The following is a 55365-nucleotide window of genomic DNA, read 5'->3' as shown; positions in this document are numbered from 1 at the left end:
AAGAACAGCCACGTTTCAAATTCAAGTTTCCGGAGGACGTTGTTTTCGACGCGTATTCCGATGAAGGATATTGGTTCTGTGATTGTTTTTGATTCGAGGACTTCGACCCAGTTCGTGGTGACATCGTTTGGAACGCAGTACCGGGGTCCCTCGGGAACGTAGCCCTTTGGACAGGGTTTTGCAGTCATAACGCTTGGCTTGTTGGGGACTTCAAGCGGCTTGAGTACGACTTTGCTTCCCCTGAGGGTGGCGAAGCCGAGTCCTTTATCGTTCACGAATATCACGAGGGGAACTGGCTGTGTTCTGAGAACGTTGTTGTTTTCCGCTGAGAATACTCTCAGCCATTCCTCCCGGGGGATTTTGATGAGGGTTGGGAGGAGCTCCACTTTCCCGGTTTTCAAGAGTTTGACTGAACCGTTTGGAAGGGGGTAGAAGACGGCGTAGTGGCCGGAGCCTTCGAATTCGTAAAGGTTATAGCCGAGGATTTCAATGGTGGTGTTCTCATCGAGTAACCATACCGTCGCCACAACGATGGACGTAACGCTCCCCGTGAGTAATAACAAGAACAGTAACAGCCCAAGTGTCCGCGGGCTCCGCATATAGACACCTCCTAATGGTAGTCAATAAAGATTACCTATTAAGAATATAAAAAGTCTTTTGGCGATGATTGCTTGTAATACACCTGATGGCGTTAGCGTGCAGATATCCAACCTGGGAGTAACATGCCATGCCTTTTAGAGATTTGCTGATAGCCTCAGTCGCAATCGCCAACGGCTTGCCCTTAATAACCCTCGACAGAGATTTTGAAGCTCTGAGAGAGCTGGGTTTTGATGTTCACATCATTTAGGTTCCCCAATCCACGCCACCGGTTCGACCTCTATGGCAACGACCCCGTACTTCTTCTCCTTCTCCTCCGAATAAAAGCGCCTGTAGACCTTAACGCCCTCCTCGATGCTCTTCACTCCGGGCAGGACGTTCTCAAGGCCCTCCTTTTCCAGCATCTCCTTGAATGACGAGTAAACCCTCATGTCCTTGACGACGCAGACGAGCTTGTTCTCGAAGACTATCTCATCTCCTGGCTTTATTGCTTGCCTCTTCTCGTCATATAGACGGCCCTCAATCTTCTTTTTGCCCTCGGCTATGGCCTTTAGGTACTCCTCCTGGAGGCCCATCTTCCACCTCATCTTACCACCTCACAGCAGGGCTTTTATGAGGCTCGGACTGACCTTTATGAGCTTTGCGAGAAGTCTTGGCCTCTTGAGTATTGCCTTTGCAGTCCTGAGGTGGTCGTCGAAGTCCGCCTGGCTCTCAATTACCTCCCTCGCTTCCTTACTGCCAAGGACTTCAAATATCTTCTCTATGGCCTCCTGGTCGAGGCCGAGGAAGAGCTTCCTGAACCTCAGCCCGAAGCTTATCTGGTTCCTCACCCAGGAGCAGTAGTTCCAGTAGTTCTCTGGTTTATCCTCAAGCAGGGCTTTCCTCAGGGCCCTTGCACAGAGCATCCCGTAGACTATTCCCCCTGCGGTCGTCGGCTTAATCTGCAGAGCGGCGTCGCCTACGAGGGCGACGTTTCCCCTGACCCAGGGCTTTCTCCAGCCGAAGCCCACTGGGCCGGCCTTAAACTCTAGAATCTTTGTTGGTTTGAGCATCCTGAGGCGCAGGAACCTGTTCAGGGACTCTATACTACCGAAAGTCCCCACCCTGGCGGTCTCCTCGTCTATGGGAGCCACCCACGCGAAGAATTCGGGTGTTATCTCCTTGTTAACCCAGACTTCGACGTTCCTCTTTTCAAACTCCCCCAGCACCTCAACCTCGTATCCGCTGAGGAACTCGGCCTTCGTCTTCGCTCCCATCGCTTTCGCCACCGTGCTGTTCACGCCGTCGGCGCCGATGTAGAACTCGGCCCTGACTTCGAGGGTCTCTCCGAGGTGCTGGAGGACTGCTCTCCCGCCTTTAAACCCCTTAAACGTCGTGCTCATAAGGTATTCGGCGCCGTGTTTCATTGCGGACTTTGCGAGCTCCCTTTCAAGCGTTTTCCTGTCAACGAGGTACGCCTGGGGGCTCTTCCTTCCTATCGAGAAGCTCTGGATTCGCGAATAGAAAGTCGCCCCGTAGAGCTCGTTGAGGATAGCCTTTTTCGACAGGCTGAGCGTCTCGTAGTTCTCGGCCCCGATTATTCCGGTGCATGCCTTTCCCCCGAAGGAGTTCTTTTTCTCGACGACGGCGACGCTGTAGTCCCTCGCGAGAATGCTCGCCAGATAGTTGCCAACGGGTCCGCCGCCGATGATTAGGACATCGTACTTCATTCTCACCCCTCTGTGAGAGGTAGTTTTTAAACTCTAAAAACCTACCTTTCCCGGTGATCGTATGAAGGTTCTCGTGACGGGTTTCGAGCCCTTCGGTGGTGAGAGCATAAACCCATCGTGGGAGGCCGTTAAAGCACTTCCCGACGAGCTCAACGGCGCAACGCTTCTGAAAGTCCAGTTGCCCGTGTCTTTCAAGGGCGTTCGGGAAATTCTTCCGAGGCGGATAACCCGGGAGAAGCCTGACATCGTCCTAATGGCCGGTCAGGCGGGCGGAAGGTCCAACGTGACAGTTGAAAGGGTTGCAATAAACGTCATGGACTCAACGATGCCGGACAACGACGGCTTTGCGCCCGAGGACGAGCCTGTCTTTGAGGGCGCTCCAGATGCCTACTTTGCCACGATACCGATTAAGGCCATTGTCAAAGCTCTCAGAGATGCTGGAATCCCTGCTGGGGTCTCCAACACCGCCGGAACCTACGTCTGCAACACCGCGATGTTTACGGCCCTGCACACGATAGCGGTCTCAGGAATGGAAGCAAAAGCGGGTTTTATCCACGTTCCATTTAACCATGCCCAGGCCCTCGACAAGCCGAGGCCGTCCATGGCCCAGGAAACGATAAACAGAGCGATAAGGCTCGCCTTGGAACTACTCATTGAATAGCTCGTTGAAGTCAATCTCGTAAACCACCGAGCCGTTAAAGCTCTGGGCCTCCCTGAAGCGCGCTATGAGGGAGCTCAGTGTCTCTATCAGCGCTCCCCTAATTTCGCTCATTATCTTCTCCGCCTCTTCCCTGTTTCTGAGGTCAAAGACTTTGTCCTTGAGCTCGGAGACTCTTATCTCCTCGTCTCCAAGCCGGATTGGGGGGTCTACTCCGTTGAGAACCTTCTTGAGCTCCTCATCGAACTCAAGCTCCCTAACCCTGACCCTGTACACTCCCCTGAGGACGTCGTACTCCTTGTCAAAAACAACCCGCATCTTCATGCTATCACCTCTTTAGTGTAATTGGCGTTTCACTAAATAACCATTTTGGTGGCAACTTTTTAAACCACCCTTCCTACTCCCTGTTAGAGGTGGTGCTCATTCTCATACTCGGCATAGATGTGGTTGGCGAGAACCCAAAGCGCTTCGCAGTCGTGAGCTGGTACAACGGGAGGCTTGAGCGAAAGGGTGAGTTTACACTGTACCGCCTGATCCGCTTCATCAGGACTAAGAGGCCGGACATAGTGGCCATTGACAGCGTCACAGAGCTCGGCGACGACCTTAGAAAGTTCCTCCGGGCCCTCCCGCCTGGGACAAAGCTCGTCCAGGTGACCGGCCGTCCCGGGGAGCAGAGGAGCCTGCAGAGCCTTGCAAAGGAGCACGGCATAGCCACCGGCGACAGGTTCGACCCCTACGAGGAGGCTAAGCTCTCCGCCCTGCTCGCGAGCAAGGGCGTCGGCTACGAGGTTCTGGCCTTTGAGGACGAGGTCATAGTCAGGGTCACCCGCGGAAGGAGCCACGGCAAGGGCGGCTGGAGCCAGGACCGCTACAGGAAGCGCGTCCACAACCTCGTCAGGGACAAGGTTAGGGAGATTGAAGACAGGCTGAGGCGGGCGGAGATACCCTTCGACCTCGAAACTGAGGAGAAGGACTACGGCCTTGCTAGGGGAGAGTTCAGGATATACGCGAGCAGGGAAGAGCTCACCGGAATCGTGAAGCCGATGCGGGGTGGGGATGTCGAGGTCAGAATCCAGCCGGTTGAGAGGGCAGAGCTCGGCTTTGCCCCTCTTAAAGGAGAGGAGGCCGTGAAGGAGAGGAAGAGCGTTATCGTGGGCATAGACCCGGGTATAACCGTTGGCATAGCCGTGATAGACCTCAGCGGCAACGTGATAGCCCTCCACAGCGAAAGGAACATGCCCGTAGGTGAAGTGTTCCGGTTCATAAGCGAGATAGGGCACCCTGTTGTTGTCGCGACCGACGTTTCCCCCGCTCCGGGCTTCGTCGAGAAGATAGCCCGCTCATTCAAGGCCCAGCTCTTCGTCCCGAGGGAGAGCTTGAGGGTTGAAGAGAAGAACGAGCTGCTGAGGAGCCTTGGCGTCAAGGTCGAAGACGACCACCAGCGCGACGCCCTGGCCGCGGCATACAAGGCCTACCTCCGCCTGAAGCCGAAGCTTGAGCACGTCGAGGCCAAGCTCCGCGAGGCGGGACTTCTGAGGAAGGCGGATGAGGTTAAGGCCCTCGTAATTCAGGGCTACAACCTCGGCGAGGCGATGCAGAGGGTTGCGAGGCGCGAGAGGCCCATGGAAGAGACTCCCGAGCCTGAGGGCGGAGAGAGCGTTGACGTGAGGCCGTACGTGAGGAAAATCCGCGAGCTTGAGGAGAGGATAGCGCTCCTTGAGAGGGAGAACGAGGAGCTCAGGGGCATCATTAGGGAGCAGAGAAGAACCATCGAGAGGCTTGAGCGTAGAATAGCGGACTACGACGAGGAGGTCAGGAGAAAAGTCCTCCGCGAGAGGGAGCTTGAGGCGAAGGTGAAGCGCATTGAGGCCCTTGAAAAACAGCTGAGGGAGGCGAAGGCCCTAATAGAGCGCCTCAGCAGAGACCTCGTCAAGGTCAAGAGGATGAACGTCGTCGAGGTTCGGGGCAGTGCGGTTCCGTTGAAGGTGCTCCGCGTCCTCAGCTGGCGCGAGCTTGAAAGGATTGAGCGCGAGGTTGGCCTGAGGAGGGGCGACGTCCTCTTCGTTGTGAACCCCGCGGGCGCTGGAAAAGCAATAGCGGAAGAGCTCGTGGAGAAGGGAATTAGGGCGCTGATAACGGAGAACCCCCTGCCAGACCCGGTCAGGGAAGTCCTACGCGAGGCGCACGTGCCGTTCTTCACGAGCGAGGAGCTCGACGTCAAGCGCGTGGACGAGTTTGCAGTCGTCGAGAGGGAGACTCTGGAGAGGGCAATCAAAGAGCTTTTAGAGCGCTGGAAGAAGGAGGACGAGGAGAGGGAAGCCGAAAGGTTCCTCAAGCTGGTTGAGGAGTACAGGATTGAGCGCATCAGGGAGCTCAAGCGGAGGGCAGAGGAGGAGCTTGAGTCAGAGAGGTGGCATAAAAAACAAGGGATTTAAGTCCCGGCGCCTTAATCCTTTTGGTGGTGGAAATCGGGCGGGAACGGTTTGTCTTGCTCTCCTCGCTCTTCGTTGTCTTTCTGGGGTTTTTGACTGCCCTACTCAACGGGAGGAGCGACCACATCTACCGGACTCTCGTGGCAATGCTCGGCCTTTCCGTCCCTCTGGTTCTTCCGAGAAGGCTCCCAGACCCGCCGGCGAAGCTCAGGCCCTTCCTGGCCCCGGTATACAACAAGAAGACAATGGCAGTCCTTTCGGTCTTCATAGCGGTTCACGTCTCCCTTGTTAACGTCCCCTTTACAAGCTACGACCTCTTTCACAAGGACTGGCGGAACGCGGACATGATAAGCCACTTCCTCGGAGGGCTGACGGTGTGGCTGATTGTAGCCGAGGTTCTCTCTAGCCTGGAAGCCCTTGGAGTCCGGCTCACAAGAAGGCAGGTCATCGTTTACTCCTTCGTGGTCTTTTATGCACTCTCCCTCGGCTGGGAGCTGGCGGAAAAGCTGAGCGAAGGCTGGATAGGCTTCATAACCGAGAGCACGGAGAACAAGCTGAGAGACTTGACCATGAACACCCTCGGGGCGCTCCTTGGACTGTGGGTGGTCGAGAAGAGGGGTTATCCCTTCCGGCTGGGATAGGGGACAGGACAAAAGGGTGGCTACTCAATTCCCTCAAGCACGCTCTTGAGGGCCTTTAAATACCTCGCGGTTTCCTCCACGCCTTTTTCCGTTATCCTGACTGCCGTTCTAGGCCTGTCCGCAAAGACCTTGTAGAGCTCCACGTAGCCCTCCCTTTCGAGTGCCTTGAGGTGCGAGTCGAGGTTTCCAGGGGTTACTTCCAGGACTTCCAGGAGCTCCTTGAATAGGGCCTTCCTTCTCGGCAGGAGGTAGAGCACGATGCCCAGTCGAATCGGGTTGCCGAGGACGTGGTTCTTCGTCAGTTCCCTTAGGGGCTCCATCGTATCACCGTTCAATGGCTTTGAAGGCCGAGTGGAGGTACCAGAGAACCGTAAAGGAGTACCCCGCCGTCACGACGAAGCCGGCCCAGACTACGGCACCCGTCTCCATTCTCCATACCACTGGGATTGCGAGGAGCGGGAGTACGAACGATGGCATCATCTCGCGCTCTCCTCTTCCGCGGGTCATGAGGAGCCACATGCCGAAGATGGAGATGGCTATGAAGCTCAGGAATCCAACTCCAAGTCTCGCATCTGTGCTGACCCCCACCCATTCAAGGGACGGTATGAGTCCCCACCCCACGATGCTTCCGATGGCCCAGGGGAGGCCTATCAAGAAGGCGGCTTTTTTGTCTCCTCTCTCTTTCGCGTCTGGGTAAACTGCCGAGTACAGTCCCTCCAGCCTTCTCCAAATCCTGGCCGTCAGCGGCACAACGACCATAATGGCCCCCGCCCAGTAGAGGGCTGAGGCCCAGCCGGACATATCAAACACTCCGTACAGCGTGTAGAAGACCGCCATGGCGGCGAGCCATATCCCGAAGTTCATCGCGCCGTACATCTTCCCCGCCGCTATCAGCTTCCCCTCAACCCTCTCAAGGACGTTTTTCAGCTCATCGATTTCCTCCATCCTTTATCACCAGTTGAGAATGAGCGTTTCTCCTATTTATAGCGTGGGCTTTTTCTGAATTTCAGAATGTAGCGATCGCGAATTGAGGGGTAGTGTTAAATATTTTGAATTCTAAACTTTCCATAAGAGGTGGAGAGTATGGAAGTCCTCAGCGCGGGAATCCCAATTCTCGATGAGGCCCTTGGAGGAGGTCTCCTTGAAGACAGCAACCTCTTGATAGTCTACGACACGTATTCAAACGGCTGGGCCCTTGGCTTTGAGATTGTGAGGCGCAGGATAGGTATGGGTGACTTCGGGGTTATCCTCGATTCCGTCCTTCCTATCACACCCCTCCGCATGGAGCTTATGGCTATAAACTTCGATATCGACGAGCTCGGAAGAAGGGGTGACCTCGCGGTCGTGGACATATTCTCCTCCTTCTACGGCCTCAAGTACTCGGAGGATTACATCTACACGGATCCGACCATAGATGGGAGCACATTCCTCCCCAAGTACAACGGCCTCTACTACCGCGTTCTCAAGGAGCGGATCGGCGATAGAAGGCCAGTAGGAATAGACGTTACAGTTGATGGAATGGCCTTCCTTCTCGGTGAGAAGAACTTCATCCGCGTCTTTCAGAGGCTCATGGCCTTCAAGGAGCGCGCCAGAATTTCAGAAAAGAGGAAGAGGCCCCTCAACATATTCCTCCTCAACCGGAGCCGCGCTTCCGATGAGCTCGTTTCCTGGATGTCCCTGTACAGCCAGTACGTCATAGAGTTCCAGCCCACCGAGAACTTTGGCGTCGAGAAGTTCTTTGTCAGAAGCTCACCGCTCCCCGATTTTGAGCCGAGTGTTGAGGGTTATACTTTCAGGCTGATAAGGGGAAGGGTCGAGATAGAGAAGCCAGAAAAGTCCGGTTAGTTTTCGTTTTTCTCTCTAAACCTTAAGACAATCAGTCCCGCCAAATTCGCCGAGGAGTGAAGCACGATTGCAGGGAGTATGCCTCCAAGTGCTAAGAGGTAGCCGGCCAGCGAGCCGAGAACGAAGGCTCCCCCGACAGCAACAATCTTCCGTTTTTTGCTTCCTTCGTAGGCCCTCCAGTGGGGGAGTGCGAAGAGCAAAGCTGAGAAGAGTATCGCACTCCAGAAGTGGTCATGGCTCAAAAGATAGCCCTCGATGAGCCCCCTTGTAAAGACTTCTTCTCCCAGCGGAGCTAGAATGAGGAGGAGAACGAGCCTTTCAACGCCCTCGGGCATGAACTCCTCCATCGGCACCGAGGGATTGCCTTCGAGCAGGTTGATTATAAGCGAGGCACCAAAGCCGAGAACAACTGCCTGGGGAACGTATCTGAAGCTTACACCGAGACCGAACTTCCCCGGCCCGCCCATGAGCTCGATCACCGCAAGCGAGAGGAAAAACATCGTCAGTTGCATCGCGAAGCCGGCCTTTTTCGCCCATCTCCCGGCGACCAGGGTGGCAACGGCCCCTGAAGCGGATAAAATCAACAGCCACAGGGCAAAGGCAACCGCGAACTCAATCATCTCCGGCAACCTTCCTTAAAATTTTGAGGACTTCCCTGAGCTCTTCAATTCCATCTTCGGTTATTTCGACGAACTTCCTCGGCCTCCTTCCAAAGCCATAGTATGTCCTAACGATTCCGGCCTCCTCAAGCGCCTTCAGGTGAAATTCAAGGTTTCCGGCGGTGAGCTTCAAGGCTTTTCTCAGGCCTGCGAAGGTCGCCCTCTCCCTCGACAGCAGGTAGAGCGCTATTGCCAGCCTCGTCGGATTGCCGAGCGGAGACCTTGAAAGCTTTGCCAGTTCTTCGAGCATGTCACTCCCTCATTGCCCCCTTCAGGTGGAGGTAAGCCGTGAGCGAGAATGCGAAGGCAACGGCCATCACGGCGTAGCCAAAGCCCGTGTAGAGAGCCGTCGAGGAGAGCAGTATCACCCCTGCCAGCGCTGTCTTCCAGTCCCTTTTTCCAATGAAGATGAACTCAACGCCCGTCAGGAGGAACAGGCCGAGTCCTATGAAGACCAGCAACCATAGACCCTCGTTTTCGGTGTACACGCTGGCAATCAGGGCCGAGAGTGGCCACACGATAACCTGAGCAAGAACGTAACCCCTGGACGTTTCCTCAATGTGCCCCAGGGCCTCTTCCAGCTGAATAACTCTTCTGAAGGTCTTTCTCTCTTCGGCGATGAATCCCACGACTGCCGCCAGCGAAAGCCACTGGATGGCGTTTCCTTCACTAATCCCGGCATACTTTGACAGGATTTGTGCGAGGAGGTAAACCCCGGGCATCGCCCACGCCCAGTAGAGGAAAACGCTCGCCCTGTACGCCTTCTTCGCGAAGTTGAGCTCCCTCTCGATGGCCTTTAGAGCTTCACTGAGTTCCTCCATGCTCTCACCGAGAAAAGTTTGAGTGAGCCTTTAAATACCCGCCCGGAAGTTTGGGGCGCAAACTAACCGCCGGCCCTCGCCAGTCGGAACTTCCCCATGAAGCGCTCGATTTCCTCAGGAGGGCCTTCCACGAGAATCCGATTGAGGACTATCCCGTTCCTCTCGATGGTTTCGAGAAGGGTTAAGCCAACCCCAGCCCCGCTCTTTCGCCTTATCTCCTCGAGCTCCTCAAAGGGAACGGCCGTCTCGATAATCATAACGCCCCTCTCAACAGAGTCTCTTTAGAATCTCATGGTAGAACTCTATCGGCTTGAGAACCTTTATCTCGTGGTCTTGAAGCGTTAATTCCTTGTTCTCGTCCCGCAGGGTCAGAAGGTCGTCGTCCCAGGTCAAAATATACTCTGCCTTCCCCTCGTATGCTATCTCAAGCCACTTGTTATCATCTGGGTCTCTGGAGAGGTTTACCCTCACCGAGGGCGCTACAATCACGGAGCCTTTCAGATACCGGGCGAGAATTCGCTTCCATTCGCTTGATAGCTTTCCCATCTCGGCCAGGATTCCCATCTTTAGGCTGAGTTCTGTTAGGGCTTCTTCGCTCGTGTAATTCACGAAGAAACGTCCGTCGAGTGCCTTTATGAGAAGAGCTGAGAGGCCATCTGGTTTTATCATTGCGCCAAGAACCACGTTGGTGTCCATGACGACTTTCATCACTCGGCACCCATTAGCTTCTTGTACTCCCTCTCGACCTCCCTGAGAATCTCTTTCACTTCTTCCCCTTCGTCCTCAAATTCACCTTTCCTTAGTCTCTCCCGTGCTCCCTCACTCTCCTCCCTGATTTCCTCTTCCCTGAGGCTTCTTGCCAGTTCTTTCGCCTCTTCGAGCATCATCTGGCCGAGCGTGAAGGTAACGGCGAACTTTATGAAGTCCGAACGACTCCGGAATTCCCTTTTCTCTATGAGCTCGTCTATCTTCCTGACAACGTAGCCCGGCAGTCTAACGGAAATCGGGTATTCCACCCTCTCAGCCATGAAATCACCAATACGAATTAACTACAATTGTATTTAACCTTTGCTACTCAACCCTGAACGTCAGCCCCTTCTCCCTTGCCTTCCTCTCGACCTGAAGGCGGAACTGGCAGGCCTTGCATATCTCCCCCGTCGTCGGCTGGCCGCATATCTTACAGCGGTTCAGCTCGCTGGTTTTCTTCGTGTAGGTCTTCGCTATGAGCGGGAAGAGCTTGTCGTAGCTCCTGAGGATTTGATACTTCGTTCCAGGGTGTCTTTCCTCCATCTCATTGAGCCAGTCGCGGATTTCAGCTCTGAAGGCCTCGACCGCGTAGGGGCATTCGCTTAAATCGACCTCTATGTTGTTCAGAACCGCGTAGAGGACAATCTCCTTCTCGGGAATCTCGCGGAGGGGCTTTATCCTCGGGACGAGCTCCGGGTGGATTTCCTCGTAGTAGGGGCCCGTTCTTCCCAATCTCGCTATATCGCCCCTCAGAATGTTCATTATGAACATCTGCACCTCGTCGTCGAGGTTGTGGCCAACGGCTAACTTATCGGCGCCGACGTCCTTGGCCGCGTAGTTGAGGAGCCAGCGCCTCCAGACACCGCAGTAGGAGCACGCGCCGACGCGTTCGCCCCTCTCAAAACTTCCCATTATCTCAACCGTCTCGTCGAGGGTAAAGCCAATGTATTCCTTAAAGGAATAAACGCGGTGCTCTATACCGAGCTTCTTCGCGTTCCTCTTCGCTATCTCAACACTTGGAGGCCTGTAGCCGGCTATGCCCTCGTCTATCGTTATCGCGACGAGTTCAAACGGAAACTTCTCCCGGAGCTTGGCCAAGAGGTGCATGAGAACGACGCTGTCCTTTCCGCCTGAAACCCCAACCGCTATTCGCTCGCCCTTCTCTATGAGGCAGTACTTCTTGACGGTCTCCTTGAACTTCTTCTCCACCATCTCGTTGAAGTGCTTGTGGCAGTAGTACCTACCCGTGTAGCGCGCGTGGTAAACGGCTGGACGACCGCACTTGGAGCAGACTGCTGGCATGGGTTGTCATACGATTGGAGCTTTTAAAAAGGTTGGTGCATGGGTAGGTTTGCGGTGTCTAAACGATAAGAAACGAGAAATAGAGAGCAGAGCCGCTACCCTGCGAGGTTGAGAAGGGCCGGGAGGAGGTTCAGTGCGAGGAGGAACAGGCCGATTCCTATCGTCGCGTACCTCACGGGCCTTGCTACCCCCTCCGGCAGGTATTCCTTTATGACGTCGTCAAGCATCCTCCCGCCGTCGAGGGGGACGAGCGGGAAGAGGTTCATGAGGCCTATTCCTATGTTGAGGACGTAAATCCAGTACAGGGCGAAGAACAGGGGCAGAACTATTCCTTCGTGCCCCACACGGGAGGCGACGTGCTGGACGGGGTGGATGCCTATGAAGCCCTTGCCCGGGTTGTCCGGGTTTTCTGCGAGGGTCAGCTGCAGGTTAAGCTCTTTTCCCTCCCTGAGGACTCTAAGCGTTATTGTCTCTCCCGCTTTCGTTTTGTTCATTACCGTGATGAACTCGTCCATGGTTTTAGTGCTCTCTCCGTTTATGGCGAGGATGACGTCTCCCTTCTGGAGAACCCCGTCCGCGGGGGTGCCCTTTATCACGCCGCCGACTTCTACCCCGTTGGGTGTGAGGAGGGGGCTCACCGCGTAGCTTATGAGGAGCGCCGCGAGGATTGCCGTCAGGACGTTTGCCAGTGAACCGGCCCCGTAAACGCGGAGCCTTGAGCGTAGGGGTGCCTTTAGAAGTTCTTCCTCGTCGGGTTCAACGAAGGCTCCGGGGATAACCGCGAGCAGAACCAGGCCAACCGATTTCAGCGGGAGCCCTTCAGCTCTAGCGACCACACCGTGGCTCAGTTCGTGGACGACCATGACAACCGCGAGCCCTATCAGTCCGTACCAGAGGGGTATCGTGACGCCGGGGATAACGAGCTGGACTCCGGCGGGGCTTTCCCTGGTCTGGAGGGTCTTCAGCGCCGTCGTAAGGAGCATAAAGAAGACGTAGGCCATGCCCATGTAGCCGAGTGCTATTCCGATATCGCTGTAAACTTTCCAGAAACGCCTGTTGGCCCTGGAAACACGGTCTATGAAGCCGAGCAACCTTTTGGTTCTCCACATCGCTACGAGAAAGTCAACGCTCAGTCCCTCTTCTTTCTCCACAGGTGCCCCTGTTTCGGGGTCTACCTCCTTCTTTCCGAACAGCGTGTAGAGGATTAGCCAGAACGCGGTTATTGCCGCCACCACGATGACCACAGTGCTTGCCATGGTTCAACACCTTTTTCTGCTGGGGTAACTTGGTCGGCGGGTCTTATAAACGTTAGCGGGCGGGCTTTAAGTAGCTGGAGTGTCCTTGGTGGAGTCCCGCGTCCGACCTTATGTCTCACCTGGATACCGAGGCGGGGGAAATGTATTAAAGGGTGCCAACGAAGAACGGCCTGCGATGATGAGTGATGGGCGAACCGAAGGATGAGGAAGGAAAGGTGATCGCTGAGCAATAAAAATTTGAAAAAGGGTGATTTACTGTCTCTTAATCTTTTTGGCACCAAGAACTGAAAGTGCCAACATCACAAATAGTCCAGGGCCACATATTCCGAGTCCGGACTCTTTTGGGTTTTCTGTCTGTTGTGAGGTGTATGCCACTTTCTCCTTGTTGGATTCCGTAGTGGTTGATTCTTCTTTTGTGTTTTCTGATGAGGATGCAGGTTCCCTGCTTTGAGTGTTAACTTTTGTGAGGGTAACTACAATTTCGTTCTGGACTCCCGGCTGTATGTTTATCTGTTTGATGTACTCCTCGTATCCTTCCATCACGACCCGAATTTCATGAGTTCCTGGTTCAAGTTCGACTGTAATGGGGGCGGACCCGGCGTACCTGTTGTCTATGTATACATTGGCTCCCTGGGGGCTCGTCTGAATCGTTAGCACTCCAAATTCGGGCTCTAGTTTTGCTTCCACTAAAACAGTTGCTCCCGGCCGAACGTCTACCTGTTTTGTAAACTCTTTGTACCCATCCTTCACTATCTTGATGTTATGTACACCAGCCTTGAGCTTTAGGTCGTTGATGGGAGTCGTGCCAACTAGCTCGTTATCTACATAAACCTGTGCTTCTGATGGCTCCGAGCGGACTTGGACTGTACCCCAGTTCGGTTTTAAGGTTGCGGTTATTGATTTTGTTGACCCGGGAGATATCTCCACCTGTGTAACATACTCCTGATAATCTTCTTTTACAATACGGACTTCATGAGTTCCAATGGTTAAATTGAACTCTTTTAAGGGGGTTGTTCCTACTAGCTGACCGTCTATGTAGACATCGGCTCCTGAGGGTTCAGAATAAACGTTCACTAGGCCCCAGTCCGGTTGTAGCCTAATTGTTATAGTGGTGCTCCCTGATACTGTTATCTCTTTTTGCACGGGGAGATAGTGCTCTTTGGTAACTTCAACAATGTGGTTTCCAGGCGTTATCTCTACCGTTACTGGGCTCTTTCCCATGTATTCGCCATCGATACTGACGTCTGCGTTAGTGGGTACAGTGTTTATCGTCACCGTGGATAGGAGTCCCACTTGAAAGTCTATTGAGTAGCCGGCGTCAAAGGACACCTCCCTAATGTCCCACTGAAATGTTTTTGAACCAAACACGTAGTCTACGATAAGCTTGAATCCTTCTTTCATTTTGAACTCTGGATAGAGTTTTACCGTAGTTATGCTATCTGTTGTGTATGGGGCTGGGATGTAAATCGTCGTTTCAGATGACTGGATTGAATATTCCCTGCTACCTGCCCTGAACTTTAGAATTGGTTCCTCTAGTAATGCATATATTTCTCCACCGGCCAGTATCTTGAAAGTTGCTATATGTAACTCCTCGTAGCCTCCTATGTTCAGGTGTGCTGTTGAAGTTTTGATTCTCTCATCGTTCACGTACATCTCCCACTCCACGGCCACGTCGTTAATTTGTATTCTCACAGGTATTTCACGGGCTTTGCGGGATATGTACTTTGGACGGCTAATTGTGCATTGGACTTTGACAACCGTTCTTTCTGTTACCTTTATCCCCACTCCAGCAACCCCAACTTCGAAAATCGTAGTTGGGTCTCCCGTGAACACTATGTTATATGTGTTGTCTATCCACTCGGTGCTGTATGGTTGGGATGCGCTGACTGTGGGCAACTGTATAGTGAGACTACTAATACCAAGAAGCAAAAGAACAACTACAACTATGCCACCACCTTTTTTGGAGTTCCCTGTCATATTACTCACTCCTCCCAAGTTTGTTGGAGTATATGTATCTCTTAGCATAATGTATTTTAGAACAATTAGTTTTTAAACTTTAATCTACATCCTCTGTGTTGGGATGATGAGTTCAGCCTTGTCCGAGCTGTGACGAGGGAGTGACGGACTGACCGCGAGCCTAATTGAATTCTGCAATTTTTATGGGGGCCCTCTGGGTGAGTGTGAAGAAGTAGAGACGGAGTAGAGGGTGTTGCCGATTAGACTCCCATCATTACGTCTCTCAAATCCCTCAAAAACTCCTTCAGGTGCTCCTCCCTGACGTGGGGCATCAAGACAATCCTGATGTAGCCGCGGTGGGCGCTGATTCCCCAGCCCCTTCTCTTCAGCTCCTCTTCCACCGTTTCGAGGTTCTCCGTGCCGAAGGAGACGATGTTGAGCACGGGCTCGCGTATCAGGTACACGCCGGGGATTTTCTTCAGCTCGCCAGCGAACCACCTGCTCAGCTCCATGGCCTTTCTCACGATTTCCTTGTAGCCCTCGAAGCCGAGGTGCTTTATCATCGCCCAGACGGCCAAGGCGTTTGCGCCCGGCCTCGTCCCGGTTATCGTCGCCTGCCATATCCTTCCTCCCGCGAGGTAAGGGGCCAGAACGCTTATAGCGTCTATGTATTTCTTCTCCCTGAAGATTATTCCCCCGGCCGGAATCGGCACCATGCCCATCTTGTGGGGGTCTATGGTGATGCTCTTCACGCCCTTCAAGCGAAAGTCGAAGTCCGGGATATCGTAGCCGAGGGCCTTCGCGAAGGGAATGACAAAGCCCCCAAAGGCGGCATCAACGTGGAGTGGAAGCCCGTAGTCGAGAGCCAGATCGCTGAGCGCAGGGATGTCGTCCACTACTCCGAGGCCGGTTGTCCCGGCTATTCCGACGATTCCAATGGTGTTGTCCGTAATCTTACTCTCCACGTCCTTGACGTTGACGGTGTAGTCCTCGTTGAGCTCCGCCCACACGAGCTTGACCCTCAGCATCTCGCCGGCCTTGATGAACGAGAAGTGCGCGCTCTTTGGCAGAATCAGCTCTGGTTTTTCAACATCGGCTAAATTGCGGAAGGCCCTCACGGCCAGGATGTTCGCCTCGGTACCCCCGGAGACTATGTGTCCGTAGCCCCTTTCGAGGCCGAGAAGACTGGAAAGCATCTCGATGGCCTCTTCCTCAACTTTCCTGCTCCCCACGTGGAGCCCGGGGTCTCCGAGGTTTCTGTCTATGAACTCGGTGATTACCTTTATCGCAAAGGGGTGGGGGTAGGTGCACATGGAGCCGAGAATCCTTCCGGAGTCGAACGTTAAATCTTCGGCGGTTTTCCGCCTTAACTCACTCAGCACTTCCTCCTCGCCCGCTCCCCGCTCTGGAAACATGCTCTCACCGGTGGTCGCTCTCAGGATGATGATTTAAGCTTTTGCCTTTTGAGGTACGCCTTGAAGAAGACCGGCGTCGTGAGTGCCGTCAGCATGGAGACTATGATGACGCTGGCGAAGAGGCCCTGGTCTATCAGCCCGGCGTTGAGGCCGAAGGTCAGGATTGCCAGCTCAAGGCTTCCCCTGCCCCCCATTCCTATGCCGACAGCTATGGAGTCGTCCCAGCTGAGGCCCGAAAGCTTTGCGCCGAGACCGCAGCCGATAAGCTTTCCGAGGACTGCCGAGACGTAGAGGCCGGCTATCAGCGGGAGGCTGACCTGGTTCAGGGGCGGGTTGAACATCAGGCCGACATAGATGAAGAAGAGCGGGATGAAGAACTCGGTAAGGACTACCTGCAGGTCTTCGATCAGCTCATTGAGCTTAATCCTAGTTACGACCAGGGGGTCTTTCCTCTCACGGAGCCTGCTTATCGTTAGACCGGCGAGGTAGGCGCCGATTATCTGGTTGAGGCCGATGTTCTCCGCTATTATGGCGAGCAGGAAGGTCAGTATGAGGGTGAACGTGAAGAACACGTTGAGGTTCCTGACGATGTTCCTGAACCACCCGGCCTTCTTGAAGACGAACTCAGAGATGAGGAGGGTTGCGGCTATAAAGGAGAATATCTTGAGGGTGAGCACTCCAAATGCCTGCAGGTTGAGGCTCCCCTTCGCCATCGCCGTGACGATGCCGATGAGGTAAACGGCGAGTATGTCGTCGGCGAAGGCGGCGCCCATGAGTACGGAGGAGATGACCCTCTTCACCCTCTCCTTGACGAGGACACCGCTAGTAACCTCTATGGCCGTGTTTCCGAGGGTAACTCCGATGAATATGGCAGCTGCCATGCCCTTTCCGAAGAAGGAGACTGTAAGAAACCCCAGCACGAAGGAGACCGCAACTCCCAGGGTCGCCACGACTACAGCTTTCTTGGTGTTCTGGGCTATCGCCGAGAAGTTGCTCGTCAGCCCCATGTAGAGCATCATCATTATCAGCCCGAACTCCGCGAGAACCCTGAGCTCCTCACTTGGGTGGACTACCCCAAGGGCAAACGGCCCGAGGGCTATTCCGGTGAGCACATGCGCCAGTATCGGGTGTATCTCAAACCTCTCGAAAAACCATTCGAGGCTCTTAGCGGTAACGAGTAGAACCGCAAGGGCAGCCAGGAACTCCACGTCATCCCCTCCTTGCGATCAGGGCCCCAATTATCCAGAGCACCATGAGCAGAACTGCCAAAATCGAGACCAGTGTGACAGCTTCCCTGTTCGTGCCGAAGACTATTGGGATGGGGCCTATCATTATCACGCCTCCGCCCTCGACTTCCCCTTCTCCTCCCAGGGCGGAAATCAGAGTCCCCAGGAACACCAGAAGGAACCCTATGAATATCAGGGCTATGCCCGCTATGATAAGCGTATCCCCCCTCATCGAACGATTATCTGTGGCGCTTTCTTTTAAACCTTCCCCCGAACACTGGCTTTTGTTATGGTGGGGCTTGGGGGAATGTTAAGGTTTAAAATGCCTCCACCGAACTACCTGTATGCTTGTGCTTGTTGACCTCGACGACACCCTCTGCAACACGTGGGAGGCCGGGAAAAGAGCAATGCTCCGCGCTATTCCCTTTCTCCTGCGCAGGCGCAAGTTCAGGGCGCTCTTCTACTTCCTCACTGCCAGGTATAGGGGGCTTGAGGGCCTTAAGAGGCTCCACACTCTCGACCTCCACGAGCTCGTGGAGGAGCTGTTTAGGGGGATATACCCCGGAATAAGCGGGGAGGAGCTTGTCGAGTTCTCGGCCTTCCTTGAAAATCACTTTTTCAGACATTTGAGGCTTTATGAAGATGCTCTTCCGTTTTTAAGGGGCCTTAAGGGGCTCGGCGCGAAGCTAGTTCTCGTCACTGACTCATCAACCAACTGGCAGAGGAAGAAGCTTAAAGTCCTCGGGATTGAGGAATACTTTGACGACGTAATCATAAGCGGTGAGACGGGACACAGCAAGTTTGAGGACTACAACTTCCGCCTCGCCCTGGAGAGGTTTCCAGACAGCGAAGTCTACGTCGTCGGCGACCGCGACGAGACCGACATGGCCGGTGCGAGGGCAATCGGGGCCGTTGGAATCCTCGTGAGGCGGGGCTACTTCAGCGGCAGGAAGGTCAGAAACGCCGACTACGTTGTTAAAGACCTTTTGGAGGCCCTGGAGGTGATTAAACGTGAGCATAAAAAGGGAAATCAAGCGTAAGGCCCTCCATATTACCGGTCTAACCGTTCCTGCCGTTTACATGGCCTTTGGGAGGGACTTCACCCTCGCATTTGTCGGGCTTGCGTTCCTCCTGTTCGTGATTCTGGAGCCCTTCCGCGTGATTGAGGAGTGGAGGGACAGGATAAAGAAAGAGCTGGGCCTCTACGTCTCCCCGGATGTCCTTGAGAAAATAGAACTCATTGAAAACCACATCGACGAGATAACGAGGGAGCACGAGAGAGACCGCGTTGCCGCGCACATCTACTTCGCGGCGGCGTCCTTCATAGTGGTCTATTTCTTCCCGAAGGAGGTCGCGGTCGGCGCCATAGCCCTCGCGACCCTCGGAGATGCCCTCGCCGCCATAGTCGGGAAGAGTCTTGGCAGGCACCGCTTTTCAAACGGAAAGAGCGTTGAGGGGAGCCTCGCATACTTTCTCGCTGGTCTGGCAGTGCTCACTCCGCTCGTGGGCCTCCCGCTCGCGGTTGCCGGCTCTCTGACCGGGACGATAGCCGAGTTCTACAACCTCCCGCCCGACGACAACTTCTCGAACCAGCTCGCTGTGGCGCTGGCCGTTTACCTGGCGGGACTCGTTATCTGAGCTAAAAATCCAGAAATGTAGAAAAGGGAAGAAACGGGCGGTCACTCTGTGGTGACCGTGGCGAACTGGGTGAATGTATCCGCGTCGCCCCACTCCTGGCCTGGCTCGGTGTCCTTGACCGCGTCCTGGAGCGGTAGCGAGTCAACCGCCGAGTCGCCGGCGCCCTGTCCGGTGACATAGGCGACAATGTTTATCTCTCCTGGCTTGACGCCGAGGGCTTCCCACGGAATCGCTATCTCAAGGGTCTGGAGGCCGTCTTCTGCTCCGCCGGTGTAGGCGTAGAACCCCACTAACTGGAGGTCCTTGTACTCCCAGCCGGTTCCATTCCAGAGGACGAGCTGGGCGCTGGTTATCGTGCTGGTTCCGGGGTCTCCGAAGAATTCTCCGTTCCAGAAGAAGTACAGCTGAGCGTCTATTCCCCTGCTGAAGCTGACCTTCTTGCCCCAGGAGTCCTGGTCTCCGGTGTAGCCGCCGTCCTTGTAGTCCAGCGAGATGCCGTAGGCAATCCTCCAGGAGGCCCTGTTCTCGGTTGTTAGGGCTATGTAGAGGAACTGGTCGTCGTAGTCAACGTAGAGGGCCTTGAGGTCTGCTCCGTCCTGTCCATAGCCGGCCTCATCAACGGCCACCGGCGGAACACTCCAGTCGTCTAGGTTTCCGTCTATGGTCTTTGTGAGGTTCTTGGAGAGCTCCTGAAGGTACCCCTCTAGTTCGTAGACACCCTTTTGTGCATCTTCTAGGATTTTCTCTATTTCGGAGGTTATCTTTTTCATTCCTGTGTAAGCCCTGTACACCCGAAAGGCACCGATAAATGCTCTTCCGGGTAAGTTTATGGTTTTAATTCCTTCGTTATAGAGTTCTAGGAGGTTATTTACTTCGCTGTCATACTCTGCGATTTTTTCCTGAACTTCCGGGGACAGGTAATATTTTGCTAACTCATTTTTGATTTCGTCGTATCTTGAATAATACTCCTTAAACTTAATCTGGCCGTAGAACGAGTTCAGACTAATAAAGCTTGCAATGTGGTTGGCCTTCTTTTCGAGCAAATATTTGTTGTAGTCAAAGTTTTCGCCAACAACCCTGAACTCGTAGGGGCTATCGTAGCTCCAGAATAGGAACTTAGTGAGTATTGCCGGAGCAGGGGCTCCACCTCCGTTGTTCCATCCTGGCACATCTTGATCTGGGGCAACATCAGCGAACCACTGAAGAGCACCGTTGGAGCCTCCTGTAAGAACAAATACAACCTTAAATGAGGGATTCTGGATATCTCCAAAAACGGATAGGGGAATCGCCATTTCAGCTATGACCCACCCATCTTTACTGCCATACGCTCTCTGAATGCTGGATGTTACTTCGTTGACTCCTGTAGGTGAGAATGTCCAGGCACTCAAGTCGAATTCCCAGCTTTCAATCATCATGTCAATGTCTCCCCTTGCGAATGTGTAGTGCCTGTTCCAGGGATGTCCCTTAGTGTCCGGTGCCCCATCCTTTCCGATTACGTCAATTAGAACTCCAAGATTATTGTAGCCCGTTTTTTTGAATACTGCTGCGATGTAGATGTATGTGCCATCGGAGTACGCTCCTACAGTTTTTATGTCGTCTCCGGATCCCCATTTACCGTCCCCGATGGGGTCATCTAGAAGTAACGTGGTAGGCCATTCGTCTAGATTGCCATCAACTATGATACTCAGTCCAGAAGCCACTGCACTGACACTTCCTAAGGGGAACGTTCCCAAAATCAAAATTGCTATTAAAAACACGGATATATTTCTTTTCATTGTATCACCCCCAATGTGTGGAAGTCCCCACGGGTGTGCAATAGTCACCTCTAGTGACATCATATAAGAAAAGGTTTATATGTCTTTCTTCGATATCACTGCTAGTGATAACATTGGTCAGAGGGTGGTTGCCATGGTGAACTTTATCTTTGGAATCCACAACCACCAGCCCTTGGGAAACTTCGGCTGGGTCTTCGAGAGCGCCTACGAGAGGTCTTACAGGCCCTTCATGGAGACACTGGAAGAGTACCCGAACATGAAGGTCGCGGCCCACTACTCCGGCCCGCTCCTTGAGTGGCTAGCCGAAAACAAGCCCGAGCACATAGACCTCCTCAGGAGCCTCGTGAAGAGGGGACAGCTTGAGATAGTCGTTGCCGGCTTCTACGAACCGGTACTCGCGGCCATCCCGAAGGAGGACAGGATAGAGCAGATAAAGCTCCTCAAGGACTTCGCAAAGAAGCTCGGCTACGACGCAAGGGGTGTCTGGCTCACAGAGCGCGTCTGGCAGCCAGAGCTCGTTAAGAGCCTCCGCGAGGCTGGGATTGACTACGTCATCGTTGATGACTACCACTTCATGAGCGCCGGCCTGAGCAGGGAGGAGCTCTACTGGCCCTACTACACAGAGGACGGAGGGGAGGTCATAACCGTTTTCCCGATAGACGAGAAGCTCCGCTACTTAATCCCGTTCAGACCGGTCGAGAAGACTATAGAGTACCTCCACAGCCTCGACGACGGTGATGAGAGCAAGGTCGCGGTTTTCCACGACGACGGCGAGAAGTTCGGTGTCTGGCCTGGAACGTACGAGTGGGTCTACGAGAAGGGCTGGCTCAGGGAGTTCTTCGACAGGGTCTCAAGCGACGAGAGGATAAACCTCACCCTCTACTCGGAGTACCTCAAGAGGTTCAAACCAAAGGGTCTCGTCTATCTACCCATAGCTTCTTACTTCGAGATGAGCGAGTGGTCGCTCCCGGCCAAGCAGGCTAAGCTCTTCGTCGAGTTCGTCGAGAAGCTGAAGGAGGGGGGACAGTTCGAGCGCTACCGCATATTCGTCCGCGGCGGAATCTGGAAGAACTTCTTCTTCAAGTACCCGGAGAGCAACTACATGCACAAGCGCATGCTCATGGTGAGCAAGCTGGTGAGGGAAAACCCTGAGGCCAGGCACTTCGTCCTCAAGGCCCAGTGCAATGACGCCTACTGGCACGGCGTCTTCGGTGGCGTCTACCTGCCTCACCTTAGGAGGGCCATCTGGGAGAACATCATCAAGGCCAACAGCCACGTTCCCACCGGAAGCTTCGTGAGGGATATTGACTTCGACGGTCGCGATGAGGTCTTCCTTGAGAACGGGAACTTCTACGCGGTCTTCAAGCCCGCCTACGGTGGAGCCCTCTTCGAGCTCAGCTCCAAGAGGAAGGCAGTCAACTACAACGACGTGCTCATGAGGCGCTGGGAGCACTACCACGAGGTTCCTGAGGCGGCCACGCCGGAGGAGGAGAGCGAAGAGGGTGTTGCTAGCATACACGAGCTCGGCAGGCAGATACCTGAGGAGATCAGGCGCGAATTAGCGTACGACAGCTACCTTAGGGCTATCCTCCAGGATCACTTCCTCGACCTGGAGACCACCCTCGACGAGTACCGCCTCAACAGGTACGTTGAGCTCGGTGACTTCCTTGCTGGCGCCTACGACTACAGCCTCTTCGAAGGCGGTGTCGCCCTTGAGCGCGACGGCACCGTCGCAGGGAAACCTGCGAGGGTCGAGAAGACCTTCCACATGACTGAGGACGGCTTCGTCGTGGACTACGCCGTGAGGAGCGACGTAAAAGCTCTCTTCGGCGTCGAGCTTAACTTAGCCGTCCACAGCGTCATGGAGGAGCCCGCTGAATTCGAGGCAGATAAGTTCGAGGTGAACGACCCGTACGGCATCGGAAAGGTCGCCATAGAGCTCGACAAAAAGGCGAGAGTGTGGAAGTTCCCGATAAAGACCCTCAGCCAGAGCGAGAGCGGCTGGGACTTCATCCAGCAGGGCGTCAGCTACACGGTGCTCTTCCCGGTCGGGGGGGAGCTGAGGTTCAGGCTCTCCTTCAGAGAACGCTAGACCCTGAGGGAGACCCCCTCCATGTCCTTTCTTATTGACTTGACGACGTTGAACTCCGTCATTCTTCCCAGGGACGACACCCTAATGACCGTCGTGGCAACGTCTTCCAAGAGCCCCAGGAGAAACTTTCTGCTCTCATCTAGCAGGGACGTCTTGATGAGGTGAACCGCCAGCCTGTCCTCGTTTCCAACGTATTGGGCTAGGAGGCTGAGGAGCAGATGAACGTTTTTGGGCACCACCTCTGAAGTCGCGAAGAGCTTCTCGATACCCAAGGCTATCGTTAGAACGGGTGCGTTTTCCTCCACGAACTTCTCGTACGCCTCTTTAAACTTTCCCATCAGTATGACAGGTTCGCTGAGGTCGCTTATCCAGGCAACGACATTTCCGTTCTTTATTTTCCCTCCTATCTTTATGACGTTGACGTTCTCAAACGTCTCGCTATCGAAGCCTGCCAGCTTGGCCTTGGCCTTTATGAGGTGCAGGGAATCAATGACATCAACAACGAGAACTGTGTATCCTTTGGAAAGTCCCCAGGTTATGAGGTGGTGCAACCCAAAGTACTGGTCTTTAACGTCCGTTCTCTCTATCAGCACGATTTCCCCCGGCTTTAGTGAATCCCATAGGCCGTTGATGACGTTCCCGAGCATTCGTCCACCCCCTTTGATAACTTTGGGTTAGTTTATGCCCTCGGGGTATATAAACGATTCGAAATACCATCGAGGGGGCTAAATAAAAAAAGAAAACCCGTTTGCAAGCCATTACATTTTTCTTTCGAAAGCCCGCTTCCGAATGAATGGGCAAACCATCTTAGAGGTCTACCGTTTACCCAGCGGAAGCCTCGGATAGGGTGGCCCTCATCACAGCTCAGGGCCCGAAAGTCTCCTCATCGGTGCGAACTCCAGCAGTGTGTAGGCTGCGATTATTGCCCATGCGAGGGCCGAATAGTAGCGGAGTTTGATGAATGGGTCAATGAACGCGGCGCTGATTTCAGAGCTTCCAGCCCCGACGCTTACGAGCGTAAGCCCCGTCCTGTCGTCCCTTACGACATTGGCCTCGCGCCCGTTTACCTTTACTTTCCAGTGGGGGAAGTAAGCCTCCGATACCCTTAAGAGCACGGGCTTTTTGGCCGTTATCCTGAACGAATACCGGCCGTCCCCGCGGACGAGTTGGTCTATCTGAATCCGGGCCTCCTCTTGGGGGATAAGGCTCTTCAGGACTTCCAGCTCGTACTGGGAGCCCGTGTAGGCTATGTGGTACAGGAAGTTGCCTCCGAGGACGTAGAGGGTTCCGTTTCCAATCTGTTTGGCCCCTATCAGCGTCCACTTTCCCATGCTCACTATTGGGCTCACGTTCGTGAACACCGGCCCGTACCACGGGAAATCCCCGTACCTGAAAGACGCGAAGCGGGAGACGTTGTAGACCTCGGAGGAGAGCTCTGAAGCGTTTATCGGCCTTACCTGAGCTCTGACCCCGAAGAGCGTGTCTGTGCTTTCAGGGACCCATATGAGCGTCCCTCCGCTTTTTACGAACTCCCAGAGATTTTCTGCCGTGTGGTTGTCCGGGTTGCCTGAATAGATAACGGCGATTACCCCCGAGAGGTTCGAGGGGAGCTCTTCGGTGTACGCGTAGTCGAGGGGCAGGTCATAGAAGTGGCCGGCCATGAGGGTTGAAACCGGCTGGACGAAGCTCACGTTGGAGTCATAGACCCTGCACCCTCCTACGGTATGTCGGTATGTGTAACCGTAGGGTGCGGTATCCGTGCAGCTTATGAAGAATCTCACCGCGTATGCTCTGAGATACGGAGTCGCGTTCTTTCCTGTCTCCAGGAGAGACCACATCCGCCATTCTCCGTCTCCGGCGGGGTTTCCCTCATGGTACCAGCCATTCATTGTACCCTTTGAACTTAGAACAGGAAGGTAGCTGTAATGGGCAACCCCTAAAAGGGGGTACAGTGTGAACCTCCAGTCGTCCCCGGGCTGTTCTCTGAGAAATCTTCCAATCTCAACTAAATTTTGGGGGTAAGGCTCAATATCGGGCATTAGCACCGCTGTTGGAATTGCCGCAATAAGCACCAGAGCGAGTCCAGCAATGGCTTTTGGCCTCGGCTTCATGCCCTCAAGGGAGTCCGCTACAATCAGGGGCACTAAAATTGATGTAACGTCGAGCCATCTGTATGGTGGAATGAGTGATACGATGGGAAGGTAGTAGAGCCATCTGGTTGGGGAATACTGGCCGAGTGATAGGTACGCGAATGTCCCGACCAGTGTAACTTTTTTTGTATCCAATTTCTGCCTCCGGATTCCGATTGCCACTGCTGTGGTCAGTAATGCCACCATAAAGATTCCTGGGGGAGTTATGAACCGGTCGGGGGACACGCTGTATCCATGAAAGAGCCATTTGTTTGTTGATATGTTCCAAAAGTGTGTCCATTCCCTGTCATAGAAGAAAGGTATGTACCAGAACGCGGTGAGGAAGATTACCGCCCCAATGACCCTCATGGCGTTCCCGATGACACGGAGCTCCGTAAGGCTCTCCCAGTGAAGCGCGAGCGCGAGAATCAGGAGCGGAATCACAATTGAGTGGTGGGTGAGGACGACCAGCGAAATCGAGAGTGCCGAGAGGAGCAGGTATCTCTCCCTGTATTCCCGCAGAAGACAGACTCCAAGGAGGAAGAGGGGAGCAAGATGAATGGCGTTTGCCCTCGGGAAGTTGCCCTCGATGTATGCGACCCCGAGGTGCCACGGGAATAGCAGGAAAACGAGCGGTGCTACGTAGGGCTCTTTTTCAAGCCTCTTCAGGTAGGTATGCAAGGCGAGGGCACCGAGGAACGCCGTCAGCATTAGTGTAGCCGCGTAGCCCCTGACTGCACTCCCAAAAACCTTCCCGAAGAAAGCCGCGATAATGTACGAACCGGGGGGATAGAACCTGAGGAGGGGGAAGCCCGCATACCATTCCTCTATCCACGGCTCCCAGCCGTCCTCCATTAGCTTGTGGACTTTAAAGAGGTGTCCGAGGCCGTCGCCCTTCAGGTCGGGGTTGGCTGGGGCGAAGAAGAGGGGCAGGAACTCCACCACTGAGACAGCAAGCAAAAGGAGGACGTACCCCCGCTTCATCTCCCTGCCTCCAGGATTTCAATGAGCTCTGCTATCCCCTGAACTGTCGCAGAGAAGAGCCAGTTCGTCCCGTCCCACCCAATCCAGAGCCCTTCTCCGGCATGGGTGATGCCAATTCTTCCCCCTGGAACCTCTATGAAGGCCTCTTTCGGGAGTTCCCGGCCGGGCAGGATTCCCACAACGAGGGCCTTTCCAAGGTACTGGGTGAGGCCTAAAATTCTCTTTAGAACGCTTACAGCGGCTTTCTCCTCGAACCACACAAAGATTTCTCCCGTTTTGTATTCGTGGGTCACCCTGCACCTGCGCCCACCCAGAAGAAATTCGGCAAAGTACCTTTCAGTGCTCTCGCTTTTGAGCGCCCCCTCACCGGCCAGCTCCCTGGCCAGCCTGCCCGCGTGAGATGCCCCTATGATTTTTATCCCTGCCATTTTAACCAGAGGGTATATATACTTCCAGAATAAAACCCTTGTGATGAGGCCGTCCCTCAAGTTCCAATCAGTGCTTTACCTGTACATTCTCCTGCTGGCGGGGCTCTCCCTGTTGATTCCGGTTCCTTACATACTTGAGGCAGTCCTGTTTTTCCTGTTCGTCATGGTCTCGTCGGGCCTCGTCTTCTACACGCTCCTCATCTTTGCCACCCAAAGGGACTATCCGGCGAGGCCGAAACCAGTTCCCAGGGGTTTCTTTGAGCCAACGGTTTACGTCCTCATTCCCGCCCACAATGAAGAGGCGGTCATAGAGAAAACGGCCCGTTCTGTGCTTAACCAGGACTACTCAAACTTCAAGGTCTTTCTGATAAACGACAACTCCACCGACCGGACGCTTGAGGTAATGAAGAAAATCGAATCGGCCTGGAGGGGCAAAGCGGTTGTCATCAACGTCCCGTCCCACAGGGGACGGAGCAAGCCGAGGGCCCTGAACTACACCCTTGAGGTCATAGAGGCCGCGTTCAAGTGGCCTGACTACATTTTTATTCTCGATGCGGACTACCTCCTCGGGCCTGATGCTCTGAGGACTCTCGTGGGCATCATGGAAAGTGCCCCCAACTACGTCATTGGGGTGCAGGGCAACGTCAGGCCGAGAAACTGGAACAGGAACTTCATCACCCGCTTTATAACCCTTGAGAGGCTCGTGGGCTTTAACGTTGCCATAGAGGGGGACATGAAGCTCAATGAAAATGGAAAGTACGGCGGAACGGTCGCTCTTCTCCGCTTTTCGCATCTCCTTCGCCTGGGCAAGTTCCGTGAGGACTCCGTTACCGAGGACACGGACCTCTGGGCGAGGGCGCTGATAGAGGGCTACCGCTTCTGGTACTACCACGGTGTTACTGGCTGGGAAGAGGCCGTCGAGACGATGAAGGACTACATCAAACAGCGCTCCCGCTGGGCGCAGGGACACCTCCAGGTCATGCTTGAATACTACTGGCCAGTCCTGAGGAGTTGCTCTGGCCTTACTGAGGCCTTCATAGAGCACTTTTACATGATGAGCTACCTTGTGCCGGTGTTCTGGTTCCTCTCGGTTCTTCTCAACGGCTACCTCGTCCTCTCGGGGGGCGTTCCCCTGGCCCTCGCCAGGCCCAGACTCTTTCTCGTGATTTCAGTCCTCGCGTTCCTTGTCTTCTGGGTCTCGGTTGCCTATTCGAACTGGCTTGAAAAACGGAGAACTGGGTTTGGAGTCCAGTGGTGGTTCGTTGGGGCTTACCCCGCTTACTTCCTTCTCTTCGTCCTTGCGGGGGTTGTTTACACGATGCGTGGCCTGCTGAGGCTCCTCGCCGGCAGGCTCCACTGGGAGAAGACGAGGCGCTTCACTTAAAGGGGTCTTTCAGGGCAATCCTGTCGAGGTCTCCGGTAAGGACTTCCGAGTACAGGAAGGAAGCTGCCTTCAGGTTCTCCGCGAGCCCCTGAAGTACATGTTCAAAGACTCCCTTTAGGATAAGCATGAGGGCGAGGGGACTGTAGCCGCCCTGAACGAGGTCTGCGGTTATAAAGACCAGACCCGTGAGTATGTGGAGCACTGCGTAGCCACCGAGGGGAGGGGAATAGCGGCTGAAGAACCGCCAGTACACCGTGAAGCGTGTTCTCCTGAGCTCCTCCTCCAAGTCCGAGTTCATGAGCGCCGAGGCAGTGAAGAACGCCCACGCTGTCAGGTATATGAGCGCGGGGGCTGTCCGCCCCGTCGCTGCGTTTATGCCGGCCATTACTGCCGAAACTGCCGAGCATGCCCACAGGAACACCTTATACGCTCCCATAGCGCGTATGAGTGTTTTTCTGAGCCTCGGGAACGTGGCGACTACCCTCATCTTTTCACCCTGAAGTCTATCGGCTCTTCAAGGCGCCAGAACCTGCAGAACGAGCAGACTTCTCCGCTCGACGGCATGCCGCAGACTCTGCACTCTCTCAGCTCCGCCTCCTGAAGTTCGGCCTCGAAGAGGTGCCTCTTTCGTAGAAAGCCCTTGACGAAGTTGATTTTCGTCCCGGGCCTCTTCTCCTCCATCTCGTTGAGTATCTCCTTGTATTCAATCGTTGTCGCTCCAACGGAATAGGGACACTCCTCCATCATGTACTCGATGCCATTAGCGAGAGCGTAGGCCACCACTTCCCTCTCTGTGACCTCGTACAGCGGTTTGACCTTCTTCACGAGCTTGCCGTTGAACTGGCTCGGCGTCACCGGCCCCTGCTTCGCTAAGTACTGTGTGTTCCAGTGCATCATGTTCGAGAAGATGAAGCTCGCCTCGTCGTCGAGGTTGTGGCCAGTAGCAACTGCATCGAAGCCGTTGTCGTAGGCGAACTTGTTGAAGATGTAGCGCTTCGTTAAACCGCAGTAGGAGCAGGTCGGCCTCCTTGTCCTAACTTCTCCGATTCCTTTGCCGAGAAGCTCTTTGACGCGGACTATGTGAAGAGGAACCCCTAAGGCCTCGCACTGTTTCTTAGCGTAGCTCTCGCTCTTTTCCGAGTACTCGCCGATTCCGAGGTTTATGTGGAGGCACTCTATGTTGTAGCCGAGCTTTTTGAGTATGTGGGCTGTGACGGCTGAGTCCTTCCCGCCGCTGACAACCACCAAAACCCTCTCGTCAGGCTTGAGCATCTTGTAGCGCTCTATCGTCCGTTTGACCTTTCTCTCGAAGTACTCCTTGAAGTGCTCCTCGCAGAGGTACATCTTTGGGTAGTGAAGCTTGATGAAGGCTGGTTTCTTACAGAACTTGCATCTCATCGGCATTTTTCTTCACCTTAGAACCCTTCTTTTAGGCTAATTAAATGTTTGTGGTGACGTAGCAAGGCATATAACCTTTGGGAACGAAGCTTACTATTGAAAATGGAGGGTTCCGGCCATAAGGTTGGATACAATCGTTGCACCAATTCTAATAGCGGTTCTTGTTAGTGTCGTTTTTTCATCTGCGTGCATTGAGGGAGGGGGTACTGCGACCCAAACGCCCAAGGAGCACGTTACATCGAGGGTTCCTTCAGGCACTGGTACTGACACGATAGTATCTAAGGAGGTGGACTCCGATGGGGATGGCCTCTCAAATTGGGATGAAATAAACGTTTATAGGACGGATCCTGACAGGAAAGACACGGATGGCGATGGTTTGGACGATGGTGAAGAGGTTAAGATTGGGACTAACCCATTGGGGGCCGACACGGATGCGGATGGGATCCCTGATGGAGAGGAACTTGAACTTAAAACTAACCCCTTAACCAATGACACCGATGGCGATGGGTTGAGTGATTACAGGGAAGCCTTTATCTTGAATACGAGTCCGGGCCTCGAGGATACTGACGGTGATGCTCTTTTAGACGGCGTGGAGTTATCCAAAGGAACCAACCCGTTGAAGGCCGACACGGATGGTGATGGTCTCAGCGATGGAGACGAGGTTCTCACCTACGGAACGAATCCCTTAGTGAACGATACTGACCGGGATAACTTGACAGATGGGCGGGAGGTTTTAGTCTACTACACCAATCCCCTCATGATGGACACCGACGGGGATTACCTGCCTGACGGATACGAGGTTGGGATTGGAACCGACCGACTCATGACTGGAGGTACGAAGGAACTGAAACAGACGCCCTCAAATCCGCCCTAAGTTTTCTGCTGAGAAAAAAGTTGAGAATATCTCATCGCGCTTTTTGGGGTATACTTCAGCCCTTGACTGGGCGTGGGCGGTTTTGGGGTGGATTGATGAAAATATCGAGTACAACTATACAAAGGCGGAGTACGTGAACCAAAGTGTTGAGTTGTGGGACTCTCTTAATGAGAGCGAAAAGGAACGGTACCTCAACCTTACAATGCTCCAGGCTACCAACGACACGGCTTTTGCCCTGCGTAGCGGGATATGCACAGACTACGCAATTCTAACCGCCGACCTCCTCCTCGACGCCAACGTTAGTCCAGTTTACGTTCTCAGCATCGACTACTGGAACCAAACGATAGGTCACGCAACAGTAGCGATAAAAATCAACGGCACGTATTTTGTCCTCGATCAGGAACTCCCGATAATCCCCCTTGGCAACTACTACTGGTACTCAATCGAGAGGGGTATGGGCGAAATAGAGAACGTGACGTTCTACAGGATTTCTCTGGACGGGAAGGGTGAGGTTAACGTGGAGAACTGGACGTGGGCCTGTGAGAGGCTTGGAAGTATGGCGTACAGAATGACCTGGGAGGACATTGGGATAATCGAGAATCTAACTGAGGAGCTACTCCTTGAGAGGTATCCTCAATACCACAGGGATGTGAGGCTGAAAGAGAACGCTGAATCTGACTTTGAATCGCTGGTGAATACTGGACGACCTGCCAATAATTATCTTCCGTATGGATTTACGGAAGGGTGGGTTTTATACGGGATATCCGATTTGGCGCTTTATTACCATCCCCTACTGGCGGAGAAGCTCGTCCGCTATTACTGGCTGGGGCCTCGGTTCGGGGAGAAAGTGAATGGGATAAACCGCTGAGGGAGTGCGACGCCTACTACATGAAGATAGGTCTTATCAACGATGAAATTAGGATATCCGCACATACAGGCGACTCCTGGAGCTATCCCGGGTTAGTGATTGTATTGGAGGTGGCAAGGTAAAGGGAGCCTGCTGTTCTCTCTTGTTGAGTTTTCTATTTTTTCTTTCAGTTATGGCTTTTTGAAGCCCCTCCCACTGTGAGGGCTCTTCTTAATGTCATCTATGTGATGTTAGCCTTGTTTTGTGGGGGAACCTTCGGTATTAGCCTCTCCTTATCTTAAACGGATACCTGCCCTTCTTTTTTGCCACGATGGCGGCGTAGTAGAACTTATCCTTCCTCCACTCCTCGGCTATGCGCTCGGTGCTCTTCATCAGCTTGATGTAGACTTCGTCGATGTTGTTGTATTCCCTTACAACCGGCCGGCCCTGCTTTGCTGTCCTTACCTTAATCTTTGGAACGTTCTTTTTGAAAGGAAATATTCCTCTTTGTTCATATTCTACTCCCCCGAATTTACCCGCGTAGGCTCTCCCCTCACTGTCCACTATGATAATCGTTGCGCTCTTGGGCATGTTCTCCAGAAGAGCGCGTTTGTCTATCTTAACGGCGTGCTTGATGGCCACTTTGGTGTTCTGGCGGTTTTTTGGAGTTATGTTGTACTCAGGGTCTTTGAACATTCTGACGATGTTGAGCCCCCTGCTGAGCTCAAGCTCCTCCTCCCATTCTCTTTCCTTTCTCCAGGACAGAACCAGGTATGCAACCGCGGACCCGATGACCATGGCCAGGACTTCCACATATCACCTGTGACGTAATTTTATCAGGACTTTAAGAAGTTTTTCTGTCCCGGCTGTTTGGAATATCATTAGGGGAAATAAAACAGAAAAGATGCTGTAATCTCGCTGTTTTCTTCTCCGCATTACTTAAGCTCTATCTCGCGCCCTTCCTCTCCAATTTCAAGAGATTTCAGGACTGTGAGCTTTGTCTTTTCCGTGAATGCCAGAACCCGCGTGAAGGCCTCCTCAAGGAGGGCCAGGTACCCTTTATCCGCGATCTCCCCGTTGATGAAGTAGAAGGCAACTTTCCGGGGGTTTCCGAGGAATGCGGACGCCATGTCTGCGAGTGCCAGTATAAAACTCCTGTCCCCGTTTTGGAGGGGGACGAGTCTCTCGGGGTTCATGATGAGGGCTACAGTAAAGTCGTTTTTTGAGTACAACCTCTGCACAGTCTTGGTTACCTTACTCATAAAGATTCCCGGGTCATTGTACGGGTTAACGTCCAGCACCACGTTGCCCCAGCTTGAGACCCCTCCCACCTTTATTCTTCTGATGTTGGTGGGAACGCCGCTGCCTGAGAGCCTGAGCCACCTGAGAACTATCAGGCTGGAGTCTATCACGTCAATAAGAAGGATTCTGTCCCAGCCGTACTTCTCGCCAATTCTGTAGAATGCGAGGGGATATGCTGACAGGGAGGTGTGTTCGATGAGGACGCTCTCCCCGGGAGAAATCCTTGATAGGTACTCCTTAAAGTCCATTTTCAGTCACCCCCGGCGACTTTAAGAGCTGGACGTTCCTGCCGTCTATTTTCACCACGTAGTCAGAGTCCAGTTCAAGCCCCTTCCTGAGGTACTCGGAGGCGATGTCCGTGTTGAGGAACAGAAAGTTGGTTCTGTTCTCTATGGTCAGGTATCTTCTTGTTACTCTTTCAAAATACCGCTCCAGCTTGGGGGGGTTGTCTATGAATGGAAATGAGAACTTCTCCATCCCCACTACTATCGTGTGGTTCCTTGACTGCTCTGGGACTCTCCTTGCGAGCTGGCCATAGGCCGCGAGGTGGTAGTCAAAGTCTTCCATGACATCAACCCGTCCTATGAGCTTTCCTGTCTTAACGACGCCCCTTTCCTTTATCACTGGAACGTCACTGATGTCCAGCTCCTTCCCCTCAAACTTCAGGTTCTGGATAAAAATGTGAAGGGTGTCCCAGATATCGACTATAAGGGGGGTTATACCTTTCTGCCTCCACCTGTTGACAATTTCAAAGAACGTCAGTTCGGGGTGGCCCTTCGATGGGTACTCCACCAGGATTATGCCCTCTCTGGCGTTTGTGAGGGCATCAAGGATTGTATTCATATGCACCACCCAGAACTAAAATACAGTGTCAATGCATAAATACTTTTCTCAATGCTCTTCTATGTGTGTTAATGGTTAGCGTATATGGGAGAATTGGGAAAAAGTAGTGATGGGAGTCAGCTGAGCGACTCTATCTTTTCCTTCCAGTTCCCCGGCTTCCTGAAGTCCTTCTCGGTGTAGAGGCCCTCCTTCTTGAGTATTCCCCTCGCGGCGAGGAGGCCGGTGGCGGCTGCGTTTACTATGTCCCTGCTTAGGCCGGCTCCGTCTCCAGCGGCAAAGATGCCCCCGATGCTCGTCTCAAGGTTCTCGTCTACCTCGACCTTCATGGCATAGTACTTGATTTCCGGCGCGTAGAGGAGTGTGTGGTCGCTTGCAACGCCGGGCAGAACGCGGTCGAGCTTTTCCAGGCCCTCTATGATGTTCGTCACGACACGGTGCGGTAAAGCCATCGCTATGTCTCCCGGCGTTACGTTCTTTAAGGTGGGCTCGACGTCGCTCCTCCTTATCCTCGCCCACGTGCTCCTCCTTCCCCTCCTCAGGTCGCCGAGGCGCTGAATGAGGGGCTTTCCACCGCCTATCGTTGTTGCCAGCTGAGCTATGCTCTTGCCGTAAGCTGTCGTGTCCTCAACGGGCTCGGTGAGCTCTATCCTGCTCAGGAAGGCGAAGTTGGTGTTGTTGCTCTTCTTCTCGTGCATCGAGTGGCCGTTCACCCCGACGTAGCCGTCGTAGCGCTCCTCGACGACGAAGCCGTTCGGGTTGGTGCAGAAAGTCCTCACGAAGTCGTCGTAGGTGTCGGTGTAGATGTGGAACTTGGGGTCGTGGTTTATGCTCGTTATCGGCTCCATGACTATCGCCGGAACCTCAACGCGGACGCCAACGTCAATGGGCCCGTGCCTCGCCTTTAGGCCTATCCTCTGGGCCACCTCGTGGAACCAGTCCGCCCCGCCCCTTCCGGGGGCAACGATTATGTAGCGGGCTTTAATCTCGAAGACGTCCTTTCCGCGCCTCACTTTGACCCAGCCCTTTCCGAACTCCAAAGCCTTCGTCCAGAGGAGAAACTTGACCCCTTTGCTCTCCAGATACCGCTTTATGTCGTCTATGACCTCGGGCGTCCTGTCGGAGCCTATGTGCCTCTGGATTATGGGTATGAACTTCACTCCCGCCTGTGCCGCCTTCTGCTCCCAGTACTTCACCTGCTCCGGGTTCCCCTTGAAGAGGTTCCTCGGTGCTTTATGCTTTAGAAAAATCTGGTCAACTTCCCATACGAGCTGCCAGGCGTAGTTCTCATCGTTCGTCAGCTCGGTTAGGTCACCGCCAATGTCCGGACGGAGGTTTATCGTGCCGTCGCTCAGACCGCCGGCGCCGCCGACACCGCTCATTATGTGGCAGGGCTTGCACTCGACACAATAACCGAGCTCGTACATCGGACAAACGCGCTGCTTGACGTCGCCGCCTTCATCTATGACGAGAACGCTCAGGTCGCTCTTCTCCGCCAGCTCGTAGGCCGCGAAAAGTCCAGCGGGGCCAGCTCCAACAATAACGACGTCGTAGGTCTTTCCGTCTCCGGTTCCAGAAACCATATTTCCCTTACCGGTGTCTCTGGGTTGTTCCTTAAAAAGTTTTTGGCAAATTCCTGGTTAATCTGTTTTCATTTTTTCCCTGCTATTAACACGAACTTGCCAAAAAATCCCCGAAACCTTTAAACACTTTTGTGTATTATTAAATTCAGTGGGTGCATTATGGAGCAAGTAAAGACCTTTGAGAATAACAAAGCTACAAAGGCCAAGAAAGTGAAGATAATCCACAGCAAGCGCAGAATGATACAGCTCCAGCGCAAGGAGGAGCTCAGCCACAACATCCGCTACATCTCCAAGGTTCCCGTCAGGCTGGTCATGGACAGGGAGTTCCTGACGCTCCACCCTGAAGACCCCCTTTCAAAGCTCGTGCAGAGCCTCAGGGACGAGGAAAGCTCCGCTGTCATCGTTGATAATGAGGGCAAGCTCCTTGGCTTCGTCACCATGAAGGACATTCTCCGCTTCTTCGAGCCCCCCAAGAGGTACTCCATAGTCGGTGTCGGCCTGCTGAAGAAGTATTCCATTAACCGTGCCTCCCGTGTGGGGGACATAATGGTTCGCAGGCCCGTAACCATCCACGTCAATGACAACCTCGGTCGGGCGATAGGGATAATGCTCGAAACGGGAAAGCACCACCTCCCGGTTGTTGACGATGAAAACCGCGTCCACGGCGTCCTTGAGGTCAAGGACATAATCCGTCTGATTCGCATAGTCTCCTCGTGAGCCTCTAAAAACCAAAGCGGGATGATAATCATGGACGTGTTCCTGGAGCTGGCGCTGATACTCGTAGTTGCAAAGCTGTTCGGCTACCTCACAGTTCGCTTTGGGTTTCCTGCGGCCCTCGGCCAGCTGATTGGTGGCATTTTAATAGGTCCGTCACTGTTAAACTTGGTGGCATATGATGAAGGAATTAAACTAATCGCTGAGCTCGGCGTCGTCATGCTGCTTTTCCTGGCAGGCCTCGAAACCGACATCGAGGAGTTCAAAAACGTCGGTGTTCCCGCCTTCATAGTGGCAGTTCTTGGCGTTATAATCCCATTTATTCTTGGGTACGTCAGTGCCCTTGCATGGGGGTATTCCCACCTCCAGGCACTATTCTTGGGTGGAATTCTGACTGCCACGAGCGTCGGTCTGACAACGAGCATCCTTATGGAGATGAAAAAGCTCCGTACAAGGGTCGGCACAACGATTCTCGCGGCTGCCGTCGTTGACGACGTCCTTGGTATCATAATTTTAACGGTTCTCGTCGCCATGAACACAAAGGGGAGCGTTTATCCCGTGGACGTCCTTATAATCCTCGGTGAAGTTGTCCTCTTTTTCATCCTTGGTCTCCTCCTTGGCAGTCCCGCGGTAAAGGAAGCCCTGAGGGCGTCTGAGAGAATAAACCTGCCGGAGACGGTAACGGCCTTTGCAATAGCCATAATGCTCATTTTTGCCTACATCGCCGAGCGGTTCCAGCTGGCGGGCATAACGGGCGCTTACCTTGCCGGCCTCATTGTGGCGGGCAGTGCCGAGGCGAGAGAAATCACCAGCAAGACCCTGACCATCGGCTACTCGCTATTTATACCAGTCTTTCTCGTCAGCATAGGCATTGAGACCAACGTCCACGTCTTGGCCCACGTAGGGGCCTTTGCAGGACTCTACGCGGTTATGGCGATAGTTGGAAAAATTATCGGCTGTGGAATTGGTGGAGTGCTCACAGGGTTTAAGGCTCGGGAAGCCCTTCAGGTTGGGGTTGGCATGGTTCCGAGAATGGAGGTGGCCCTTATAATGGCCAACATAGGCCTCCGGGAGGGCGTCTTTGACAGGGGGACGTTCTCGATACCCGTCAGCATGGTGATAATAACGACGCTGGTTACTCCTTTCCTCCTGAAGTGGGCCTTTTCGAGGGAATAGGGGCGATAGCATGGAGATACTCCTCCTGATAGCGGTAATGCTTGCAACGGCGAAGCTGATGGGCTATATCTTCGAAAGGTTTGGCCAGCCTGTGGTTTTGGGCCAGATATTTGGGGGCCTGTTGATTGGCATATTCTTCGAGACGAACGAGGTTATAAGCCAGTTTGCCAACCTTGGTGTCCTTCTGCTCCTCTTCATAGCGGGCCTTGAGAGCGAGCTGGAGGAGTTCAAGCGCGTCGGGAAGCAGAGCGTTGTAGTTGCAGGGGTAGGTGTTCTCGTTTCTTTTCTCCTCGGCTTTGCCGTCGCTTACTTTTTCGTCCCCCTCCACGAGGCCGTCCTCTACGGCGCCATGATGACGCCGACGAGCGTGAGCATAACGGTGAAGGTATTAATGGAGCTCAGAAAGCTCAACACGCGCGAGGGGACGACGATTCTCGCGGCTGCCGTCGTTGACGATATCCTTGGAATTCTCGTACTCACGGTGGCAATCTCGATTATAAAGGGCGGGAGCGTTGACTACTCCAGCCTCCTTGAGGTCATTATCTCTGTTTCATTGCTCCTCTTTTTCTTCCTCTACTTCGGGCCCGGCCTCGCGGACAGGGCTTTTCGCTTTATCTCGCGCATAGACCTTCCTGAGAGCGAGACTGCCTTTGCCCTGGTCTTCCTTATCGTCTTCGCATACTTGGCCGAGCACCTGAACCTCGCTTCAATACTTGGAGCGTACCTCACGGGCCTCGCACTCGGCCAGAGCTCCAAGAAGAAGGCGATAATGGACCATATGAACGTCCTCGGCTACTCCCTCTTCATTCCACTGTTCTTTGTTGAGGTGGGCATGAGAATAGAGCTTGGCTACATACCTCACGCTGGCCTCTTCGCCGTCCTGTACACCATCATGGCCATAGTGAGCAAAATAGTTGGATGTGGCCTCGGTGCAAGGCTTGCCGGCTTTGACTGGGCGTCCTCTCTCAGAATCGGTGTTGGAATGGTTCCCAGAATGGGCGTCGAGCTGGCGATGCTCGCCGTTGCGATGTCGAGCGGTGTAATCGGTTCGGACGCACTAACCGTGGCCATTCTCATGGTGTTCGTGACGACGGTGATAACGCCGCCCCTGCTTAAGACTGTGTTTTCCGCGGGACACTGATGTGCACATCTTTACGTTCATTTGTGTTGTTTTTATTATATCTAGGCACGATATTGGTCACAAAATTTTATAATTGCAACTTTTTGTTACTATAATCGAGTTATGGGGGTGGTGAAAATGGAGGCAAGGTCATTTGGAGAGTTTTCCCGCATCATGAGGGCCTCAGAGAAAGACATCATTGAAGCAGTCAAGGTGGTGCGGCTTCGACCTCGCATGCCCTGATTGCGGTTCAAGAGATGTCGTCAGGATAGGCTATTTGGACAGGGGTAGCTTCAGGGTTCAGCGCTTTCAGTGCAAGCGCTGTGGCAGAACATTCACGGAACTCGAAGACACGCCCTTTAAGGGGGTTCATGACCCAAAAGCCCTTGTGGCGGTGGCGTATCTCCGCCTCAGAGCTGGCTTGAAGGAGTCTGCCATAGCCAAATTGCTGGGGATGTCGTATCCCTCTGTTAAAAGACTATCAATAAGAGCGTACAAGCACAGGAAGTTCTTGGAGCGGGTGCTGGACGTGTTACTAAAGGCTCGTTCGTAAGGTCTCTTGAAAGAATGTTGTTGGGCATTTTGTTTTTTCATTCTTTGTCTTCGGATCTTGTGTGTTTTGAGTTTTTTTGTTTTTCATATTATGATATGCTGGTTTTGATTCCAGTTTGAACGTTAAACTTGCAACATTTTTTGAGCTTCCGTTTAATAGGTAATGTTTTTTGATTAAAACAATAATTATCGTTAAATATTTCCATAATTTCATTTCAAGAAATCACAATAAAACCTAAAAAATATAAACAGAATTAGGCTCGTCTGGGTGAAATTATGGCGTCGATGGACTCTCTGAGGGAGCTTGAGCAAATTCTCTCTATCCCTGAAGAAGTAATTATCAGAAGGGCATCAACACTAGTTCCCCCAAAGTGCCCTGTCTGTGGCTCAACATCACTTGTGAGAATCGGCGGCGTGGTTAAAGCTAACGGTTTAAGGATTCAGCGATTCAGGTGCAAGTCCTGCGGTAGGACGTTCACTGAGCTGGAAGGGACTCCTCTAAAGGGGCTTCATGATTTGAAATTCTCGTTGGTAGTTGCGTATCTTTATTTGTGTTTAAAGGTGGAACCAGGGGCAATAGCCAAGATGACAGGTCGTTCCTTTTCTACGGTATCTAGACTCGTGGGGCGGGTAAAAAATCATAGAAGCTTCTTTGTCAAATTGTTAGAATCTTTGGGTGTTACAGTTGGTACTAGGTGCAAGGTCTAATAAAAAACTTTGTTGAACCTCTATTTTATTATATTGTCTGGGTGTTGTCTCTAACTCTAAAGGTTTCAGTTTTGACCTTTGGACATTTTATTTTTAAACTATTGAGCATTACTAAACAGTTTTTTAAACTATTTACTTTGTGTTTTATTTTGTAAGATTTTCAATTGATTTTGAATTGGATTGGATAGTTTATGTAACTAAAATATGCAAAAACATTTAAAAATAGCACATTCTTTCCAAAATTTTGAGAAGGGGGGTGTATTGAATGGGTATCGCGAAGATAGTAATGAGTCAAAAGGCGAGTGTGCTAATAGAACATACTTCCGAGGACATAGTTGGGTATGTGTTGGTTAAGCTTCTTAGAGATGTCTTTGAATGCTGCGGAGATTCCCAAATAGACTTAGTCGTGACTGACTTCTTTGACGCCTTTTCAGTGTATCTCTACCACGCGGAGCTTTTGGGTATGGATACCGACTTTATCAGCAACATCTCGGTAATCAAAGTTGGGGGTAAGATAAACGTTGGAAACGTCCTTCAAACAGTGCCTATCTCCCCATATCCCGTTTACAAGGTTCGCTACGAGGAAGCGCTGTCTAGGATATTGAGGAGCGATGACAATAACAGAGTCAAACTCAACATACAAGTAGGTATTGACATGATTATGAACCTCTTCGACAAAAAGGAGCTGATTGAGCAGATACACGACATAGGCAGACAAATAATACAGAACAAAGATGTTATCAACGTGGTCTTTATTAACTCCGAATCAGTGGGACAGGCTTCTTTTGAGGCCCTTCCCCTCCTAAGGCTAATGTTTCCGATTGTCCTCCAACTCGAAAGGGGCGGAGAGGGATTTGTTGTAAAGAAAAGCGTTTTCCCAGAACTCAGGGGAATAAAGGGAGAGGTGTGAGCCATGGACTTCAGAAGGAAGCTTTTCATGGCTATTGCCATTCCCCTGGTTCTTGTAGTTCTCAGCGCCATTATCGTCCAGCAGATTGCTATGAAGCAGCTTACAGGGGCCCTAGCGTCTGCAGGAGCCTCTGTGCAGGCTGTCCTCAGCTCACACAGGCGTATCCTCTGGATGAACATAGGGATAATGGCACTCACTGCCCTTGTGTCGGGCGGGATAGCCTTCAAGCTGATGGGCTCCGCCCTTGAACCGGTAGTTGAAATGACACGCGTTGCGAACGCGATTTCTGAGGGCCGGCTCAAAGAAGCGGAGCAGATGATAGGGAGAATCCGCTACCGTGAAAATGATGAGATAGGTAGGCTTCTTGAGGCTTTCAAAGTAATTTCGACAGATGTTCTTGAGACCCTTGAACTCATAGCTGAAAGAATGGAGAAAATATCCCAAGGCGACATAACTGAAGAGTTAACGGCCCACGCTAAGGGTGACTTTGAGGAAATTCTCAACTCAATGCGTTCTGCGATAGTGAATCTGAAGAGCCTTATGGTGACTGTCAAGGAGCTTGCTACGACTCTTGAGAACCGGGCTGACGACCTCACTAAGATTACATCTGAGATAAGTGAAGCTGTAGGTCAGGTCGCTGAGGCCATTAGTCAGGTCAGTACAGAGGCGCAGAGACAGCAGGAGAGCATCACAATGATAACGGACAGCGTTAACATGACTGCGGACTTGACTAGGAAGACTATGGAGGCCGTTGAGGAGTTCAGTGGTATTGTAGAGGAAGTTCTTAACATAGCCAGGGAAGGTGAGGAGAACGGACAGCGGGCCATTTCTCAGATTGGGCAGATTCAGAGCTCAATGCGCTCTATAAGTGAGGCTGTCTCAGAGGTTGCCGACAGGAGCAGGCATATTGACGAGATAATAAACGCAATCAGCTCAATTGCGGAGCAGACTAACCTTCTGGCACTCAATGCGGCCGTTGAAGCGGCGCGGGCGGGTGATGCTGGGAAAGGATTTGCCGTCGTTGCCGAGGAGATCAGGAATCTAGCGGAGGAGAGCAAACGGGCGGCTGAGAAGATAAAGGAGATAGTTAACGAAATCCAGGACAAAGTGGAGAACGCCGTAATTGAGACAAAGAACGGCTCAAGGGTCATAGACGAGTCTGTGGACTTCCTGAGGGAGACCGTTGGTTACCTGGTCAATATCAGCGAGCTCTTGAAGGACGTCGAGGAGCGCTTCTCGGGGCTTAAGTCTGAGATAGGGCGGACGAACGAGGAGATGGAAGAGGCCAAGAAGGCCCTTGAGAACCTTGCCGCGAGTGCCGAAGAAACAACTGCCAGCGCCGAGGAGGTCAGTGCGAGTGCTGAGGAGCAGGCCTCTGCCCTGGAGGAAGTCAGGAGGAACATCCTTGAACTGAGACAGATAGTTGGAGAGCTCAGGCACGCCGTGGAGTTCATAAGAGCCTGAACGGGGGATACTATGCCGCGCGTTAATGGTGTGGATGTGGTCAGTGAGCTCATTGTAGAGAGCGTAGAAAACGGTTCGGTAACCTCAATACTCTATGACGCCTACTCCCTTGGTTGGACACTCGGGTTCGAAATTCTCAGGGCCCTCGTAGAGGAGGATTTTTTTGGCGTTGTTCACAACTACTCCCTTCCTGTCCCTCGACTTATTTCCCGGGCATCTTTTGCGGGACTTAATATTCCCGAGCTAGCCAAGCAAGGATTTCTGAAGATTGTTGACCTCTTTGGGTCTCGCTATAACATTCCACCTTTTGATGACTATGTTATCAGGGTTGATAATCCAACAGAAGATACCCTAGCGCCCAAAATAGAAAAAATCTACCGAGACGTTATCTACCCCCTTTCTGAAGGCAAAGGAATAATTAAGCTGATATATACCCTCGATGGTACTGTGGTAATGTTCGGGGAGAAGGCAACTCTCAAGCTTCTGAACTCTGAAGTTGCATTTCTTGCCAGAGAGTCACTCAACAGAACGATATCAACAATACTCCTTGTTAACACAGACGTTGTTTCCGAGCGTCTTGTTGCGTGGGTTTCAAGCATCTCTGACACAATGGTAGCTTTCAAGTCTAGCATAAAAGATGATACGCTTGTTGAGAGAATGGTCGTACTCAAAACTCCAAGTCCGAGCTTTGAACCCATGACCTACGACTTCAGGCTCTCGACGAAAAATGGGAAAATGCACCATCTCCGCTTTGAAAAGCTCGACTAGCTCGGCCAACCGAGTGCTCATCATACCTCAGACAGTGCCGGTCTCGTCATCGCTTGTTCAATATGAGGGGTAGCTTTTTAAATCGCTTTCCCCAGCTCCGAATATGAGTGAACTGTCAACCATACTGAGCTCCGCACTGCTGATGCTCATCATGATAGACCCGAGCGATAAGATACTCCTCGTCAGCTTTCTGCGCGAGGACTTCCACATAGAGGACATTAAAGCCCTCATCATAAGGGCCAACCTTATAGGTTTCCTTCTCCTGGCGAGCTTCGCCGTGGCCGGCCAGATAATTCTGCGGGAGATTTTCCACATAGACATAAACGCCCTGAAGGTTGCTGGGGGCTTCGTTCTCTTCAAGATAGGTCTGGAAGCGCTGGAAGGCGGCGGAATGTTCACGCTGAAGAGGGAGCGCGACATACTCGCTCTAGCCGCCGTTCCCGTTGCGATGCCCCTGATAGCCGGTCCCGCCGCGATAACTGCCGCCATCACCCTCACGGCCGAGTATGGCTACCTCGTTTCCCTTTCGGCCACTGCCATAGCGATAGCTATCGTTGCCATCTCGATGTTTGTTGCGCTTTACATGATGAAGTCGGTCAATAAGACGTTCCTGAGCGTCACGATAAGGATAATCGGTCTCTTCATAATGGCCATTGGGGCTCAAATGATGGTCGAGGGCGTCGTCGGGATATACCTCCTCATGACATCTTCTGGATGAACGTCAAACCTTGTCGGGATAACCTTTTAACTTCTCCCTCCTCTCTTCTGAAAAGGTGAGAGAAATGAAAGTTGAGCGCGTTAAGGGGACGAGGGACTTTTTACCAGGGGAGATGGCGAAGAGGAGATGGGTGCTTGACAAGATTCGCGAAACCTTTGAGCGTTATAACTTTCACGAGGTCTTAACGCCCACTTTTGAATACACTGACCTCTTTAGGCTCAGGAGCGGTGAGGAAGTCGTTAAACAGCTCTACGCCTTCCTCGACAAGGGGGGTAGGGACATCTCCCTGAGGCCGGACATGACTTCGAGCGTCGCGAGGCTCTACGTCTCATCTTTCCAAACGGCTCCGAAGCCCATCAAGTGGTACTACATCGCCAACATGTTCCGCTACGAGGAACCACAGAGCGGCCGCTACCGTGAGTTCTGGCAGGCGGGCGTTGAGCTCATCGGGAGCGATAAGGTCGAGGCCGATGCTGAGGTAATCGCGCTCTTCACAGAGAGCTACCTCGCCACAGGCCTTGAGGACTTCACAGTGAACGTCGGTGACAGAATTCTGCTCGACGAGTTCGCCAAGATGCTCAGCGTCAAAGACGACATCGGGCTCATGAGGCTCATAGACAAGAAGGACAAGCTTACCCAAGAGGAGTTCGTTAAAGCTTTGAAAGACTTTGGGCTGGACGATGAGGGCGTCGAGAAAGTCCTCTCGCTGATTGAAATAAAGGGCGAGCCGAACGAGGTTCTCCCGAAGGCGGAAGAGCTCTTCACGAGCGAGAAGGCTAAAGAAGAAATCAAGCGCCTCTACGAGCTGGTTGACCTGCTCGACGCCTATGGAGTCTCGAAATGGATTAGGATTGACCTCGGAATAGCGCGCGGTTTTGACTACTACACGAGCGTCGTCTTCGAGGCGATAGCGCCGAACGACCTCGGAATCGGCTCGATAGGCGGCGGTGGAAGGTACGACAACCTCATCGAGGTCTTCGGTGGCAAGCCGACGCCAGCGACGGGTTTCGCAATAGGCGTTGAGAGGCTCATTCCAATCCTCGAATGGAAGGGCCTAATTCCGGAGCCGAAGCTGAGACCCGACGTCTACGTGATTCCAATCGGAAACGAGGCTGAGCTCAAAAAGACCGCAGTTGATGTGGTTTCGGCCCTCAGGAGGGCTGGCGTTAAGGCCGACGTTGAGCTGACCGGCAGAAAGCTTAGGAAGGCCCTTGACTATGCTGGAAGGCTCGGTGTCCCCTACGTCGTACTCATCGGTAAGAGAGACCTCGCCGAGGGCAGGGTGACTATAAGGGACATGGAGAGCGGAGAACAGAGGGCCGTGGAGAAGGAGATGGTTGTGGAAGAAGTGCTGGCCCTTCTGGGCCTCTGAACTCATTTCTTAACTTCAACTCTAAACTCTCTGGCCTTTCTTTTCATCTTCCCCGCCTCAAACTTTCTCACGAAGGGAGGGCAGGAGCGCCACTTCAGGTATATCCAGACCACCCCTTTCTATGGTTCTGTGTAGTGTGAGAAGTATAAAAAAGTGTGGAGGACTCAGGCCTCCCTTCTGACGTCCTCGAAGTACGCTATTACCCTCTCTGCCATTTCCCTGGAGCGTATCCGTACGCTCACCTCGTGGTTCCAGTACAGGGCGCTCTCGCTCCAGTTGTGGCTCCCGATGAAAACTATTTCGCCGTCAACAACTATGGCCTTTGCGTGGAGGGTCGTTTGGGGTGAGTCAAAGGAAACATCTACTCCGTTGGAGCGGAGGTACTCGTAGGCCTCCCTGTTGTCTTCGAGGCTGTCTTCAAGGAGCACGTGGACTTCGACGCCCCTTCTCCTGGCGCTGACGAGGGCCTGTATGAGGTCGTTGGCCCAGTCAAAGCTGTCCCCTGGGTCGTACTTCATCAAGAACATCATAACGTATACACTCTCCCTGGAGTTATCTATTGCACTTATGGCCCTGCGGTAGTACTCTTCGTCAGGCAGAAGCTCAACGCTTGTAGTGTTGCCGGACATGTTTTCAAGCCGCTCCCTGCAGGACTCCAGCTCCGCCGTTGTCTCCCTCAGTTTCTCCCGGGTTCTGGCTAGGTCGTCCTCGCATGCCTTCAAGCTTTTGCTTGTATTCCTCTGGCTTTCAACTTCCACTAGGCAGGCTTTGTAGCTCTCGCTGAGGTTTTTTAGTCTCTCCATCGTCTGGTTAAGGGCCTGCTGGAGTAGCAGTACCTGGCTATTGCACTTTGAGAGGTTCTCGGCAAGCTCCATCTCCGAGCTCCTGTTCTCCACGGGGACGATTTTAGTGGTCGTTGTTGTCTCTGTAACTGTCCTGTTCTTCTCGACGGTGACCGTCCCTGCGTTCTCAACTGTTTTCCCGCCGAGGCACCCTGCAGTGAGGAGTACCGCGGCGACTACTAACACCAGCACGTAGTTTTTTGCCCTCATGGGGCGACCGTCCCCCGTGACATTTAAATAAATTACTTGCGGGTGAATAGTTGCCGTATAGTTGCCGTTTGGGATGATGAGTCTGGAGCCCCCTGAGCGGTGAGGAGGTTTCGCGGGGCTGACCGAGATGATAAAGAGGAAAATCTGCCGCGAGTACATCGAGGAGATTGAGAGGCTTGAGCGCTCCATCCGCGAGCTTGAGGAGGAGATAATAGAGCTTAGAATGCAGCTCAGGAGGAAGACCGAGGAAGCTACAAACCTGAGCATCGAGAACGCCAGCCTGAGGCACAAGGTTGAAATGATGGAGAGGCGCGAAAGACAGCTGTTTGAGCTCCTCCAAAAGCTCAAGGTTCCGCTTGTGTACATAAATGAAGAGGAGTTCGAGGACGTGGACGTTGACCTTTCCCTTGACTCAAAGGAGTGAGGGAAAGGTTAATTAGGAGCTCCCCTCTTTTTAGGTCAGCTTAAGGGGTGATGCTAATGAGCATGGACATGACCACGAGAATGTTCAAAGAGGAAGGATGGATTAGAAAGCAGTGCCCCAAGTGCGGCAAGTACTTCTGGACGCTCGACCCTGACAGGGAGACCTGCGGCGACCCGCCGTGTGACGAGTACCAGTTCATTGGAAAGCCCGGCATACCGAAGAAGTACACCCTCGACGAGATGCGCGAGAAGTTCCTGAGCTTCTTTGAGAAGCACGGCCACGGAAGGGTCAAGCGCTACCCGGTTCTTCCGCGCTGGAGAGACGACGTCCTGCTCGTTGGAGCGAGCATAATGGACTTCCAGCCGTGGGTAATCAGCGGTGAGGCCGACCCTCCAGCCAACCCGCTCACCATAAGTCAGCCCTCGATAAGGTTCACAGACATTGACAACGTCGGAATAACGGGCAGGCACTTCACGATTTTCGAGATGATGGCCCACCACGCCTTCAACTACCCGGGCAAGCCAATCTACTGGATGGACGAGACCGTTGAGCTCGCCTTCGAGTTCTTCACGAAGGAGCTCGGCATGAAGCCAGAGGACATCACCTTCAAGGAGAACCCCTGGGCTGGTGGAGGAAACGCCGGGCCGGCGTTCGAGGTGCTCTACCGCGGTCTTGAGGTTGCAACGCTCGTCTTCATGCAGTACAAGAAGGCCCCCGAAAACGCCGACCCGAGCCAGGTGGTTGAGATAAAGGGCGACTACTACGTCCCGATGGAGACCCGCGTTGTTGACACCGGCTACGGCCTTGAGAGGCTCGTCTGGATGAGCCACGGAACGCCTACCGCTTACGACGCCGTCCTCGGCTATGTCATCGAGCCCCTGAAGAAGATGGCCGGCGTTGAAAAGATAGACGAGAGAATTCTGATGGAGAACTCCCGCCTCGCTGGAATATTCGACATCGAGGACATGGGCGACCTGCGTTACCTCCGCGAGCAGGTGGCGAAGCGCGTCGGCATAACCGTCGAGGAGCTTGAGAAGGCCGTTAGGCCCTACGAGCTCATCTACGCCATAGCCGACCACACCAAGGCCCTGACATTCATGCTCGCCGACGGTGTAATCCCGTCCAACGTTAAGGCAGGCTATTTAGCTAGGCTCCTCATAAGGAAGAGCATAAGACATCTGAGGGAGCTCGGCCTCGAAGTTCCGCTCGCTGAAATCGTCGCGATGCACATAAAGGAGCTCTCACCGACGTTCCCCGAGTTCAAGGAGATGGAAGATGTTATTCTCGACATAATCAACGTCGAGGAGAAGCGCTACCACGAGACCCTCAAGAGGGGAAGCGACCTTGTCAGGAGAGAAATAGCGAAGCTCAAGAAGAAGGGCATCAACGAGCTCCCGCTCGAGAAGCTCATCCTCTTCTACGAGAGCCACGGCCTTACCCCTGAGATAGTGGCGGAAGTGGCGCAGAAGGAAGGTATAAAGGTCGAGATTCCCGACAACTTCTACACGCTCGTGGCTAAACAGGCCGAGAAGACCGAGAAGAAGACCGCCGCTGAATACGTCGTTGACTTCGAACTCGTTAAGGACTTACCCGAGACGAGGACGCTCTACTACGAGGACCCCTTCATGAAGGAGTTCGACGCCGAGGTCGTTAAGGTCATAGACGACTGGGTCGTGCTCAACCAGACTGCCTTCTACCCGGAGGGCGGTGGTCAGCCCTACGACACCGGAACGCTCAAGGTTAACGGCGAGGAAGTCAAGGTCACCAACGTCCAGAAGGTCGGGAAGGTAATCCTCCACCGCGTTGATAAACCGGAGCTCTTCAAGCCCGGAGCGAAGGTTCACGGGAAGCTCGACTGGGACAGAAGGATACAGCACATGCGCCACCACACGGGAACGCACGTCCTCATGGGAGCTCTCGTCAGAGTCTTAGGAAAGCACGTCTGGCAAGCTGGAAGTCAGCTCCACACCGACTGGGCGAGGCTGGACATAAGTCACTACAAGCGCATCACCGAGGAGGAACTTAGAGAAATCGAGCGCCTCGCCAACCGCGTCGTCATGGAGAACAGGGAGGTGACCTGGGAGTGGCTTCCGAGGACCGAAGCAGAAATGAAGTACGGCTTCCGCCTCTACCAGGGTGGCGTCGTTCCCGGAAGAACGATAAGGGTCGTTAAAATAGAGGACTGGGACGTTCAGGCCTGTGGTGGAACGCACCTGCCGAACACCGGTCTAATAGGCCCGATTAAGATCCTGAGGACCGAGCGCATACAGGACGGCGTTGAGAGAATAATATTCGCCGCCGGAGAGGCCGCTGTTGACTGGATGCAAGAGACGGAGAGGCTCCTCAAGAAGACCGCTGAAATCTTCCGCGTTCCAGTGGAGAAGGTGCCAGAAACCGCGGAGAGGTTCTTCAACGAGTGGAAGGAAGCGAGGAAAGAGGTCGAGAAGCTCAGGAAGGAGCTGGCAAAGCTCCTCGTCTACGAGCTGGAGAACAAGGTCGAGAAGGTTGGCGATGTAGAGTTCATCGGCGGGGTCGTTGAGGGCACGATGGACGACCTCCGCGAGGCTGCCAACAGGCTCAGGAAGGAGAAGAGGGTTGTAGTCCTCATCAGCAGGGAGGGCCACTTTGTTGTTGCAGTTGGCGATGCCCTCGACATCAAAGCGGGAGAGCTGGCGAAGATAATAACCTCCGTCGCTGGCGGTGGCGGTGGTGGGAGGAAAGAGCTCGCCCAGGGCAGGATAAAGAACCCGCTGAAGGCCGAGGAGGCGATAGAGGAGGTCAAGAAGAGGCTCGGGTGAGCTTTGGTGAATGTCCTTTGAGAAGCCGTTATTTTTTTAAATCTCCTCTCTAACTTTTCTCGGTTGAAATGAGGGACGGCCTTAGAATAGTCCGCGAGTTCTTCGGGGTTCAGAGGGAGGTCTTTTTCAGCTACCTCTTAAACGTTAGCGCTTGGGGTGGTGTCAGGTGAGAACCAAACTCCTGCTCTTCCTCCTTTCTCTCTTCCCGGCCGTAGCGGTAGAGGTAGACGTTAACAGGTTTACCGCTCACTACCCCAACGTGTCTCCCGAAAAACTCGGCTACCTGATAACGGCCGATTTGCTCTCTAAGTGGTTTCCAAACTTCATCAAGTTCCTTTTGATTCCACTCGTCTTAGTCCTTCTCCTCTCGCGCTTTGGGTCGGAATTCGAGCGGGGCAATGTCCGTTTACTCCTCTCAAAGCCCCTCACGAGGAGGCGTTACTTCCTCGGATGGGTTCTTGAGGGGTTGAAGCTTGCCCTGATTCCTGCTATAGGGGTAGCTGTTTCCGGGACACTCGCGATGCTGGCTCACGGTCTTGAAGTTAGGGACTACATCATCGGCTCCCTCGCCCTTTCGCTCTCGCTGGTTGGTGTAGTCGGAATCGCCCTGCTTCTTCTTCCCTTCACAACCTCCCGCGATTCGGGGGTCTTCCTCGGGCTGGGAGCGTTTGTAGTTCTCCTTCTCCTTGGAAAGTTCGATTATTCCTTCATCCCGACCGCTTACCTTGATGGGGCAATCTCCATCGGGGGGAGCGTTTCCGTCTCCCATAAGGCCGTTGGAGGACTTTTGGCCCTTTCCGTTGGCCTGTCGCTCGCGGGAATGGAGCTGTTTAGGAGGAGGGAGCTGAGGGCTTCTGAGTCTATCACCGTCCCCGGTTTTTCCTTCTCTCCACGCGGGCTCTACGGCGTTTTCCTCGGGCTGAGCCTTCAGAGCAAACGCTTCATGGCTTTCATAGCTCTGGCAACCCTAACGGCCTTCCTTAACTTGGACATGCTTGGGGATTATTACGCCAGCTGGGGAGTCCCCGGCATTTTGAACGCCCTAATTTCGGCTTTGGCCGGTGTATTCCTCCCCTTTGTTGTCCTCCCCCTCGGGGCGGTCTCGATAGGCTCGGCCATCGAGAACGGCACTGTTAGAGTTCTGCTGAGCAAGCCGTTGAGGAGGAGGGACTTTTTCCTCGGGACGCTCCTGAGCGATATCTCTGCCGTCTTCATCGGGGCTACCCTCTATCTGGCCACCCTCGTTGCCTACGCCCTCCACCTGGGTGCCCCCCTGAGTAAAACCCTTGAGCTCGGCCTTGCCTTTGGCTCCCTCCTTTTCCTCTCGCTCGTCCAGTACTTAGCACTCGGCTATTTGCTTTCGGCCTTTATGCGGGGCAGGAAGGCGCTTTTCGTCTCGCTGGTTCTCGCGTTCCTGCTGGGCTTCGCCGTTCCAATCGCCGTCATTGCGGCCTCAAACTCGGCGGGGGAGTCGTTAGTTGATGTTCTAGCCCGCAACTCCCTTCACGTGCCGAGTCCTAACCTGCACTACACCGTGCTTGCAAGGGCGGTTTCTCCGAAGAGAGGCCTTCCGCCGAAATCGCTATCAGAGGTTCTCAACTATCCAGGCAACCTGGCCCTGCTGGTCGTCCCGACGCTCGTTTACCTGGCAGTCTCGTGGTTAAAGTTCAGGAGAGCGGACTTGAGGTGATGCTCATGTTGAGGGTGAAAATCGGAAGTAGAGTATCTTTTTAACTCCCGCTTCTTTTATCCTTTGAGGTGTTTCAAATCAAGGTCAAAACCCTGACACGTCAGATAATCGAGCTCGCAGAAGAGCTCGGCCTCAACGCCGTCCTGGAATACAGGACGCCGGACAGCACGAGAATAGACGTTGCAATCCTTGACGGCGAGGAAAAAGTTTTGGCGATAGAGCTCGAAGCATCTTTCAAGTGGTTTCCGCAAAGGGTTCTCTACGACGTGGTTAAGGCCCACCGCGCCGGCTTTCCGGAGCTGTGGGTGATAACACCCTTCAGAGCTAGTCCTGGCTGGGTTCTCAAATACGCGGAAGAGGTTGGGCTCGTCCTCAGAATAATGGGAGAAGAAAAGGTTCTCTCAGAGCTCAGGACTTCTCTTCCTTCCGGTACTTGATGTAGATGACGTCCTCAGCGTGCCAGAAAGGTATCTGTTCGCCGATGATCCTTATCTCGGGGCTCTCGCCCTCGTATACTACCTTCCTCGTAAGCTCTTCCGGGAGCTGGAACTGGACGTAGACCTGGTTCGGCAGGCTGTCCTTGCTCACCTTAATCTTAGCCGTGCCAGTCCCCTTGTAGGTTTCGTCCCCGTACTTGAGGAGGTAGCTCGTACCCTCCGGGAATTCGATTCTCAGCTCAAATGAGCTTATTTTCGGCTCTATGTGCATTGTGAAGAGTCCAAAGCCGTCCTTTGTGACAAATGTGACGCTCTGGTTGTCCATGTAGAACACTTCTTTGTACTCGATTGTTGCTGGCGGTAGCTGGGCCGTCTGAAACGCATACGCGACGAGTGCAATGGTTATGATGGCCATAATCGCGAGTGCCTTGTTCACCGTGGTCACCTAAAAAGTGTTTGTTTCAACGTGTTATTAATACTTTTGTGTAGGTGGTTACGCCAAAAAATGGAATTCAAAGGCCGGTCGGCTCGTCTATGAAAAAGACATCGAGACCAAAGCGCTCCCTCACTACTTCCATGAGCGCCTTGACGCCCAGCGTCTCCGTCTCGTAGTGTCCCGCCACGAGGACACTCTGTGGCAGGTCTATAGCCGTCAGGTAGTCCGCGTGGCCGAATTCACCAGTTACGAGCAGGTCTATCCCCTTTCTGGAGGCCTCCTCCAGCGCAAACGCCCCGGCGCCGCTTATCGCACCAACTGTTTTAATAACTCTCTTCCCGAACTCGTAGGTTCTAACTGTTGTATCGAGCTTTTCCGCTATTATTTGGGCAACTTTCTCAATCGGCTGAGGTTCCTCAAACTCACCGTAGAAGCCTATGCTCAGGCTTTTGTACTCGCCGAAGGGCCCTTTGGGCTCTAAATCGAGCAGGCGGAGCAGGTCGACGTTGTTGCCGACCTCTGGGTGCGCATCGAGGGGCAGGTGAGCAACGTAGAGGTTCAGGCCGCTCTCGATTAGCGCCTTCAGCCTTTTGTAGTGGATACCTGTTATGTAGTTAAGGCCTCCCCAAATCATTCCGTGGTGCACTATCATCATGTCAGCCTTGCCCTTAACGGCCCTCTCGATTGTTCTGAGTGTTGTGTCAACGGCAAACGCTATCCTTTCGACCTCCGCCTTCCCCTCCACCTGGAGGCCGTTGCTCGACTTGTCCGGGTAAGCCGAAACCTGAAGGTAATCGTCGAGGAAAGATACAAGTTCGTTGCGGTTCATGGTTATCACCTATTCACTTGGTAAATTATTCAGTAACTGAATATGCCCCGCAAACCCTTTTAAAACCCCGCCCTACATCAAGCGAGAGGTGTTGTTATGGACGAGTTTGAAAAGGCCGTCGAGGAGCTTGCGAGACTCGTGATGAGCGGCGAGATAAAGACCCGTGAGGAGCTTAACAGGTACAAGATATCCGTATCCAGGAAGTATCACCTCTCAAAGATTCCAGGTAATTCTGACATACTCAAGGCAATCCCCGAGGAGAGGAGGGACGAGTTCAGAGACCTGCTCAAGAGAAAGCCGACGAGGACGATAAGCGGCGTCGCGGTCGTTGCAATGATGACGAAGCCCTTTCCCTGTCCCCATGGGCGCTGTATCTACTGCCCCGGTGGGCCGAGCGTCGGCTCGCCCCAGAGTTACACCGGAAGGGAGCCTTCTGCCCTTAGGGCCGTCCAGAGCGCCTATCATCCATACATCATCATGATGCGCCGCCTCAAGCAGCTCACCGACATAGGCCACGACGTTGACAAGGTCGAGGTTATAATTCAGGGCGGGACTTTTCCGGCGGTTGATCTCGATTACCAGGAGTGGTTCGTCAAGTGCGCCTTCAAGGCGATGAACGACTTCCCGTACTTTAAGGATATAGAAAACCTCGAAGAGAAGCTGATTAGGCTGATAGTGAAGAAGGACGAGTCCGTTTTTGAGGAGGACCCGAAGTTCAAGGAAGCCTGGGAGAAAACCCACTCAAAGCCCTACTACTACCTCGAAGACGAGCAGAGGAAGAACGAGAAAGCTAAGGTTAGAATGGTCGGTCTTACCATAGAGACCCGCCCGGACTGGGCCTTCGAGAGGCACATAGACAGGATGCTCAAGCTGGGAACTACGCGCGTTGAGCTTGGCGTCCAGACGGTTTTCAACTTCATCCACGAGAGGACTAAGAGAGGTCACGGCGTCGAGGAGATAGTTAAGGCCACACAGCTCCTCCGCGATGCTGGCTTGAAGATAAACTACCACATAATGCCCGGTCTGCCGGGGAGCAACTTCGAGCGCGACCTTTACACATTCCGCACAATCTTTGAAGACCCCCGCTTCAGGCCGGACATGCTCAAAATCTACCCGACGCTCGTCACGAGGGACGCCCCCCTCTACCGCTGGTGGAAGGAAGGCAAGTACCGCCCCTACCATACTGAGGAGGCCGTGGAGCTCCTTGTCGAGGCCTACAAGCTCTTCCCGAAGTGGGTTCGCGTCATGAGAATTCAGCGCGACATTCCAGTCCAGCTCATCGTTGACGGCGTCAAGCACTCCAACCTGGGCCAGCTCGTCCTCAACGAGCTGATAAAGCGTGGCATAAGGCCGAGGGAGATTCGCTTTAGGGAAGTCGGCCACATGATGGAGAAGTTCGGAATCCAGCCCGAGGTCGAGCACATCAAGCTCCTCCGCGAGGACTACGATGCCGCTGGCGGAAGGGAAATCTTTCTGAGCTTTGAGGACGTTAAGAACGATATCCTGATAGGCTTCCTCCGCCTGAGGATTCCGAGCGAGAAAGCCCACAGGAAGGAGATAAACTGCTGTCCCTCGGCCATAGTCAGGGAGCTCCACGTTTACGGCCCGCTCGTGCCGATAGGTGGGAAGCCGAGGTACGAGTGGCAGCACCGGGGCTACGGAAGGGAGCTTCTGGCCGAGGCAGAGAGAATAGCGAGGGAGGAGTTCGACGTCAAGAAGATGCTCGTCATAAGCGGTGTTGGCGTCAGGGAGTACTACAGGAAGTTCGGCTACCGTAAGAACGGGCCCTACGTTGCAAAGAGGCTCGACAGGAGCTACGCTGATTACAAAAAGAGTAAGGAGTTCGACGCCCACCTGAACACTTAAGCTTAAGCCAGAACTCCGCTTTTTTCTTTCTCAACTTTAGCCGCCAGCGCTATCGCTATGAAGTTCGCACCGCTCATCAGCAGGTCAACTGAGACGAACAGTCCGATTGCCCAGAGGCTTGACCAAGGCCACTGGAGCACTATCATTGCGCCTAGGAGGATTGTGACGACGCCTGAGAGGATCATCAGGGCCCACTGGTTGACGTCCTTGTTCTGGAAGGCCACGCCGATCCTTATCGCGCCTATCGCTATCAGCGAGAACCCGAGGACGAGCGTCAGCACTGTCGTCGCGAGAACGGGATTCTCAAGGGTCGCTATACCGCCGATAACGTAGATAACGCCCATGAGAATGTGCAGGCCCCTGCTCTTCCAGTCCTTCGTTTTGGCGATTCCCTGCGCAATCTGGAGCGCTCCACCAACGACCATGAACGCTCCGAACACCGCAACGCTCGTTATCGTCATCAGCGGCAGGAGGAGCAGTCCCGCGACTCCAAGTGTTGTGAATATCACGCCAAGCACGAGCATCCATGCCCAGTTCTTCTTGAGCTCACCGGATTCCATGGAACCACCTCCCAACTTTTTTCACCAAAAGTAACTTTAAGTCCTTAAAAAGTTTTCTGTGGAAAAGTTAGTAAAATGGGGGAAAAGAAGAGAACGGGGCTTAACGCCTTCCGTACTTCCTCAGCAGGAGCCCGAGCACGAGGAGTGCTCCCAGGATTATGGCCATTCCCAAGTACGTCTGACCGCTTCCCTTATTTACGGTGACTCTGAGGCTCGTCTCTCTGCTCTTCTGGTCGCTGACGGCCTTTACTGTGATAACGTAGTCTCCCGCGTCGGTGTTTTCGGGAACCGTCACCTCCAACGTAAACTCGACTTCCTCGTCCCTTCCGAGGGAGGGCACTTTGCGGGGCTCCACCTTTACGTTCCACCCTTTGGGGGCCTCTACCTCCAGCCTGACGTTGGTCAGCGGGCTGGTTCCCGTGTTGTACACCCTAACGGAGGTCTTTGCCTCGTCTCCCGCCTCTACCTTCAGGCTGTACCTTTCCAGGGTCGCGGTCATCCCGTAGCTGCCCGTCAGCCTTGCCGTGAGGTCTATTTCCCTGCTCTCCCCGCTTCCCTCGGAGGTCACGCTGAGTTTTGAGCTGTACGTCCCGAGCTCGGCCGTGTCTGGGGGTATCAAGATTACGTAGAGGTGCTTTTCTTCTCCCGCCTTCACGTAGGCGCTCGTTATTCCCGTGTGGGAGGTGGGGTCTTCAACCACCATTCCGCCCCAGTTCTCTGGCACCTGCAGGCTCAATGAGTACGTGTCGTCCTGCGTTCCGAGGTTCTTCAGGACAACGGGGTAGATGAACGTCTGCCCAAGCACCTGGCTCTTTGAGGGCTCCGGAGCGCTCACCTCAAGGTAGTAGGGGAGCTTCTGCATGCTTACTTGGAGCTCTCCTTTCCTGCCCGCCCTTATCTCGACGTTTTTCTCAACCTCTCTGTAGGCCTCCTTTGAAATCCGGACGGTGTAGCTCCCTTCGGGGGCCTCTATAACTGCCGTCCCGTCGGAGAGCGTCTTTGCTTCCGCAACCATCTCCCCGCCCCGTAGAAGCTCAACCCTTGCGCCGGCGATGTACGACCCGGACTCCCTGTCTGTGACCTTGATTGAGAGCGTCCCGTTTTCTCCCGCGTGGGTTCTGTTCACGTACACTCCGAGCCGCTCTTCCGCGTCTCCTGCCTTTACGGTGATGTTGTACATTCCAACCCCTGCATCGCTCGGGACTTCTACCACCAGCGCCACCGTGCTCTCGC

General features: G+C 53.5%; 59 protein-coding genes (2 of these 59 cut by a window edge). 26 read left to right on the top strand and 33 right to left on the bottom strand.

The window, feature by feature from the left end; translation table 11 throughout:
• On the bottom strand, positions 1-599 hold the 5' end (the start) of the coding sequence (locus ACZ5ER_RS01780; protein ID WP_144244798.1) for a hypothetical protein. Its footprint begins 820 nt before the window's first position; 599 of the gene's 1419 nt are visible here — the first part of the coding sequence; it begins with the start codon at positions 597-599; its stop codon lies off the left edge, out of view.
• Positions 600-727: 128 nt separating this feature from the next.
• On the opposite strand from ACZ5ER_RS01780, the gene ACZ5ER_RS01775 reads away from it, so the two are divergent.
• On the top strand, positions 728-847 hold the full coding sequence (locus ACZ5ER_RS01775) for a PIN domain-containing protein (protein ID WP_394297634.1): 120 nt from the start codon (positions 728-730) through the stop codon (positions 845-847).
• On the opposite strand, the gene ACZ5ER_RS01770 is transcribed toward ACZ5ER_RS01775, so the two are convergent.
• Entirely contained in the window at positions 840-1184 is a 345-nt protein-coding gene (locus tag ACZ5ER_RS01770) for an ASCH domain-containing protein (protein WP_050002315.1), read from the bottom strand. The two genes, ACZ5ER_RS01775 and ACZ5ER_RS01770, sit on opposite strands and share 8 nt — an antisense overlap.
• Before the next feature lie 9 nt (positions 1185-1193).
• Complete coding sequence (locus ACZ5ER_RS01765) at positions 1194-2306, bottom strand: geranylgeranyl reductase family protein (RefSeq protein ID WP_464934664.1); 1113 nt, start codon at positions 2304-2306, stop codon at positions 1194-1196.
• 61 nt (positions 2307-2367) lie between these two features.
• On the opposite strand from ACZ5ER_RS01765, the gene pcp reads away from it, so the two are divergent.
• A complete protein-coding gene (gene pcp, locus ACZ5ER_RS01760; RefSeq protein WP_464934663.1) occupies positions 2368-2967 on the top strand; it encodes a pyroglutamyl-peptidase I in 600 nt (199 codons plus the stop codon).
• Here the strand turns inward: pcp and ACZ5ER_RS01755 are convergent.
• Positions 2953-3288: a hypothetical protein gene (locus ACZ5ER_RS01755; RefSeq protein WP_050002318.1), complete on the bottom strand. Its 336-nt coding sequence runs from the start codon at positions 3286-3288 to the stop codon at positions 2953-2955. The two genes, pcp and ACZ5ER_RS01755, sit on opposite strands and share 15 nt — an antisense overlap.
• Before the next feature lie 92 nt (positions 3289-3380).
• Between ACZ5ER_RS01755 and ACZ5ER_RS01750 the strand changes: the two genes are divergently transcribed.
• Together ACZ5ER_RS01750 and ACZ5ER_RS01745 are read left to right on the top strand one after the other, a co-directional pair.
• The gene (locus ACZ5ER_RS01750; protein WP_050002319.1) at positions 3381-5399 is read left to right on the top strand and encodes a DUF460 domain-containing protein; all 2019 of its coding nucleotides are present in this window, start codon (positions 3381-3383) and stop codon (positions 5397-5399) included.
• Between the two features lie 23 nt (positions 5400-5422).
• Positions 5423-6037: a DUF2238 domain-containing protein gene (locus ACZ5ER_RS01745; protein WP_464934662.1), complete on the top strand. Its 615-nt coding sequence runs from the start codon at positions 5423-5425 to the stop codon at positions 6035-6037.
• 20 nt (positions 6038-6057) lie between these two features.
• Here the strand turns inward: ACZ5ER_RS01745 and ACZ5ER_RS01740 are convergent, their stop codons facing one another.
• On the bottom strand, positions 6058-6357 hold the full coding sequence (locus ACZ5ER_RS01740) for a transcriptional regulator (protein WP_050002321.1): 300 nt from the start codon (positions 6355-6357) through the stop codon (positions 6058-6060).
• Positions 6358-6361: 4 nt separating this feature from the next.
• A complete protein-coding gene (locus ACZ5ER_RS01735; protein ID WP_050002322.1) occupies positions 6362-6982 on the bottom strand; it encodes a hypothetical protein in 621 nt (206 codons plus the stop codon).
• Between the two features lie 138 nt (positions 6983-7120).
• Between ACZ5ER_RS01735 and ACZ5ER_RS01730 the strand changes: the two genes are divergently transcribed.
• Complete coding sequence (locus ACZ5ER_RS01730) at positions 7121-7882, top strand: hypothetical protein (RefSeq protein ID WP_050002323.1); 762 nt, start codon at positions 7121-7123, stop codon at positions 7880-7882.
• On the opposite strand, the gene ACZ5ER_RS01725 is transcribed toward ACZ5ER_RS01730, so the two are convergent.
• The 12 genes from ACZ5ER_RS01725 to ACZ5ER_RS01670 form a co-directional block, all read right to left on the bottom strand.
• On the bottom strand, positions 7879-8502 hold the full coding sequence (locus ACZ5ER_RS01725) for a CPBP family intramembrane glutamic endopeptidase (protein ID WP_050002324.1): 624 nt from the start codon (positions 8500-8502) through the stop codon (positions 7879-7881). The two genes, ACZ5ER_RS01730 and ACZ5ER_RS01725, sit on opposite strands and share 4 nt — an antisense overlap.
• Positions 8495-8791 carry a transcriptional regulator gene (locus ACZ5ER_RS01720; RefSeq protein ID WP_050002325.1) on the bottom strand — a complete coding sequence of 99 codons (297 nt, stop codon included), beginning with the start codon at positions 8789-8791 and terminating at the stop codon, positions 8495-8497. Before ACZ5ER_RS01720 ends, ACZ5ER_RS01725 begins: the two co-directional genes overlap by 8 nt.
• Before the next feature lies 1 nt (position 8792).
• A complete protein-coding gene (locus ACZ5ER_RS01715) occupies positions 8793-9362 on the bottom strand; it encodes a hypothetical protein (protein ID WP_050002326.1) in 570 nt (189 codons plus the stop codon).
• Between the two features lie 62 nt (positions 9363-9424).
• Positions 9425-9619 (bottom strand): TIGR04140 family protein, encoded by a 195-nt coding sequence (locus tag ACZ5ER_RS01710; protein ID WP_050002327.1) that lies wholly within the window; start codon positions 9617-9619, stop codon positions 9425-9427.
• Positions 9620-9629: 10 nt separating this feature from the next.
• Positions 9630-10070, bottom strand: coding sequence for a putative toxin-antitoxin system toxin component, PIN family (locus ACZ5ER_RS01705; RefSeq protein WP_050003918.1), 441 nt, complete (start codon positions 10068-10070; stop codon positions 9630-9632).
• A complete protein-coding gene (locus tag ACZ5ER_RS01700) occupies positions 10070-10390 on the bottom strand; it encodes a ribbon-helix-helix domain-containing protein (RefSeq protein ID WP_050002328.1) in 321 nt (106 codons plus the stop codon). Before ACZ5ER_RS01700 ends, ACZ5ER_RS01705 begins: the two co-directional genes overlap by 1 nt.
• A 43-nt stretch (positions 10391-10433) precedes the next feature.
• A complete protein-coding gene (locus ACZ5ER_RS01695; RefSeq protein ID WP_050002329.1) occupies positions 10434-11411 on the bottom strand; it encodes a TIGR00269 family protein in 978 nt (325 codons plus the stop codon).
• Positions 11412-11506: 95 nt separating this feature from the next.
• Positions 11507-12667: a site-2 protease family protein gene (locus ACZ5ER_RS01690; protein ID WP_464934660.1), complete on the bottom strand. Its 1161-nt coding sequence runs from the start codon at positions 12665-12667 to the stop codon at positions 11507-11509.
• A gap of 252 nt (positions 12668-12919) precedes the next feature.
• Complete coding sequence (locus ACZ5ER_RS01685; RefSeq protein ID WP_464934659.1) at positions 12920-14692, bottom strand: PEGA domain-containing protein; 1773 nt, start codon at positions 14690-14692, stop codon at positions 12920-12922.
• A 191-nt stretch (positions 14693-14883) separates the two neighbouring features.
• Positions 14884-16038, bottom strand: coding sequence for a tyrosine decarboxylase MfnA (gene mfnA, locus ACZ5ER_RS01680; protein WP_050002333.1), 1155 nt, complete (start codon positions 16036-16038; stop codon positions 14884-14886).
• 20 nt (positions 16039-16058) lie between these two features.
• A complete protein-coding gene (locus tag ACZ5ER_RS01675; protein WP_464934658.1) occupies positions 16059-17246 on the bottom strand; it encodes a cation:proton antiporter in 1188 nt (395 codons plus the stop codon).
• Between the two features lies 1 nt (position 17247).
• Entirely contained in the window at positions 17248-17496 is a 249-nt protein-coding gene (locus tag ACZ5ER_RS01670; protein WP_050002335.1) for a TIGR00304 family membrane protein, read from the bottom strand.
• Positions 17497-17608: 112 nt separating this feature from the next.
• Between ACZ5ER_RS01670 and ACZ5ER_RS01665 the strand changes: the two genes are divergently transcribed.
• Positions 17609-18304: an HAD family hydrolase gene (locus tag ACZ5ER_RS01665; protein ID WP_464934657.1), complete on the top strand. Its 696-nt coding sequence runs from the start codon at positions 17609-17611 to the stop codon at positions 18302-18304.
• Positions 18276-18902 (top strand): diacylglycerol/polyprenol kinase family protein, encoded by a 627-nt coding sequence (locus ACZ5ER_RS01660; protein WP_050002337.1) that lies wholly within the window; start codon positions 18276-18278, stop codon positions 18900-18902. Before ACZ5ER_RS01665 ends, ACZ5ER_RS01660 begins: the two co-directional genes overlap by 29 nt.
• A 41-nt stretch (positions 18903-18943) precedes the next feature.
• Here the strand turns inward: ACZ5ER_RS01660 and ACZ5ER_RS01655 are convergent, their stop codons facing one another.
• Positions 18944-20602 carry a DOMON domain-containing protein gene (locus tag ACZ5ER_RS01655; RefSeq protein WP_464934656.1) on the bottom strand — a complete coding sequence of 553 codons (1659 nt, stop codon included), beginning with the start codon at positions 20600-20602 and terminating at the stop codon, positions 18944-18946.
• 208 nt (positions 20603-20810) lie between these two features.
• On the opposite strand from ACZ5ER_RS01655, the gene ACZ5ER_RS01650 reads away from it, so the two are divergent.
• Positions 20811-22769: an alpha-amylase/4-alpha-glucanotransferase domain-containing protein gene (locus ACZ5ER_RS01650; RefSeq protein WP_464934655.1), complete on the top strand. Its 1959-nt coding sequence runs from the start codon at positions 20811-20813 to the stop codon at positions 22767-22769.
• Here ACZ5ER_RS01650 and ACZ5ER_RS01645 read toward each other — a convergent pair.
• The 3 genes from ACZ5ER_RS01645 to ACZ5ER_RS01635 form a co-directional block, all read right to left on the bottom strand.
• A complete protein-coding gene (locus tag ACZ5ER_RS01645; RefSeq protein ID WP_464934654.1) occupies positions 22766-23416 on the bottom strand; it encodes a DUF257 family protein in 651 nt (216 codons plus the stop codon). The genes ACZ5ER_RS01650 and ACZ5ER_RS01645 overlap by 4 nt on opposite strands.
• A 210-nt stretch (positions 23417-23626) precedes the next feature.
• Complete coding sequence (locus ACZ5ER_RS01640) at positions 23627-25882, bottom strand: 6-pyruvoyl-tetrahydropterin synthase-related protein (protein WP_464934653.1); 2256 nt, start codon at positions 25880-25882, stop codon at positions 23627-23629.
• Positions 25879-26310 carry a hypothetical protein gene (locus tag ACZ5ER_RS01635; RefSeq protein WP_144244799.1) on the bottom strand — a complete coding sequence of 144 codons (432 nt, stop codon included), beginning with the start codon at positions 26308-26310 and terminating at the stop codon, positions 25879-25881. Before ACZ5ER_RS01635 ends, ACZ5ER_RS01640 begins: the two co-directional genes overlap by 4 nt.
• 43 nt (positions 26311-26353) lie before the next feature.
• Between ACZ5ER_RS01635 and ACZ5ER_RS01630 the strand changes: the two genes are divergently transcribed.
• On the top strand, positions 26354-27694 hold the full coding sequence (locus tag ACZ5ER_RS01630; protein WP_050002343.1) for a glycosyltransferase family 2 protein: 1341 nt from the start codon (positions 26354-26356) through the stop codon (positions 27692-27694).
• Here ACZ5ER_RS01630 and ACZ5ER_RS01625 read toward each other — a convergent pair.
• Together ACZ5ER_RS01625 and ttuA are read right to left on the bottom strand one after the other, a co-directional pair.
• On the bottom strand, positions 27687-28181 hold the full coding sequence (locus tag ACZ5ER_RS01625; RefSeq protein ID WP_050002344.1) for a hypothetical protein: 495 nt from the start codon (positions 28179-28181) through the stop codon (positions 27687-27689). The genes ACZ5ER_RS01630 and ACZ5ER_RS01625 overlap by 8 nt on opposite strands.
• On the bottom strand, positions 28178-29092 hold the full coding sequence (gene ttuA, locus ACZ5ER_RS01620; protein ID WP_464935051.1) for a tRNA-5-methyluridine(54) 2-sulfurtransferase: 915 nt from the start codon (positions 29090-29092) through the stop codon (positions 28178-28180). The genes ACZ5ER_RS01625 and ttuA overlap by 4 nt, the downstream gene beginning before the upstream one ends.
• Positions 29093-29216: 124 nt before the next feature.
• Between ttuA and ACZ5ER_RS01615 the strand changes: the two genes are divergently transcribed.
• Both ACZ5ER_RS01615 and ACZ5ER_RS01610 read left to right on the top strand, forming a co-directional pair.
• Positions 29217-29966, top strand: coding sequence for a hypothetical protein (locus ACZ5ER_RS01615; RefSeq protein WP_050002345.1), 750 nt, complete (start codon positions 29217-29219; stop codon positions 29964-29966).
• Positions 29967-30009: 43 nt separating this feature from the next.
• Positions 30010-30834 (top strand): transglutaminase-like domain-containing protein, encoded by an 825-nt coding sequence (locus ACZ5ER_RS01610; RefSeq protein ID WP_464934652.1) that lies wholly within the window; start codon positions 30010-30012, stop codon positions 30832-30834.
• Positions 30835-31095: 261 nt separating this feature from the next.
• Here the strand turns inward: ACZ5ER_RS01610 and ACZ5ER_RS01605 are convergent, their stop codons facing one another.
• From ACZ5ER_RS01605 to ACZ5ER_RS01590, 4 genes are all read right to left on the bottom strand, one after another.
• Positions 31096-31626: a hypothetical protein gene (locus ACZ5ER_RS01605; protein WP_464934651.1), complete on the bottom strand. Its 531-nt coding sequence runs from the start codon at positions 31624-31626 to the stop codon at positions 31096-31098.
• A gap of 122 nt (positions 31627-31748) precedes the next feature.
• On the bottom strand, positions 31749-32363 hold the full coding sequence (locus tag ACZ5ER_RS01600; RefSeq protein WP_050002347.1) for a DUF257 family protein: 615 nt from the start codon (positions 32361-32363) through the stop codon (positions 31749-31751).
• Positions 32353-32958, bottom strand: a complete 606-nt coding sequence (locus ACZ5ER_RS01595) for a DUF257 family protein (protein WP_050002348.1) — start codon at positions 32956-32958, stop codon at positions 32353-32355. Before ACZ5ER_RS01595 ends, ACZ5ER_RS01600 begins: the two co-directional genes overlap by 11 nt.
• Positions 32959-33074: 116 nt before the next feature.
• A complete protein-coding gene (locus tag ACZ5ER_RS01590; RefSeq protein ID WP_464934650.1) occupies positions 33075-34538 on the bottom strand; it encodes an NAD(P)/FAD-dependent oxidoreductase in 1464 nt (487 codons plus the stop codon).
• A gap of 159 nt (positions 34539-34697) precedes the next feature.
• On the opposite strand from ACZ5ER_RS01590, the gene ACZ5ER_RS01585 reads away from it, so the two are divergent.
• From ACZ5ER_RS01585 to hisS, 10 genes are all read left to right on the top strand, one after another.
• Entirely contained in the window at positions 34698-35255 is a 558-nt protein-coding gene (locus tag ACZ5ER_RS01585; RefSeq protein ID WP_050002350.1) for a CBS domain-containing protein, read from the top strand.
• A 30-nt stretch (positions 35256-35285) separates the two neighbouring features.
• The gene (locus ACZ5ER_RS01580; RefSeq protein WP_050002351.1) at positions 35286-36428 is read left to right on the top strand and encodes a cation:proton antiporter; all 1143 of its coding nucleotides are present in this window, start codon (positions 35286-35288) and stop codon (positions 36426-36428) included.
• 10 nt (positions 36429-36438) lie between these two features.
• Complete coding sequence (locus ACZ5ER_RS01575) at positions 36439-37569, top strand: cation:proton antiporter (protein WP_464934649.1); 1131 nt, start codon at positions 36439-36441, stop codon at positions 37567-37569.
• Between the two features lie 178 nt (positions 37570-37747).
• Positions 37748-38101, top strand: a complete 354-nt coding sequence (locus ACZ5ER_RS01570) for an IS1/IS1595 family N-terminal zinc-binding domain-containing protein (protein ID WP_144244801.1) — start codon at positions 37748-37750, stop codon at positions 38099-38101.
• A gap of 275 nt (positions 38102-38376) precedes the next feature.
• Complete coding sequence (locus ACZ5ER_RS01565) at positions 38377-38808, top strand: IS1/IS1595 family N-terminal zinc-binding domain-containing protein (protein ID WP_227738787.1); 432 nt, start codon at positions 38377-38379, stop codon at positions 38806-38808.
• A gap of 265 nt (positions 38809-39073) precedes the next feature.
• On the top strand, positions 39074-39718 hold the full coding sequence (locus ACZ5ER_RS01560; protein WP_050002354.1) for a DUF257 family protein: 645 nt from the start codon (positions 39074-39076) through the stop codon (positions 39716-39718).
• 3 nt (positions 39719-39721) lie between these two features.
• Complete coding sequence (locus ACZ5ER_RS01555; RefSeq protein WP_050002355.1) at positions 39722-41182, top strand: methyl-accepting chemotaxis protein; 1461 nt, start codon at positions 39722-39724, stop codon at positions 41180-41182.
• A 36-nt stretch (positions 41183-41218) separates the two neighbouring features.
• Positions 41219-41950, top strand: coding sequence for a hypothetical protein (locus ACZ5ER_RS01550; protein ID WP_464934648.1), 732 nt, complete (start codon positions 41219-41221; stop codon positions 41948-41950).
• A gap of 103 nt (positions 41951-42053) precedes the next feature.
• Positions 42054-42668 (top strand): MarC family protein, encoded by a 615-nt coding sequence (locus ACZ5ER_RS01545; RefSeq protein WP_050002357.1) that lies wholly within the window; start codon positions 42054-42056, stop codon positions 42666-42668.
• 64 nt (positions 42669-42732) lie between these two features.
• On the top strand, positions 42733-44040 hold the full coding sequence (hisS, locus tag ACZ5ER_RS01540) for a histidine--tRNA ligase (protein WP_464935050.1): 1308 nt from the start codon (positions 42733-42735) through the stop codon (positions 44038-44040).
• Positions 44041-44204: 164 nt separating this feature from the next.
• Here hisS and ACZ5ER_RS01535 read toward each other — a convergent pair whose 3' ends face one another.
• On the bottom strand, positions 44205-45092 hold the full coding sequence (locus tag ACZ5ER_RS01535) for a phospholipase D-like domain-containing protein (RefSeq protein WP_464934647.1): 888 nt from the start codon (positions 45090-45092) through the stop codon (positions 44205-44207).
• Between the two features lie 127 nt (positions 45093-45219).
• Between ACZ5ER_RS01535 and ACZ5ER_RS01530 the strand changes: the two genes are divergently transcribed.
• The 4 genes from ACZ5ER_RS01530 (at position 45220) to ACZ5ER_RS01515 (ending at position 50441) form a co-directional block, all read left to right on the top strand.
• The gene (locus ACZ5ER_RS01530; protein WP_050002360.1) at positions 45220-45516 is read left to right on the top strand and encodes a hypothetical protein; all 297 of its coding nucleotides are present in this window, start codon (positions 45220-45222) and stop codon (positions 45514-45516) included.
• A gap of 56 nt (positions 45517-45572) precedes the next feature.
• Positions 45573-48314 carry an alanine--tRNA ligase gene (gene alaS / locus ACZ5ER_RS01525; RefSeq protein WP_464935049.1) on the top strand — a complete coding sequence of 914 codons (2742 nt, stop codon included), beginning with the start codon at positions 45573-45575 and terminating at the stop codon, positions 48312-48314.
• Positions 48315-48480: 166 nt separating this feature from the next.
• Positions 48481-50004: an ABC transporter permease subunit gene (locus tag ACZ5ER_RS01520; RefSeq protein ID WP_464934646.1), complete on the top strand. Its 1524-nt coding sequence runs from the start codon at positions 48481-48483 to the stop codon at positions 50002-50004.
• A gap of 68 nt (positions 50005-50072) precedes the next feature.
• Positions 50073-50441 carry a hypothetical protein gene (locus ACZ5ER_RS01515; protein ID WP_464934645.1) on the top strand — a complete coding sequence of 123 codons (369 nt, stop codon included), beginning with the start codon at positions 50073-50075 and terminating at the stop codon, positions 50439-50441.
• Here ACZ5ER_RS01515 and ACZ5ER_RS01510 read toward each other — a convergent pair.
• Together ACZ5ER_RS01510 and ACZ5ER_RS01505 are read right to left on the bottom strand one after the other, a co-directional pair.
• Positions 50413-50886: a hypothetical protein gene (locus tag ACZ5ER_RS01510; RefSeq protein ID WP_464934644.1), complete on the bottom strand. Its 474-nt coding sequence runs from the start codon at positions 50884-50886 to the stop codon at positions 50413-50415. The genes ACZ5ER_RS01515 and ACZ5ER_RS01510 overlap by 29 nt on opposite strands.
• A 67-nt stretch (positions 50887-50953) precedes the next feature.
• Complete coding sequence (locus ACZ5ER_RS01505; RefSeq protein WP_464934643.1) at positions 50954-51706, bottom strand: Nif3-like dinuclear metal center hexameric protein; 753 nt, start codon at positions 51704-51706, stop codon at positions 50954-50956.
• 96 nt (positions 51707-51802) lie between these two features.
• Here ACZ5ER_RS01505 and ACZ5ER_RS01500 point away from each other — a divergent pair, with 96 nt between their 5' ends.
• Positions 51803-53572, top strand: coding sequence for a tRNA uridine(34) 5-carboxymethylaminomethyl modification radical SAM/GNAT enzyme Elp3 (locus ACZ5ER_RS01500; protein ID WP_464934642.1), 1770 nt, complete (start codon positions 51803-51805; stop codon positions 53570-53572).
• A gap of 2 nt (positions 53573-53574) precedes the next feature.
• Here ACZ5ER_RS01500 and ACZ5ER_RS01495 read toward each other — a convergent pair whose 3' ends face one another.
• Both ACZ5ER_RS01495 and ACZ5ER_RS01490 read right to left on the bottom strand, forming a co-directional pair.
• A complete protein-coding gene (locus ACZ5ER_RS01495; protein WP_464934641.1) occupies positions 53575-54132 on the bottom strand; it encodes an HdeD family acid-resistance protein in 558 nt (185 codons plus the stop codon).
• A 100-nt stretch (positions 54133-54232) separates the two neighbouring features.
• Positions 54233-55365 carry the 3' portion of an NEW3 domain-containing protein gene (locus tag ACZ5ER_RS01490; RefSeq protein ID WP_081947189.1) on the bottom strand. It continues 802 nt past the right edge of the window, so the window shows 1133 of its 1935 coding nt (coding positions 803-1935); the start codon falls outside the window, past its right edge — the gene reads right to left on this strand; the stop codon is at positions 54233-54235.

The organism is Thermococcus marinus (genome assembly GCF_055389025.1).
This window is presented reverse-complemented; position numbering and strand designations above follow the sequence as displayed.

What these genes read in the sequence shown, in the direction of transcription:
- ACZ5ER_RS01775 (WP_394297634.1), top strand. Translation starts at nt 728, where the DNA reads ATGCCTTTTAGAGATTTGCTGATAGCCTCAGTCGCAATCGCCAACGGC.
- ACZ5ER_RS01770 (WP_050002315.1), bottom strand. Translation starts at nt 1,184, where the DNA reads ATGAGGTGGAAGATGGGCCTCCAGGAGGAGTACCTAAAGGCCATAGCC.
- ACZ5ER_RS01765 (WP_464934664.1), bottom strand. Translation starts at nt 2,306, where the DNA reads ATGAAGTACGATGTCCTAATCATCGGCGGCGGACCCGTTGGCAACTAT.
- pcp (WP_464934663.1), top strand. Translation starts at nt 2,368, where the DNA reads ATGAAGGTTCTCGTGACGGGTTTCGAGCCCTTCGGTGGTGAGAGCATA.
- ACZ5ER_RS01755 (WP_050002318.1), bottom strand. Translation starts at nt 3,288, where the DNA reads ATGAAGATGCGGGTTGTTTTTGACAAGGAGTACGACGTCCTCAGGGGA.
- ACZ5ER_RS01740 (WP_050002321.1), bottom strand. Translation starts at nt 6,357, where the DNA reads ATGGAGCCCCTAAGGGAACTGACGAAGAACCACGTCCTCGGCAACCCG.
- ACZ5ER_RS01735 (WP_050002322.1), bottom strand. Translation starts at nt 6,982, where the DNA reads ATGGAGGAAATCGATGAGCTGAAAAACGTCCTTGAGAGGGTTGAGGGG.
- ACZ5ER_RS01730 (WP_050002323.1), top strand. Translation starts at nt 7,121, where the DNA reads ATGGAAGTCCTCAGCGCGGGAATCCCAATTCTCGATGAGGCCCTTGGA.
- ACZ5ER_RS01725 (WP_050002324.1), bottom strand. Translation starts at nt 8,502, where the DNA reads ATGATTGAGTTCGCGGTTGCCTTTGCCCTGTGGCTGTTGATTTTATCC.
- ACZ5ER_RS01720 (WP_050002325.1), bottom strand. Translation starts at nt 8,791, where the DNA reads ATGCTCGAAGAACTGGCAAAGCTTTCAAGGTCTCCGCTCGGCAATCCG.
- ACZ5ER_RS01715 (WP_050002326.1), bottom strand. Translation starts at nt 9,362, where the DNA reads ATGGAGGAACTCAGTGAAGCTCTAAAGGCCATCGAGAGGGAGCTCAAC.
- ACZ5ER_RS01710 (WP_050002327.1), bottom strand. Translation starts at nt 9,619, where the DNA reads ATGATTATCGAGACGGCCGTTCCCTTTGAGGAGCTCGAGGAGATAAGG.
- ACZ5ER_RS01705 (WP_050003918.1), bottom strand. Translation starts at nt 10,070, where the DNA reads ATGAAAGTCGTCATGGACACCAACGTGGTTCTTGGCGCAATGATAAAA.
- ACZ5ER_RS01700 (WP_050002328.1), bottom strand. Translation starts at nt 10,390, where the DNA reads ATGGCTGAGAGGGTGGAATACCCGATTTCCGTTAGACTGCCGGGCTAC.
- ACZ5ER_RS01695 (WP_050002329.1), bottom strand. Translation starts at nt 11,411, where the DNA reads ATGCCAGCAGTCTGCTCCAAGTGCGGTCGTCCAGCCGTTTACCACGCG.
- ACZ5ER_RS01690 (WP_464934660.1), bottom strand. Translation starts at nt 12,667, where the DNA reads ATGGCAAGCACTGTGGTCATCGTGGTGGCGGCAATAACCGCGTTCTGG.
- ACZ5ER_RS01685 (WP_464934659.1), bottom strand. Translation starts at nt 14,692, where the DNA reads ATGCTAAGAGATACATATACTCCAACAAACTTGGGAGGAGTGAGTAAT.
- mfnA (WP_050002333.1), bottom strand. Translation starts at nt 16,038, where the DNA reads ATGTTTCCAGAGCGGGGAGCGGGCGAGGAGGAAGTGCTGAGTGAGTTA.
- ACZ5ER_RS01670 (WP_050002335.1), bottom strand. Translation starts at nt 17,496, where the DNA reads ATGAGGGGGGATACGCTTATCATAGCGGGCATAGCCCTGATATTCATA.
- ACZ5ER_RS01665 (WP_464934657.1), top strand. Translation starts at nt 17,609, where the DNA reads ATGCTTGTGCTTGTTGACCTCGACGACACCCTCTGCAACACGTGGGAG.
- ACZ5ER_RS01650 (WP_464934655.1), top strand. Translation starts at nt 20,811, where the DNA reads ATGGTGAACTTTATCTTTGGAATCCACAACCACCAGCCCTTGGGAAAC.
- ACZ5ER_RS01645 (WP_464934654.1), bottom strand. Translation starts at nt 23,416, where the DNA reads ATGCTCGGGAACGTCATCAACGGCCTATGGGATTCACTAAAGCCGGGG.
- ACZ5ER_RS01640 (WP_464934653.1), bottom strand. Translation starts at nt 25,882, where the DNA reads ATGAAGCGGGGGTACGTCCTCCTTTTGCTTGCTGTCTCAGTGGTGGAG.
- ACZ5ER_RS01635 (WP_144244799.1), bottom strand. Translation starts at nt 26,310, where the DNA reads ATGGCAGGGATAAAAATCATAGGGGCATCTCACGCGGGCAGGCTGGCC.
- ACZ5ER_RS01630 (WP_050002343.1), top strand. Translation starts at nt 26,354, where the DNA reads ATGAGGCCGTCCCTCAAGTTCCAATCAGTGCTTTACCTGTACATTCTC.
- ACZ5ER_RS01625 (WP_050002344.1), bottom strand. Translation starts at nt 28,181, where the DNA reads ATGAGGGTAGTCGCCACGTTCCCGAGGCTCAGAAAAACACTCATACGC.
- ttuA (WP_464935051.1), bottom strand. Translation starts at nt 29,092, where the DNA reads ATGAGATGCAAGTTCTGTAAGAAACCAGCCTTCATCAAGCTTCACTAC.
- ACZ5ER_RS01600 (WP_050002347.1), bottom strand. Translation starts at nt 32,363, where the DNA reads ATGGACTTTAAGGAGTACCTATCAAGGATTTCTCCCGGGGAGAGCGTC.
- ACZ5ER_RS01595 (WP_050002348.1), bottom strand. Translation starts at nt 32,958, where the DNA reads ATGAATACAATCCTTGATGCCCTCACAAACGCCAGAGAGGGCATAATC.
- ACZ5ER_RS01590 (WP_464934650.1), bottom strand. Translation starts at nt 34,538, where the DNA reads ATGGTTTCTGGAACCGGAGACGGAAAGACCTACGACGTCGTTATTGTT.
- ACZ5ER_RS01585 (WP_050002350.1), top strand. Translation starts at nt 34,698, where the DNA reads ATGGAGCAAGTAAAGACCTTTGAGAATAACAAAGCTACAAAGGCCAAG.
- ACZ5ER_RS01580 (WP_050002351.1), top strand. Translation starts at nt 35,286, where the DNA reads ATGGACGTGTTCCTGGAGCTGGCGCTGATACTCGTAGTTGCAAAGCTG.
- ACZ5ER_RS01575 (WP_464934649.1), top strand. Translation starts at nt 36,439, where the DNA reads ATGGAGATACTCCTCCTGATAGCGGTAATGCTTGCAACGGCGAAGCTG.
- ACZ5ER_RS01565 (WP_227738787.1), top strand. Translation starts at nt 38,377, where the DNA reads ATGGCGTCGATGGACTCTCTGAGGGAGCTTGAGCAAATTCTCTCTATC.
- ACZ5ER_RS01560 (WP_050002354.1), top strand. Translation starts at nt 39,074, where the DNA reads ATGGGTATCGCGAAGATAGTAATGAGTCAAAAGGCGAGTGTGCTAATA.
- ACZ5ER_RS01555 (WP_050002355.1), top strand. Translation starts at nt 39,722, where the DNA reads ATGGACTTCAGAAGGAAGCTTTTCATGGCTATTGCCATTCCCCTGGTT.
- ACZ5ER_RS01545 (WP_050002357.1), top strand. Translation starts at nt 42,054, where the DNA reads ATGAGTGAACTGTCAACCATACTGAGCTCCGCACTGCTGATGCTCATC.
- hisS (WP_464935050.1), top strand. Translation starts at nt 42,733, where the DNA reads ATGAAAGTTGAGCGCGTTAAGGGGACGAGGGACTTTTTACCAGGGGAG.
- ACZ5ER_RS01535 (WP_464934647.1), bottom strand. Translation starts at nt 45,092, where the DNA reads ATGAGGGCAAAAAACTACGTGCTGGTGTTAGTAGTCGCCGCGGTACTC.
- ACZ5ER_RS01530 (WP_050002360.1), top strand. Translation starts at nt 45,220, where the DNA reads ATGATAAAGAGGAAAATCTGCCGCGAGTACATCGAGGAGATTGAGAGG.
- alaS (WP_464935049.1), top strand. Translation starts at nt 45,573, where the DNA reads ATGAGCATGGACATGACCACGAGAATGTTCAAAGAGGAAGGATGGATT.
- ACZ5ER_RS01505 (WP_464934643.1), bottom strand. Translation starts at nt 51,706, where the DNA reads ATGAACCGCAACGAACTTGTATCTTTCCTCGACGATTACCTTCAGGTT.
- ACZ5ER_RS01500 (WP_464934642.1), top strand. Translation starts at nt 51,803, where the DNA reads ATGGACGAGTTTGAAAAGGCCGTCGAGGAGCTTGCGAGACTCGTGATG.
- ACZ5ER_RS01495 (WP_464934641.1), bottom strand. Translation starts at nt 54,132, where the DNA reads ATGGAATCCGGTGAGCTCAAGAAGAACTGGGCATGGATGCTCGTGCTT.